The organism is Arthrobacter sp. Y3223151 (genome assembly GCF_059091125.1).
Genome location: NZ_JBNHGI010000001.1, coordinates 334,866 through 389,173 on the forward strand (window position 1 = coordinate 334,866; position 54,308 = coordinate 389,173).

At 68.6% G+C, this 54,308-nt stretch carries 57 protein-coding genes, 2 tRNA genes and 1 riboswitch (2 of these 60 cut by a window edge); of the genes, 28 read left to right on the forward strand and 31 right to left on the reverse strand.

Annotated elements, in window-relative coordinates; genetic code table 11:
- Window positions 1–888 carry the 5' portion of a histidinol-phosphate transaminase gene (locus AC5RUP_RS01635; protein ID WP_494154713.1) on the reverse strand. Its footprint begins 267 nt before the window's first position, so 888 of the gene's 1,155 nt are visible here — the first part of the coding sequence; it begins with the start codon at window positions 886–888; its stop codon lies beyond the left edge, outside the window.
- A 72-nt stretch (window positions 889–960) separates the two neighbouring features.
- On the opposite strand from AC5RUP_RS01635, the gene AC5RUP_RS01640 reads away from it, so the two are divergent.
- Entirely contained in the window at window positions 961–1,362 is a 402-nt protein-coding gene (locus tag AC5RUP_RS01640; protein ID WP_494013623.1) for a phage holin family protein, read from the forward strand.
- 11 nt (window positions 1,363–1,373) lie between these two features.
- On the opposite strand, the gene AC5RUP_RS01645 is transcribed toward AC5RUP_RS01640, so the two are convergent.
- A complete protein-coding gene (locus AC5RUP_RS01645) occupies window positions 1,374–2,846 on the reverse strand; it encodes a hypothetical protein (protein ID WP_494158223.1) in 1,473 nt (490 codons plus the stop codon).
- 37 nt (window positions 2,847–2,883) lie between these two features.
- Complete coding sequence (locus AC5RUP_RS01650) at window positions 2,884–3,204, reverse strand: hypothetical protein (RefSeq protein WP_494158224.1); 321 nt, start codon at window positions 3,202–3,204, stop codon at window positions 2,884–2,886.
- A 158-nt stretch (window positions 3,205–3,362) separates the two neighbouring features.
- Here AC5RUP_RS01650 and purB point away from each other — a divergent pair, with 158 nt between their 5' ends.
- Together purB and AC5RUP_RS01660 are read left to right on the forward strand one after the other, a co-directional pair.
- The gene (purB, locus tag AC5RUP_RS01655; protein WP_494153983.1) at window positions 3,363–4,775 is read left to right on the forward strand and encodes an adenylosuccinate lyase; all 1,413 of its coding nucleotides are present in this window, start codon (window positions 3,363–3,365) and stop codon (window positions 4,773–4,775) included.
- 157 nt (window positions 4,776–4,932) lie between these two features.
- Window positions 4,933–5,006: transfer RNA gene (locus tag AC5RUP_RS01660), tRNA-Met, on the forward strand.
- A 259-nt stretch (window positions 5,007–5,265) separates the two neighbouring features.
- Here the strand turns inward: AC5RUP_RS01660 and AC5RUP_RS01665 are convergent.
- Window positions 5,266–6,480, reverse strand: a complete 1,215-nt coding sequence (locus tag AC5RUP_RS01665) for a mechanosensitive ion channel family protein (protein WP_494153984.1) — start codon at window positions 6,478–6,480, stop codon at window positions 5,266–5,268.
- Window positions 6,481–6,651: 171 nt separating this feature from the next.
- Between AC5RUP_RS01665 and AC5RUP_RS01670 the strand changes: the two genes are divergently transcribed.
- From AC5RUP_RS01670 to AC5RUP_RS01695, 6 genes are all read left to right on the forward strand, one after another.
- Window positions 6,652–7,212 carry a MarR family winged helix-turn-helix transcriptional regulator gene (locus AC5RUP_RS01670; RefSeq protein WP_494153985.1) on the forward strand — a complete coding sequence of 187 codons (561 nt, stop codon included), beginning with the start codon at window positions 6,652–6,654 and terminating at the stop codon, window positions 7,210–7,212.
- A 242-nt stretch (window positions 7,213–7,454) separates the two neighbouring features.
- The gene (locus AC5RUP_RS01675) at window positions 7,455–8,168 is read left to right on the forward strand and encodes a DUF2238 domain-containing protein (RefSeq protein ID WP_494153986.1); all 714 of its coding nucleotides are present in this window, start codon (window positions 7,455–7,457) and stop codon (window positions 8,166–8,168) included.
- 342 nt (window positions 8,169–8,510) lie between these two features.
- Window positions 8,511–10,349, forward strand: a complete 1,839-nt coding sequence (locus AC5RUP_RS01680) for an FAD-dependent oxidoreductase (protein ID WP_494153987.1) — start codon at window positions 8,511–8,513, stop codon at window positions 10,347–10,349.
- A 181-nt stretch (window positions 10,350–10,530) separates the two neighbouring features.
- A tRNA-Val gene (locus AC5RUP_RS01685) sits at window positions 10,531–10,604 on the forward strand.
- Between the two features lie 362 nt (window positions 10,605–10,966).
- Window positions 10,967–13,231 carry a choline BCCT transporter BetT gene (gene betT, locus AC5RUP_RS01690; protein WP_494153988.1) on the forward strand — a complete coding sequence of 755 codons (2,265 nt, stop codon included), beginning with the start codon at window positions 10,967–10,969 and terminating at the stop codon, window positions 13,229–13,231.
- Window positions 13,232–13,305: 74 nt separating this feature from the next.
- Entirely contained in the window at window positions 13,306–13,740 is a 435-nt protein-coding gene (locus AC5RUP_RS01695) for an acyl-CoA thioesterase (RefSeq protein WP_494153989.1), read from the forward strand.
- A 107-nt stretch (window positions 13,741–13,847) separates the two neighbouring features.
- Here the strand turns inward: AC5RUP_RS01695 and rlmN are convergent, their stop codons facing one another.
- The gene (gene rlmN / locus AC5RUP_RS01700; RefSeq protein ID WP_494132482.1) at window positions 13,848–15,065 is read right to left on the reverse strand and encodes a dual-specificity RNA methyltransferase RlmN; all 1,218 of its coding nucleotides are present in this window, start codon (window positions 15,063–15,065) and stop codon (window positions 13,848–13,850) included.
- Between the two features lie 123 nt (window positions 15,066–15,188).
- Between rlmN and AC5RUP_RS01705 the strand changes: the two genes are divergently transcribed.
- Window positions 15,189–15,668 carry a pyrimidine dimer DNA glycosylase/endonuclease V gene (locus AC5RUP_RS01705; protein WP_494132483.1) on the forward strand — a complete coding sequence of 160 codons (480 nt, stop codon included), beginning with the start codon at window positions 15,189–15,191 and terminating at the stop codon, window positions 15,666–15,668.
- Here AC5RUP_RS01705 and AC5RUP_RS01710 read toward each other — a convergent pair.
- Window positions 15,622–16,371, reverse strand: a complete 750-nt coding sequence (locus AC5RUP_RS01710; protein ID WP_494154790.1) for a helix-turn-helix transcriptional regulator — start codon at window positions 16,369–16,371, stop codon at window positions 15,622–15,624. The genes AC5RUP_RS01705 and AC5RUP_RS01710 overlap by 47 nt on opposite strands.
- Window positions 16,372–16,444: 73 nt before the next feature.
- Here AC5RUP_RS01710 and AC5RUP_RS01715 point away from each other — a divergent pair, with 73 nt between their 5' ends.
- Complete coding sequence (locus AC5RUP_RS01715) at window positions 16,445–17,185, forward strand: alpha/beta fold hydrolase (protein ID WP_494154791.1); 741 nt, start codon at window positions 16,445–16,447, stop codon at window positions 17,183–17,185.
- 49 nt (window positions 17,186–17,234) lie between these two features.
- Here AC5RUP_RS01715 and AC5RUP_RS01720 read toward each other — a convergent pair whose 3' ends face one another.
- The 3 genes from AC5RUP_RS01720 to AC5RUP_RS01730 all read right to left on the reverse strand — a co-directional run bounded on the left by AC5RUP_RS01720 (window position 17,235) and on the right by AC5RUP_RS01730 (window position 19,212).
- Complete coding sequence (locus AC5RUP_RS01720; RefSeq protein ID WP_494158279.1) at window positions 17,235–18,395, reverse strand: aminotransferase class I/II-fold pyridoxal phosphate-dependent enzyme; 1,161 nt, start codon at window positions 18,393–18,395, stop codon at window positions 17,235–17,237.
- Window positions 18,396–18,456: 61 nt separating this feature from the next.
- Window positions 18,457–18,900, reverse strand: a complete 444-nt coding sequence (locus AC5RUP_RS01725; RefSeq protein ID WP_494154107.1) for a universal stress protein — start codon at window positions 18,898–18,900, stop codon at window positions 18,457–18,459.
- Between the two features lie 108 nt (window positions 18,901–19,008).
- Complete coding sequence (locus AC5RUP_RS01730; RefSeq protein ID WP_494065245.1) at window positions 19,009–19,212, reverse strand: hypothetical protein; 204 nt, start codon at window positions 19,210–19,212, stop codon at window positions 19,009–19,011.
- Between the two features lie 214 nt (window positions 19,213–19,426).
- Between AC5RUP_RS01730 and AC5RUP_RS01735 the strand changes: the two genes are divergently transcribed.
- Both AC5RUP_RS01735 and AC5RUP_RS01740 read left to right on the forward strand, forming a co-directional pair.
- Window positions 19,427–19,882 carry a VOC family protein gene (locus AC5RUP_RS01735; protein WP_494154106.1) on the forward strand — a complete coding sequence of 152 codons (456 nt, stop codon included), beginning with the start codon at window positions 19,427–19,429 and terminating at the stop codon, window positions 19,880–19,882.
- A gap of 225 nt (window positions 19,883–20,107) precedes the next feature.
- Window positions 20,108–20,548, forward strand: coding sequence for an arsenate-mycothiol transferase ArsC (locus tag AC5RUP_RS01740; protein ID WP_494154105.1), 441 nt, complete (start codon window positions 20,108–20,110; stop codon window positions 20,546–20,548).
- A gap of 68 nt (window positions 20,549–20,616) precedes the next feature.
- On the opposite strand, the gene AC5RUP_RS01745 is transcribed toward AC5RUP_RS01740, so the two are convergent.
- The 3 genes from AC5RUP_RS01745 to AC5RUP_RS01755 form a co-directional block, all read right to left on the reverse strand.
- Window positions 20,617–21,930, reverse strand: coding sequence for an MFS transporter (locus AC5RUP_RS01745; protein WP_494154109.1), 1,314 nt, complete (start codon window positions 21,928–21,930; stop codon window positions 20,617–20,619).
- A 284-nt stretch (window positions 21,931–22,214) separates the two neighbouring features.
- Window positions 22,215–22,694: a DUF4190 domain-containing protein gene (locus AC5RUP_RS01750; RefSeq protein WP_494092675.1), complete on the reverse strand. Its 480-nt coding sequence runs from the start codon at window positions 22,692–22,694 to the stop codon at window positions 22,215–22,217.
- Window positions 22,695–22,765: 71 nt separating this feature from the next.
- Window positions 22,766–23,305: a TetR/AcrR family transcriptional regulator gene (locus AC5RUP_RS01755; RefSeq protein WP_493980101.1), complete on the reverse strand. Its 540-nt coding sequence runs from the start codon at window positions 23,303–23,305 to the stop codon at window positions 22,766–22,768.
- A gap of 103 nt (window positions 23,306–23,408) precedes the next feature.
- Here AC5RUP_RS01755 and AC5RUP_RS01760 point away from each other — a divergent pair, with 103 nt between their 5' ends.
- From AC5RUP_RS01760 to AC5RUP_RS01775, 4 genes are all read left to right on the forward strand, one after another.
- A complete protein-coding gene (locus tag AC5RUP_RS01760; RefSeq protein WP_494154104.1) occupies window positions 23,409–24,914 on the forward strand; it encodes an MFS transporter in 1,506 nt (501 codons plus the stop codon).
- Between the two features lie 79 nt (window positions 24,915–24,993).
- Window positions 24,994–25,350 (forward strand): metal-sensitive transcriptional regulator, encoded by a 357-nt coding sequence (locus tag AC5RUP_RS01765; protein WP_494154103.1) that lies wholly within the window; start codon window positions 24,994–24,996, stop codon window positions 25,348–25,350.
- 41 nt (window positions 25,351–25,391) lie between these two features.
- Window positions 25,392–25,616 (forward strand): heavy-metal-associated domain-containing protein, encoded by a 225-nt coding sequence (locus tag AC5RUP_RS01770; protein ID WP_494065252.1) that lies wholly within the window; start codon window positions 25,392–25,394, stop codon window positions 25,614–25,616.
- Window positions 25,617–25,736: 120 nt separating this feature from the next.
- Entirely contained in the window at window positions 25,737–28,202 is a 2,466-nt protein-coding gene (locus AC5RUP_RS01775; RefSeq protein WP_494158225.1) for a heavy metal translocating P-type ATPase, read from the forward strand.
- Window positions 28,203–28,271: 69 nt separating this feature from the next.
- On the opposite strand, the gene AC5RUP_RS01780 is transcribed toward AC5RUP_RS01775, so the two are convergent.
- Window positions 28,272–28,547, reverse strand: coding sequence for a DUF2277 domain-containing protein (locus tag AC5RUP_RS01780; RefSeq protein ID WP_494155465.1), 276 nt, complete (start codon window positions 28,545–28,547; stop codon window positions 28,272–28,274).
- Window positions 28,548–28,802: 255 nt separating this feature from the next.
- Here AC5RUP_RS01780 and AC5RUP_RS01785 point away from each other — a divergent pair, with 255 nt between their 5' ends.
- Window positions 28,803–29,480 (forward strand): NADPH-dependent F420 reductase, encoded by a 678-nt coding sequence (locus AC5RUP_RS01785; RefSeq protein ID WP_494154739.1) that lies wholly within the window; start codon window positions 28,803–28,805, stop codon window positions 29,478–29,480.
- On the opposite strand, the gene AC5RUP_RS01790 is transcribed toward AC5RUP_RS01785, so the two are convergent.
- Window positions 29,464–30,468, reverse strand: coding sequence for an EamA family transporter (locus tag AC5RUP_RS01790; RefSeq protein WP_494154738.1), 1,005 nt, complete (start codon window positions 30,466–30,468; stop codon window positions 29,464–29,466). The genes AC5RUP_RS01785 and AC5RUP_RS01790 overlap by 17 nt on opposite strands.
- A 108-nt stretch (window positions 30,469–30,576) precedes the next feature.
- On the opposite strand from AC5RUP_RS01790, the gene AC5RUP_RS01795 reads away from it, so the two are divergent.
- Window positions 30,577–31,125 (forward strand): CGNR zinc finger domain-containing protein, encoded by a 549-nt coding sequence (locus AC5RUP_RS01795; RefSeq protein ID WP_494154737.1) that lies wholly within the window; start codon window positions 30,577–30,579, stop codon window positions 31,123–31,125.
- A gap of 13 nt (window positions 31,126–31,138) precedes the next feature.
- Here AC5RUP_RS01795 and AC5RUP_RS01800 read toward each other — a convergent pair whose 3' ends face one another.
- The 8 genes from AC5RUP_RS01800 to AC5RUP_RS01835 form a co-directional block, all read right to left on the reverse strand.
- Window positions 31,139–32,023, reverse strand: coding sequence for a DUF4261 domain-containing protein (locus tag AC5RUP_RS01800; protein ID WP_494154736.1), 885 nt, complete (start codon window positions 32,021–32,023; stop codon window positions 31,139–31,141).
- A gap of 41 nt (window positions 32,024–32,064) precedes the next feature.
- Window positions 32,065–32,493: a hypothetical protein gene (locus AC5RUP_RS01805; RefSeq protein WP_494065260.1), complete on the reverse strand. Its 429-nt coding sequence runs from the start codon at window positions 32,491–32,493 to the stop codon at window positions 32,065–32,067.
- Window positions 32,494–32,595: 102 nt separating this feature from the next.
- The gene (locus tag AC5RUP_RS01810; protein ID WP_494158226.1) at window positions 32,596–33,210 is read right to left on the reverse strand and encodes a hypothetical protein; all 615 of its coding nucleotides are present in this window, start codon (window positions 33,208–33,210) and stop codon (window positions 32,596–32,598) included.
- Between the two features lie 9 nt (window positions 33,211–33,219).
- Window positions 33,220–34,575, reverse strand: coding sequence for an MATE family efflux transporter (locus tag AC5RUP_RS01815; protein WP_494154927.1), 1,356 nt, complete (start codon window positions 34,573–34,575; stop codon window positions 33,220–33,222).
- 4 nt (window positions 34,576–34,579) lie between these two features.
- On the reverse strand, window positions 34,580–35,002 hold the full coding sequence (locus AC5RUP_RS01820) for a type II toxin-antitoxin system VapC family toxin (protein ID WP_494154928.1): 423 nt from the start codon (window positions 35,000–35,002) through the stop codon (window positions 34,580–34,582).
- A complete protein-coding gene (locus AC5RUP_RS01825) occupies window positions 34,999–35,238 on the reverse strand; it encodes a FitA-like ribbon-helix-helix domain-containing protein (protein WP_494154929.1) in 240 nt (79 codons plus the stop codon). Before AC5RUP_RS01825 ends, AC5RUP_RS01820 begins: the two co-directional genes overlap by 4 nt.
- On the reverse strand, window positions 35,204–36,517 hold the full coding sequence (locus AC5RUP_RS01830; protein WP_494158227.1) for an MFS transporter: 1,314 nt from the start codon (window positions 36,515–36,517) through the stop codon (window positions 35,204–35,206). The genes AC5RUP_RS01825 and AC5RUP_RS01830 overlap by 35 nt, the downstream gene beginning before the upstream one ends.
- A 170-nt stretch (window positions 36,518–36,687) precedes the next feature.
- A complete protein-coding gene (locus tag AC5RUP_RS01835; RefSeq protein ID WP_494155034.1) occupies window positions 36,688–37,449 on the reverse strand; it encodes an SDR family NAD(P)-dependent oxidoreductase in 762 nt (253 codons plus the stop codon).
- 435 nt (window positions 37,450–37,884) lie between these two features.
- Between AC5RUP_RS01835 and bcp the strand changes: the two genes are divergently transcribed.
- On the forward strand, window positions 37,885–38,349 hold the full coding sequence (gene bcp, locus AC5RUP_RS01840) for a thioredoxin-dependent thiol peroxidase (RefSeq protein WP_494155033.1): 465 nt from the start codon (window positions 37,885–37,887) through the stop codon (window positions 38,347–38,349).
- A gap of 144 nt (window positions 38,350–38,493) precedes the next feature.
- Here the strand turns inward: bcp and AC5RUP_RS01845 are convergent, their stop codons facing one another.
- Window positions 38,494–39,762 carry an MFS transporter gene (locus AC5RUP_RS01845; protein ID WP_494158228.1) on the reverse strand — a complete coding sequence of 423 codons (1,269 nt, stop codon included), beginning with the start codon at window positions 39,760–39,762 and terminating at the stop codon, window positions 38,494–38,496.
- Window positions 39,763–39,857: 95 nt separating this feature from the next.
- Between AC5RUP_RS01845 and AC5RUP_RS01850 the strand changes: the two genes are divergently transcribed.
- The 3 genes from AC5RUP_RS01850 to AC5RUP_RS01860 all read left to right on the forward strand — a co-directional run bounded on the left by AC5RUP_RS01850 (window position 39,858) and on the right by AC5RUP_RS01860 (window position 41,547).
- On the forward strand, window positions 39,858–40,955 hold the full coding sequence (locus AC5RUP_RS01850; RefSeq protein ID WP_494154439.1) for a WD40/YVTN/BNR-like repeat-containing protein: 1,098 nt from the start codon (window positions 39,858–39,860) through the stop codon (window positions 40,953–40,955).
- 15 nt (window positions 40,956–40,970) lie between these two features.
- A complete protein-coding gene (locus AC5RUP_RS01855) occupies window positions 40,971–41,270 on the forward strand; it encodes a MoaD/ThiS family protein (RefSeq protein ID WP_494154438.1) in 300 nt (99 codons plus the stop codon).
- 61 nt (window positions 41,271–41,331) lie between these two features.
- Window positions 41,332–41,547 (forward strand): Rv3202a family protein, encoded by a 216-nt coding sequence (locus AC5RUP_RS01860; protein WP_493979815.1) that lies wholly within the window; start codon window positions 41,332–41,334, stop codon window positions 41,545–41,547.
- 92 nt (window positions 41,548–41,639) lie between these two features.
- On the opposite strand, the gene AC5RUP_RS01865 is transcribed toward AC5RUP_RS01860, so the two are convergent.
- On the reverse strand, window positions 41,640–42,179 hold the full coding sequence (locus AC5RUP_RS01865; RefSeq protein WP_494154437.1) for a DinB family protein: 540 nt from the start codon (window positions 42,177–42,179) through the stop codon (window positions 41,640–41,642).
- A gap of 35 nt (window positions 42,180–42,214) precedes the next feature.
- Here AC5RUP_RS01865 and AC5RUP_RS01870 point away from each other — a divergent pair, with 35 nt between their 5' ends.
- A complete protein-coding gene (locus AC5RUP_RS01870; protein WP_494154436.1) occupies window positions 42,215–42,799 on the forward strand; it encodes an LOG family protein in 585 nt (194 codons plus the stop codon).
- 113 nt (window positions 42,800–42,912) lie between these two features.
- Here AC5RUP_RS01870 and AC5RUP_RS01875 read toward each other — a convergent pair whose 3' ends face one another.
- The 3 genes from AC5RUP_RS01875 to AC5RUP_RS01885 all read right to left on the reverse strand — a co-directional run bounded on the left by AC5RUP_RS01875 (window position 42,913) and on the right by AC5RUP_RS01885 (window position 46,605).
- On the reverse strand, window positions 42,913–43,899 hold the full coding sequence (locus AC5RUP_RS01875) for an ABC transporter substrate-binding protein (protein WP_494154435.1): 987 nt from the start codon (window positions 43,897–43,899) through the stop codon (window positions 42,913–42,915).
- 227 nt (window positions 43,900–44,126) lie between these two features.
- Window positions 44,127–45,818, reverse strand: coding sequence for a long-chain-fatty-acid--CoA ligase (locus AC5RUP_RS01880; protein WP_494154434.1), 1,692 nt, complete (start codon window positions 45,816–45,818; stop codon window positions 44,127–44,129).
- Window positions 45,819–45,933: 115 nt separating this feature from the next.
- Window positions 45,934–46,605, reverse strand: coding sequence for a transglycosylase family protein (locus tag AC5RUP_RS01885; RefSeq protein WP_494076588.1), 672 nt, complete (start codon window positions 46,603–46,605; stop codon window positions 45,934–45,936).
- Window positions 46,606–46,976: 371 nt separating this feature from the next.
- Between AC5RUP_RS01885 and AC5RUP_RS01890 the strand changes: the two genes are divergently transcribed.
- Window positions 46,977–47,171 carry a DUF2795 domain-containing protein gene (locus AC5RUP_RS01890; protein WP_494013549.1) on the forward strand — a complete coding sequence of 65 codons (195 nt, stop codon included), beginning with the start codon at window positions 46,977–46,979 and terminating at the stop codon, window positions 47,169–47,171.
- Here the strand turns inward: AC5RUP_RS01890 and AC5RUP_RS01895 are convergent.
- Entirely contained in the window at window positions 47,168–47,689 is a 522-nt protein-coding gene (locus AC5RUP_RS01895) for a metallophosphoesterase family protein (RefSeq protein ID WP_494155058.1), read from the reverse strand. The genes AC5RUP_RS01890 and AC5RUP_RS01895 overlap by 4 nt on opposite strands.
- A 22-nt stretch (window positions 47,690–47,711) precedes the next feature.
- Window positions 47,712–48,332, reverse strand: coding sequence for a LysE/ArgO family amino acid transporter (locus tag AC5RUP_RS01900; protein ID WP_494155059.1), 621 nt, complete (start codon window positions 48,330–48,332; stop codon window positions 47,712–47,714).
- A 70-nt stretch (window positions 48,333–48,402) separates the two neighbouring features.
- Here AC5RUP_RS01900 and AC5RUP_RS01905 point away from each other — a divergent pair, with 70 nt between their 5' ends.
- From AC5RUP_RS01905 to AC5RUP_RS01915, 3 genes are all read left to right on the forward strand, one after another.
- Window positions 48,403–49,302: a LysR family transcriptional regulator ArgP gene (locus AC5RUP_RS01905; RefSeq protein ID WP_494158229.1), complete on the forward strand. Its 900-nt coding sequence runs from the start codon at window positions 48,403–48,405 to the stop codon at window positions 49,300–49,302.
- 130 nt (window positions 49,303–49,432) lie between these two features.
- Window positions 49,433–50,953 (forward strand): succinyl-CoA:acetate CoA-transferase ScpC, encoded by a 1,521-nt coding sequence (scpC, locus tag AC5RUP_RS01910; RefSeq protein WP_494154903.1) that lies wholly within the window; start codon window positions 49,433–49,435, stop codon window positions 50,951–50,953.
- Between the two features lie 130 nt (window positions 50,954–51,083).
- A riboswitch (TPP riboswitch) is annotated at window positions 51,084–51,193 on the forward strand.
- A gap of 30 nt (window positions 51,194–51,223) precedes the next feature.
- A complete protein-coding gene (locus AC5RUP_RS01915) occupies window positions 51,224–52,597 on the forward strand; it encodes an NtaA/DmoA family FMN-dependent monooxygenase (protein ID WP_494158230.1) in 1,374 nt (457 codons plus the stop codon).
- An 18-nt stretch (window positions 52,598–52,615) separates the two neighbouring features.
- On the opposite strand, the gene AC5RUP_RS01920 is transcribed toward AC5RUP_RS01915, so the two are convergent.
- Window positions 52,616–53,440, reverse strand: a complete 825-nt coding sequence (locus tag AC5RUP_RS01920) for an oxidoreductase (RefSeq protein WP_494154552.1) — start codon at window positions 53,438–53,440, stop codon at window positions 52,616–52,618.
- Window positions 53,441–53,453: 13 nt separating this feature from the next.
- Window positions 53,454–54,308, reverse strand: the 3' portion of a protein-coding gene (locus AC5RUP_RS01925) for a hypothetical protein (RefSeq protein ID WP_494154550.1). It continues 213 nt past the right edge of the window; only the last 855 of its 1,068 coding nucleotides appear in the window; its start codon lies off the right edge, out of view; it ends in the stop codon at window positions 53,454–53,456.

Consider the following 54,308-nt stretch of genomic DNA (forward strand, 5'->3'; position numbering starts at 1 on the left):
TTCTACAACTTCGTCGTAGTGGCGCAGCGAGGTGATGGCCGCATGCTCGGCCAGGCTCGACACCGCGAACGGGGTGGCCGCCACGCGCAGGTGCCGGGTGATCTCCGGCTGCGAAATCGAATAGCCCACCCGCAGGCCGGCCAGCCCGTGGGCCTTCGAGAACGTCCGGAGCACCACCACGTTGGGGTACTTCTGGTACATGGCAACACCGTCCACCACCTCGGGGTCGCGGACGAATTCCGTGTAGGCCTCGTCGATGACCACGATGATGTCGTCGCGCACGCTGCGGACGAACCCTTCCACTTCCGCCGCCGTCAGCGCCGGTCCTGTGGGGTTGTTCGGCGTGCACAGCAGGATGACCTTGGTCCGGTCGGTCACGGCGTCCAGCATCGCTTCCAGGTCATGCGAGCCGTCGGACCGGTTCGGGACCTGCACGCTGCGGGCACCGGAGAGGCCGACCATGATCGGGTAGGCCTCGAAGGACCGCCACGCGTAGATCACCTCGTCTTCGGTGCCGTCCTCGTGCTGTCCGGCAAACGTCTGCAGGATCTGCACCAGGGCGCCCAGGCTTCCGGCGCCGGTGACCACGTCGTCGGCCGGGACATCCAGGAACCGGCCGAGTTCGGTGCGCAGCGCGGTGCACAACGGATCGGGGTAGCGCATGATGCCCGCCGTCTGCGCGTTCATGGCTTCCAGCACGGCGGGCAACGGGGGCAGCGGGTTTTCGTTGGAGGACAATTTGTAGGACTGCAGTCCCTGGATTGCGGCCGGCGGTTTGCCGGCAGCATATTTGGGCAGCCTGTCGAGCACCGGCCGGGGGTGGATTCGGCCCGACGCACCTGCTGCCGGAACCGCAGCTTCCTTGATGGGGTTCTCAGGAGGAGTCATGCCTTAAAGGATACGTGCGCCGATGACCGGGTTTTCCGCGCCCCGGCGGCCCGGATGTGGCAGCATACACGCATGGGAAAGTTCATTGTGCGGGTCGTCGTCAACGCGCTGGCGCTGTGGGTGGCGAGCTGGATCCTGCCCGGCCTGGCCATCGAGGCATCCGCAGCGGCCGACGTCGCCGGCAACGAGTCCCTGGGCACGGTGCTGGCCTACCTTTTCATCGGCCTGATCTTCGGCCTGGTCAACGCCATTGTCCGGCCCATCATTTCCTTCCTTTCGCTGCCCGTCACCATCCTGACGCTGGGCCTGTTCACCATCGTGATCAATGCGCTGATGCTGGTGCTGACGGCCTGGCTGTCCAGTTTCACGCCGGTCGAGTTCGTCGTCGATTCCTTCTTCTGGACGGCTATCCTCGGCTCGCTGATCATCAGCCTGGTCTCGCTGGTAGTGGGCACCCTGACCCGCACCCGCTGATTCCGGGGCGGCTACCCGGGCCCGCCCCGGCCTGCCGGCGGCGGTCCCTTCCGGCGGCCCGGGATGCCGGCGCGGGACGGCTTTGACCCGTCGTGCTGCGACCGGCGCAGGGTGAACAGATGCTGCTTGGCGGTGCCGCCGGCGAGCGCCGCGCCCAGGAATGCTGTCGCGTCGCGCACCGAGGGGTCCGGGCTCGCGTCGACGTTGCGGGCCGCCCGCACGTAGTTCCCGAGGTCATGCCCGGGTCCCAGCCCGGCGCCCTCGCCGGCAGGGGTGGCCGCGGGATCGGTCAGGGTCACGGTGACCTGTTCGCGCCGGTCCGGATTCGGCCTGGCGTCGGTGCCCGGCACCCAGTCCTGGGCGTGCTCCAGGTGAACGCTCCGGACGCCCGGGCCGGGGTTGATGCCGGCCACCGGCGAGCCCGCCGTGAGGACGAAGCCCACGTTGTGGCCGGCCAGGAAGGCCGGATCGGCGGCAAGGTTCATGGCATGGATGCCGCCCTGGCTGTATCCGACCAGCATCACCAAGTCCTCCGCGCCGGCGCCGGCTTCCCCGAGGGCCTGCGACACGGCGGCCGCGACGAACGCGCTGCCGCCGGAGACCGCTGCGGCGATCCCGGTCTCGTCGAACGGGTTGCCGGTCGCCTCGGCCGAGCCCGCGGCCTGCGTGCCCGGCAAAGCGACGACCCACCGCTTTTGGCCCCCAGGGGCGGACACTTCGAGCACCTCTACCGTGCCGTCACCGGCGCCGTCCGCGCTGGCCGTCCGGTGGAGCAGCCCGGCCAGGGAAGCCGGCGCTGGATCGATTTCTTCGGCCGCCGCGGCCACACGTTCAACCTCGATGTTTCCGGCCCGGAGCAGCCCCGCCTGCCGCGCCGCGGCCACCAGCAGCGGGGCCATGTGTTCGGTGGCCGGCTTGTTCCACAAACCGCCCTGCCGGCCATCCCGCAGCAGCATCCCCGTCGCCGGGCCGCCAAGCGCTCCTGCCACCGCCACCGGGAACCGGCCGAGCAGCCGTTCACCGCCCGCCCGGGTCGGCCGCCCCTCGTTGGCGGCCATGCCGAGCGGAACCGTCGCCCACCAGGTGGCCGAGTCGACCGCCTGCAGCGCGGCGGAGACGGCCTGCTCGGTCGCCAGGTAGGTTCCGTGTGCCAACCTCACCCTGCCGGCCAGGGCGCCGGCGCTGTCCGCAAGGGCCGCCAACGATCCCGCGGCGGTTGAGACGGCCGCTTCGGCCGCCAGCCGCTCAGGCAGCAGCGTCCAGCGCGGATCGGCCAGCAGCATGTGCACCGACAGGAGTTGGCGCCACAGGTCGCCGATGGTGGCGGCGGCGGACTCGAGCCGGACGGCTGCGGACGTCAGCTCCTCCCACTCAAACGCGACGCCGCCGATGCCGCCGGCAACCCGATAGCCGGCGTACCGGCGGTGCCCGGTGCCGCCTTCCCACCACCGGGCTCCTTCGGGCAGCCAGTCGGCGTCAGCCACCGGGCGTCACCAGCACAGTGCGTCCTGGTCCCGGCAGTCACGGCCGGGGGCCGCACATAGCGGCGGCCGCCGTTTGTGCCGCGCCGGCAGCTGCTTCAGCCGCACTGACCGCGGTTGCCGCGAGCCTCAGCAGTTCTGCCGCCTCCGCCATCCCGGTGCGGTACTCGTGCAGCCGCTCCCTGAAGGCCCTGCCCGCGGGCGAGATCCAGGCGGCAGCTGCGCCGGCCAGATCCGCCCGCACGGCCAGCAGTTCCTGCTCGCAGGACAGCAGGCGCGCCGGGGCCGGCCCCCATCCCGGGTCCGGCGGGCCGCCCGGCCCTGCCTCCGCCGTCGCCGTCGCCGTTTGCCAAAACATCACCCTGGCCTCCTTCGCGCCTCGACTTCCTCCGAGGCTAGGGCCGGCGTCGCCCGCGGTGCCTGACGCAGGCCGGCGCTGTGCATGAGCGAGCGCGCAGCGCCGCTGTGCAGGCGAAGTCACGCGGAAAGCGGCGGCATGGGACATGGAAGAATAGGGCCATGGCTGAAACTTCCCGTGTTCCCTTGGCAGAAGTCACCCCCGCGATCGCGCTCGGTCCGTTGGACGGGCGGTACCACCAGGCGGTTGCGCCACTGGTTGACTACCTCTCCGAAGCCGCGCTGAACCGCGACCGCGTGCATGTGGAGGTGGAGTGGCTGATCCATCTGGCCGGCCAGTCCGTCCTGCCCGGGGCGGGACCGCTGACCGGGGAGCAGCAGTCGGCGCTGCGCAAGATCGTCACCGACTTCGACGGCAATGCCGTGCGCGAACTGGCCGAGATCGAAGCCGTCACGGTCCACGACGTGAAGGCCGTGGAGTACTTCATTGGCGGCCGGCTCGGCCAGCTGGGCATCGAACACCTCACCGCGATGGTGCACTTCGGCTGCACCTCGGAGGACATCAACAACCTCTCCTACGCGGTGGGCGTCAAGGGGGCGGTGGAACAGGTCTGGCTGCCGGCCGCCCGCGCCCTGGTCGAGCAGTTCGCGGCCATGGCCCGCGAACACCGCGACGTGCCGATGCTCTCGCGCACCCACGGACAGCCCGCCACCCCCACCACGCTCGGCAAGGAGCTGGCGGTCATCGCCCATCGACTCACCCGCCAGCTGGACCGGATCGCCCGCACCGAGTACTTGGGCAAGATCAACGGAGCCACCGGCACGTATGCGGCGCATTACGCTTCGGTTCCCTCGGCAGACTGGCAGGCAGTTTCGCAGACCTTCGTCGAGGGACTGGGCCTGACCTGGAACCCGCTGACCACCCAGATCGAGTCGCACGACTGGCAGGCCGAGCTCTACTCCGACATCGCCCGCTTCAACCGGATCCTGCACAACGCCTGCACGGACATCTGGAGCTACATCTCCATCGGCTATTTCGCGCAGATCCCCGTCGAAGGAGCCACCGGCTCGTCCACGATGCCGCACAAGGTCAACCCGATCCGCTTCGAAAATGCCGAAGCGAACCTGGAGATCTCCAACGGCCTGCTGGACACCCTCGCGGCCACGCTGGTCACCTCCCGCTGGCAGCGCGACCTGACCGACTCGTCCTCGCAGCGGAACATCGGCGTCGCCTTCGGGCACTCGCTGCTGGCCATCTCCAACGTTGCCAAGGGCTTGGACCGGCTCAGCGTGCCGGCCGAGGTGCTGGCGGCTGACCTGGACCAGAACTGGGAGGTGCTCGGCGAGGCCATCCAAATGGTCATGCGCGCCGAGGCCATCGCCGGGGTCGAAGGCATGGAGAATCCGTACGAGCGGCTGAAGGAACTCACTCGCGGCCACCGCGTGGACGCCGAGCGCATGAAGGAGTTCGTCTCCGGCCTCGGCCTGTCCCCGGACGCCGAGAACCGCCTGCTCGCGCTCACCCCGGCCAATTACCACGGCATCGCCGGCAAGCTGGTGGACCACCTGCGCTGACCCTCCGCTGGTTCTGCCGACGACGGCGGCGGCCACCTTCCGGGGAAGGCGACCGCCGCCGTCGTCGTCTGCAGGACCATGGCCATGGCCCGGATCAGTGACTCCACTCACCAAATTCGTCGTTTGGCCATGGGTGGGTCTAGAGTCATTACTACGCCGCGGGGTGGAGCAGTTCGGTAGCTCGCCGGGCTCATAACCCGGAGGTCGTAGGTTCAAATCCTACCCCCGCAACGAATGAAGGCCCTCTGACTAGGGATTATCCCGGTCAGAGGGCCTTTCTTTTTGGGTGGATACTGTTCGGCTCCGCTCTAGACTGCGGTCCCGATTTGAGACCAGCGCTACTGCGGTGTCCACAGCCCGGGCCGCGGCGTGCATGGAGCGCGGGCTGCTTCAGTCGGGGCGCCGCGGATGTGCGCAGACACAGCCGAGTGGAGCCCCAGCGCCGGACAAACCCGACGCACCCCCCGGGAGCCGCCACGAGGATGCGTACCTACCCGCCCTGGTTAGCCTTTCGCTCGCGTTCCTCGTAGACCTCGTCGCCGGGACCGGTGAACGCCTGGTTGCGCTCGATGGCGTCGATGGAGCCGGTGAACAGCTGGGAGTCGCCTGCGCCGGTCATCGCCGCGACCGCGGGACGACGGCGGCCAGCGACGGACGTCTCGCCACTGTTCACCGGGCCGACGGCTTCCCACCGCTGCCGGGGCAGCGCCTGCGGGTATTCGCGCTGCAGGAAGGTGACCATGGATTCCCGCACGAGGCAGCGAAGGTCGAACAGTGTGCCGCTGTCCACGGCACTGACCAGGATGCGCACGCGGACCAGTGAGTTGACGGCGTCGGTGACCTGCAGGATGGCGGTGCGTCCGTCCCAGATTTCGGCCGCCTCCACCACGGCCTTGAGGTGCTCGCGCAGCTCGTCCAGGGGAACCCGCCAGTCCACGTCCAGCTCCACCGTTCCCAGCAGGGCTGCGGTCCGGCGGGTCCAGTTCTCGAAGGGCGTGCTGGTGAAGTAGGTGGAGGGCAGGATCAGCCGTCGGTCATCCCAAATGTGGACCACCACATAGGTCATCGTGATCTCCTCCACCGTTCCCCATTGGTTCTCGACCACCACGACGTCATCCACTCTGATGGCATCCGTGAAGGCCAGCTGCATGCCGGCAAAGACGTTGGTCAGGGAGCTCTGCACCGCGAGGCCGGCGACCACGGACAGGACGCCGGCGGAGGCCAGGATACCGGCACCGAGGGCTCGGACCTGGGGAATGGTCAACAGCACGCACGCGACCGCAATCGTCACGATCAGCGCCACTGCCACACGGCGTCCCAGGATCACCTGCGTCTTGAGCCGGCGCAGCCGGCGGTTGTCCTTGGTGTCCGTGCGGTACTTGGCCAGGATGGCCGCCTCAATGACCAGGAGTACGACGACGGCGAACCAGGCCAGCGCAGCTATGAGCACCACGATCAGGACGAAGTCCACAGCGGTGTGCCACGGCTCATCGGCGGAAGTGATACGCAGGCCCACCCGGATTCCGATGACGGCCAGCGCCACCCGGAAGGGGCTGCGCCCGCGGGCCGAGACATCCCGGATGTTCGGCACGCGCCGGAACAGCTGGTTCACTGCAACCCGCAGGAGCGCCGTGATCACCAGTGCTGCGGCAACGGCGATCAGCACTACTGTCGCCGGCTGGATCAGGTAGAGATAATCATCCATATTTTCGATGGTGCAGATGCGGCGCGGAGCCTGTCCAGTCGGGCTGCGCGACGCCCCGTACAGATACTGGTGCTCGAGTGCTTGAAGTTTCCTGCCCAGGACCGCGCAGCCCCAACCCGACGAAAAACAGTTCGGTTAGCCGAACCGAACTGTTTTTGCTAGGTTGGTTTCATGCCAGATTTTCCCAAAGTCGTCGAGACGGGCGGTGAGCAGCCCACACCGGGGGTGCAGGTCCGCCACGGCTTCGCCCTGCTGCTCCAATGGGCCAGCAGGAAAAAGATCCGCCGATACGTCTTCGGCCCCGAAGCCGAGGACCTCTCGCCCACCGACACGGCACTGCTGGAATACCTGACCAGGAACGGCCCGATGCGGCTATCCGACCTGGCCGCACAGTGGGGAGTGAACAAATCCACCATGACCCCGCAAATCCGCCGCCTCGAAGCCAGGGAACTGATCGACCGCCGGCCGGACCCCGCCGACCGGCGGGCAACCCTCCTACAGACATCCGCCGCCGGAATTCAACTGCAACAGCAGATCGGCGCCGCCGGCGCGGCAGCGTTCGATGAAATACTCTCCAGCTGGTCACCGGAAGACAGGGAAATCCTCGGAGCCATGCTGGTCCGCTTCGCCAACGAACTCTCCGCCGCCACGCCCCGGCTATTCCAAAGCACCGCGGCAGCCCCCAACGGCATTCCACCAGCCCACCATCCGAAACGAACCCCCAACCCCTAAACAACCCCTGGCCGAGACTTCCGCGACCTCTTCGATCCCGACGGGGCAGTACTCTCGGGGACCTGCCACCCGACATGCTGGTGGCCGGGCGCTCCTGGGACCGGCCGATGCCCGGTGCCACGTCGCGGCCGTATTGCCGCCCTGTGCCTCGTGCTCTCGAACTGCTGTCCTCGCCGGAGGGCACTGCGTGCTTTCCGCACTGCACCCAAATCGCTCCCCGAAATTTTGTGAAGGTTGACTGAATGAGTGAAAGCAACGAAATACAAGAAACGGTGACGTCCAGCGACGCACTCAGGCGCCACACCTCACTGATCGCGGCCGAAGCCCTCTTCGCGCTCTCCGCACTCAGCGCGCTCATCCGCGGCGAGTCCACGGCAGCCGTCATCCCCGTCGCACTGCTACTGGCCTCGCTCCCGGTTCTGCTCGTGGAGCGGTGGGCGCGCGTTGAGATCCCCGCACGCCTACAGGGGCTGTACGCCGTGTTGCTGCTCGGTGGCCCGTACCTGGGAAGCCAACTGGGTTTCTACGCCATATGGACACTGTGGGACACCGTCGTGCACTTCTACTCCGGATTCGTCGTCGCGCTCGGGATCGTTTTTGCGCTGGGCGTCACCGGCCGCCGCTACGGATTCTCGATGCCGCCCTGGCTCGCGGCGGTGATGATCGTCGCGTTCAGCGGTTTCGTCGCCTTGCTGTGGGAGATTGCGGAGTTCGCCTCCGATGCCGTGCTCGGCACCGCCGCCCAGATCACCAACTTCGACACCATGACGGACCTGATCGCCGGAACCGCGTCGGCGATCATCGTGGCGGCCACGCTGTTCCTCGTCCAGCACAAGGGACGGCTCCCCTCCGCCGAGGTCCTGACGCAGGCCCCACCTCGGCAGGTACCCAATGGGCACACCCCGGCCGCGGGGCACCCTCGGAGTGCTCCGGTGACCGAAGACGCCACACGATAAAGCCCGAACCACAGGGTCGATGTCGGTGCTCGGTGCTGCCGACACACCTGCGACCTCGGCGCCCGTGTCTGCCAGTATTCGGAACCGAACTGAACGCTCTCCCGGAATTCGACACTTGGCATGGTCCTTGATCTGATGGAAACGGAAGGAGCAAATAGTTGACATGTCAACTATTTGCGATTAGTGTACATGCATATGCATGTACTGCATGTACTCGTCCTAGCGCCTGCATCGGTTCGCACTCCCGAGGGCTGCTGCGACAAGCGTCCCCGCATGGACTTCTGCAGCGCCTCACTGAACCGGTAAGGCCAGGTGACGGGGACTATCTGTAAGGAGGAAATCGTGGTTGACAGTTTGACTCAGCACAGCGGCTCCATCGGAACCGTATCCCAGAAGGGCATCCCCGACGAGGTTGATGTAGCAATCGTCGGTTCCGGCGGAGCCGGCCTGATGGCGGCGCTCACCGCCGCCAGGGAGGGCGCAAGGGTCCTCGTTGTCGAGTCGCGGGAACTCGTCGGAGGCGCCACCGGCATCTCCGCGGGTGCCGCCTGGATCCCCAACCACGGCTTCTCGACCAAGGACCTCAAGGTCAAGGACAACCTGGACCAGGCCCGGCGCTACATCTACGGCCAAGGTCGAGACAAGGTTCTCGACCACGACTTGGTGGAGAGCTTCCTGGAAGCCGGACCCCGCGTCGCTCGCTTCATCGAAGAACACACCTCCTTCGGGTGGATCCCGACCATCTGGCCGGACTACCGCTCGGACATCGACGGCGCGTCCGTCGGCCGGGCGCTCTTCCCCGGCCCCTACTCCCCCGAGGGACTGGGAGAGGCCGCACAGTACGTGCGGCCGGCCCTCACCACGGGCATGGCCAAGAACCCGCTCCCGTTCTGGCTGCTGGGCGGCATCGGCATCGACGACGTCTGGCTCGCGGGACCGGCACTGGTCGGCGCCCTGCTCGAAGGCAGCCTGCGCAACGGCGTCGACGTCCGCGTGGAAGCGCCCGCAGTCCGGCTCGTGACGGACGAGTCGGGCGTGCGGGGGATCGTCGTACGAGCCGATGGCGTGGAGCACACAGTACGCGCCACGAAGGGGGTCCTGCTGGCCAGCGGCGGGTTCGAGAGCTCGGACGAGGTCACCACGCAGTACCTCGACGCGCCCTTCGGCGTGCAGGTTTCGCCCAAGGGCCATGACGGCATCGCAGTCCAGTTGGCCAAGGAGGTCGGCGCCGACCTGACCGGGATGGAAGACGCCTGGTGGATGCCCGGCGTGCAGCTGCCCGGTGAAGAGCTGGAAGGCCAGCCGCTCAGCCGCGTGTTCCTCGGTGAGCGGGCACTGCCGCACAGCATCATGGTCAACAGCAAGGGCGAGCGCTTCGCGAACGAGGCGCTGGCCTACGACCAGTTCGGGCAGATCATGCGCGAGACCGACCCGGAGACGGGCACCATGCCCAACGCCACCGCGTGGCTGATCTTCGACCAGAACTACTGGGAGAAGTTCGGGATCTTCGGCATCACCCCGGGCGGAGAAGTGCCCGAGTACCTCCAGAGCGCCAATACCCTCTCGGAACTGGCTGCCAAGATCGGCGTCGACGAGGTGGGACTGCTCCGCACCGTCGACCGCTTCAACCCCGAGGCCGCGCGGGGCCGCGATCCGCAGTTCAACCGCGGTGACACGATGTTCGACCGCTACTTCGGTGCCTACTATCCGCGGCTGGGCAAGAACTCGCCGGACGCGCGCTTCCCCGCCGCCACCGCGAAGGCCAGGGTGCTCATCGCCAAGGCCGTCGGTCCGATTGCGAGCAAGCTCGCCGGCCGGGTGGCAAAGCGGAACGACCCCGAACGCCTCCGTTCCGTGGTGGTCAAGCCCCTGGCGAAGATCATCCGGCCGGTGCTGAAGAGCCCGAAGTCGAGCGTACTGGGGCCGGTCGACACGGCCCCCTTCTACGCGCTCAAGGTCGAGGCCAGTGCACTCGGCACGGTCGGCGGCCCGAAGACCGATGCACTCGGGCGTGCCCTGAACACCGAGGGCAAGGTCATCAAGGGCCTGTACGCCGCCGGCAACGCGGGCGGAGCGCCCACGAAGGGGTTCTACGGAGGCGCCGGCGGGACGATCTCGCTCGGACTGGTGTTCGGCTACTTGGCGGGACGCGAAGCAGCCCGATCGGCAGATAACGCCTGAGCATTCGCTGGTGCCCTCGACCGACGAAACGGCGGTCGAGGGCACCTGCACGGCGGCCCTTTACTGCCGGAAAGGCGCCCGCCCGCCGTCGTGCTTGAATCACAGGTTTTCCTGGAGCATGTCGTGACGCCCCTCACCAAATTTGTCGTTTGGAAACTGGGGGGTCTACAGTCAGAGGCGCCGCAGGGTGGAGCAGTTCGGCAGCTCGCCGGGTTCACAACCCGGAGGTCGTAGGTTCAAATCCTACCCCCGCAACTACTAGTGGGACCCTTGCCTGTTTCAGGCCGGGGTCCCACTTTTTTGGCCTACTCCCCTGCCGGAGCGCAGCCCGGAACCAGCCGGCAGCGCCCGAAGACGGACCCGGTGGCAGCACGGGCAGCAGCCCGGCCGCCGACACCGCTGCCAGCAGCAGCGCATGGCGGGAGCCACGACGCGGTTGTCCCGGCAAGCGGCCGTCCAGGGCGGGGAGACGGAGCCGGGGATCGGCAAAATTGCTCCCCCGCAGGTGGGCACGGACGGGCTTGGGGGGTCTACGCTGTTCACCGCCACGGTTTTTTGGGTGACGTGCCGCCGCTGACCAGAGCAGCAGGCACCGCCCGCGAGAGAAGGAGAATCCGATGGCTAACGCCGAAGACGACGGCATCTCGAACAATGAGGCGCTCAAACCACTGGTCGAACGCAGCCGCTTCGGCGCGGCGGAACGGCGCAAACCCGCGGACGCCGATTCCGAGGCCAGGCGCCCGCCCATATCCAGCACGGAACTGAGCAAAGGACCCGCCGAACTCACCGAAAACCGCGGCCCCCGCGTCAACTGGCGCGTCTTCATCATCTCGTCGGCGATCGTCCTCGCCTTCTCCATCTGGGCCATCGTCGCCCCGGGCAACGCGGCCGGCACGATGCACACCATGGTCGGCTGGATCGCCACCAATCTGGGCTGGTTCTACGTCCTGACCGTCACCCTCGTCATTCTCTTCGTCCTGTGGGTGGCCCTCTCCAAGGAAGGCAGCGTCAGGCTCGGCCCCGACCACTCACGCCCCCAGTACAACCTCTTCACCTGGGTCGCCATGCTCTTCGCCGCCGGCGTGGGCATCGACATGCTCTTCTACTCCGTCACCGGCCCGATCACGCAATACATCAACCCTCCCACCGCCGCCCCCGAATCGGCGGAAGCCGCGCAGGACGCCGTCGTCTGGACCATGTTCCACTACGGAGTGGCCGGCTGGTCGATGTATGCCCTTCTCGGCATGGCGATGGGATATTTCGCCTACCGCTGGGGCATGCCGCTGTCCATCAGGGCCGCGCTCTACCCCCTGCTGGGGAAGCGGGTACGCGGCGCCACCGGCGACGTCATCGACATTTTCGCCTTGGTCGGCACCGTCTTCGGCGTCGCCACGTCGATGGGCATCGGCGTCGTCCTGCTCAACGTCGGCTTCAGCTGGTTGTTCGGACTGCCGGAGGGGCTGGCCCTGCAGATTGCCCTCGTGCTCGTCGCCGTCGTCATGACCGTGGCGGCCTGTACTTCCGGCGTGGACAAGGGGATCCGGTGGATCTCCGAACTGAACCTGTGGGCTGCCGGAGCGATGATGCTCTACATCCTGATCACGGGCAAGACCTCGTTCCTGCTGAACGCCATGGTCGAGAACATCGGCCGCTTCATCTTCTCCCTGCCGGAGCGCACCCTGCAGACCCTGGCCTATGAGGAGGACGGTTCGGCGTGGATGGCCGGCTGGACCCTCTTCTTCTGGGCCTTCTGGCTGGCCTGGGGCCCGTTCGTGGGCCTCTTCCTGGCACGGATTTCGCGCGGCCGGACGCTGCGGGAATTCGTCATCGCGGCCATCACCGCCCCGGTCCTCTGCGACTTCTTCATCGTCTCGATTTTCGGCAACAGCGCCATGAGCGAGGTGCTCGCCGGCAATACCGAATTCGCGCAGGAGGCCATCAACAGCCCCGAGCACGGGTGGTATGCCCTGCTGGAGATGTTCCCGGGCGCACCGTTCCTGATCGGTTTGGCCACCCTCTCGGGCCTGCTGTTCTACCTCACCAGCGCCAATTCCGGTGCGATGGTGATGTCGAACTTCTCCTCCATGATCCCCGATCCGGCGATGGACGGGGCCAAGTGGCTGCGCATCTTCTGGGCCCTGGTCACCGCGTTCCTCACGGTGGCCATGCTGGTGGCCGGCGGCGTCACCACCATGGAATACGCCACCCTGATCTTCGCCTTGCCGGTGACCGTCATCGCGTATCTGGTGATGGCCTCCTTCTCGAAGGTGCTCAGGATGGAACGGGCCGAGCGCGAGGGACAGGTGCTGCGGCGGCGCACTGCTGCCGCCCACGGCGGGCAGATACCGGAGAAAACCTGGCGGCAACGCCTGGCGCGCCTGCGGTCCTACCCGTCGAATAAGGCCGTGGCACAATTCGCCGAGCGGGTCGTGCAGCCGGCGCTGCAGGACGTCGCCAAGGAATTCACCGAACTTGGCTACGAGGCAGAGATGACGACGACGCCGAATCCGAAGACCGGCATCAACGAGCACACCCTCGTGGTGAATATGGACGACCACCGCGACTTCCATTACCAGGTGGCCGCGGTCGAGGCCCCGGTGCCGACCTTCGGCGGCCGCAGCATGCCCCGCGAGATCGACACGTACTACCGGCTCGAGGTGTTCACCCAGACCGGCAGCGAGGGCTACGACCTCATGGGTTTGACCCAGCAACAGGTCATCAACGACGTCCTCGACCGGTACGAGGCGCACCTGGCGTTCCTAAAATACTCCAGCGAACACGCCTACGCCTCGGTGCTCACCCCCGTGGTGCCGCCGACGACCGAGTCGATTCCGCATGTGCCCAAGGCGGCCGACGACGTCGAGAGACTCGACGAAACCTAGGACCGGCTGCCGGCGTCTCGGCGGGCCCAATGACTCCCGACGAGCCGCCGGCCCCGTTCCGATACAGTCGTCACATGGGCACCGACGACATTTCCTTCCACACCCGCAAGTGGGTGCGTCCCGAAGACCTCAACGCCAACGGCACCCTGTTCGGCGGAAGTTTGCTGCGGTGGATCGACGAGCAGGCGGCCATCTACGCCATCGTCCAACTGGGCAACGGCAAGGCAGTGACGAAGTACATGTCGGAGATCAACTTCGTCAGCTCGGCCCGTCAGGGCGATCTGATCGAGATGGGCCTGAAGGCCACGCATTTCGGCCGGACGTCCCTGACGATGCGGGCCGAGGTGCGGAACATGTTCACGCGCCAATCGATCCTGACCATCGAAAAGATCGTCTTCGTAAACCTGGGCGAGGACGGCAAGCCCGCACCGCACGGCTTCACTGAGATCACGTACAGCCGAGACAGGGTCCCCCGTCAACATCTGGACCCCTCGGCGGTTCAGGACTAGCTGGCCGGAGTCCCGCCGACGGCGACGCAGGGCGGGGAAGCAGTGCCGAAACCAGCGGCGGGCCGGGTCCGAGGACCCGGCCCGCCGCCGTCGTTGTTAGTGCGGCGTTACTCCGTCGCCGCCAGCTGGCCGCAGGCGCCGTCGATCTCCTTGCCGCGGGTGTCGCGCAGCGTGGTGGGGACGCCGGCGTCGTTGAGCCGGGCCACGAACTCGCGGGTGACGTCCGGGTCGGACGAGGTCCAGATGGAGCCCGGGGTGGGGTTCAGCGGGATGGGGTTGACGTGCACCCAGCCGCGGCCGCGCTTGTTGAGCTTCTTGGCCAGCAGGTCGGCCCGCCACGCGTGGTCGTTCATGTCCTTGATGAGCGCATACTCGATGGAGACGCGCCGGCCGGTGCGCTGGTAGTAGCCGTAGGCGGCGTCGAGTGCCTCGTCGACCTTCCAGCGGGAGTTCACCGGGATCAGCTCGTCGCGCAGCTCGTCGTCCGGGGCGTGCAGGCTGAGCGCGAACGTGAAGGGGAGGTTCTCGTCGGCCAGCTTGTTAATCGCCGGCACCAAGCCCACGGTGGAGACGGTGATGCCGCGGGCGCTCATGCCCAGGCCCTCGGGCGCCTCGTCCACCATGCGGTGCACGGCATTCATCACGCGCTTGTAGTTGGCCAGCGGCTCACCCATGCCCATGAAGACGATGTTGGTGACCCGCCCCGCGTCGGGGCCGGCGTCCTTGCGCTTGCCGCCGAGGCCGCCCTCCGCGATGACCCGGTTGGCCTGGACAATCTGGTCCAGGATTTCCGCTGTGGACATGTTGCGGGTCAGGCCCGCCTGGCCGGTGGCGCAGAACGGGCAGTTCATGCCGCAGCCGCACTGGCTGGAAACGCAGAGCGTGATCCGGCCCGGGTAGCGCATCAGGACCGACTCGACCAGCGAGCCGTCGAAGAGCCGCCAGAGGAACTTGATTGTGTCGCCGTTGTCCGTCTTCAGCCGCTTGACCTCGGTGAGGAGGGTGGGGAAAAAGGTCTCGGCCAGTTCCGCGCGCCGCTCCTTGGGCAGGTCGCTCATGCGCTCGGGGTCGGTGGTGTAGTGCTGGAAGTAATGCGTGGACAGCTGCTTGGCACGAAATGCCGGCAGTCCCAGCTCCTTCATCTTTTCCTGCCGCTCGGCCAGCGTCATGTCGGCGAGATGGACCGGCGGCTGCGTGACCCGCGGGGACTTGAACTGCAGCAGCGGACGGCCCTCGCTGGTGACGGCCTGGTTCCAGCCCTCGGCGGCGGGACGCACCTGGGGCCGGTCGGAAGTTTTTTGGGGGGAAGAAATCTGCGAAGACATTGCCACCCATTGTCTCACAGGCACGATATAGTTCTCCCTCCGCCGCCGGCCGTCCCGGAGCGCCGCTGCTGCCGGCCACTCGGCCGCCGCCCCGGACGGGCGAGGTGTGCTTATTCTGGTCCAATGCGGATATGGAGCCTGCACCCCCGGCTGCTCGACCGGAGGGGCCTGGTGGCCTGCTGGCGGGAGGCCTTGCTGGCGCAAAAGGTTCTCGCAGGCGAAACCAAGGGCTACCGCAACCACCCGCAGCTGCAGCGGTTCCGTGCCGCCGAGGACCCGATGGCCGCCATCGGCGCCTATCTGGAGGGGCTGGCAGCCGAGGCTGCGGCCCGCGGATATGCCTTCAACACCAGCCTGATCCGGTGTCCGGGAACCTCTGCGGCCGGTGCTGCCGCAAGGGAGCGGCAGCCTCGTCTGCCGGTCCATTCGGAACAGCTCAGCTTCGAACTGAGGCATCTGATCGCCAAACTCGCGGTGCGGGACCCGGCCCACGCCGTAATCCTGAACCAGGGGCTGGAGCAGCAAAGCCCCGGGGTCCCCGACCCGCATCCGCTGTTCACCACGGTCGAGGGACCGGTGGAGGATTGGGAACGGCCCGTCTGACCCCTTCCCGCCCGCCGGCGTGAACCGGTCTGGCGTTCGCCGGGGGTTCCCCGACCTCTTGGACGGTATGGCCGCCGCAAGCCGTCTTGGTTACGCTGGCTCGCTCGATGCGTGACACGGTGAACCATCGCATGGCGTCGCGCAGCCGGCACCACCCGACCAGGTACCACTGGCCGTTGGTGGAGGCGAACAGCACTGGCTCAACGTCGCGGGTGGTCGTGGTCTCGTCTCCCGAGGTGTAGCGGATGCGGATCACTCGCTGCTCGGCCATCGCCTCCTCCAGTGCCGACTTGATTGCGCGCGAAGAGGAGGGAAGCGCGTTGACCCAGACGCGGTGGGCCAGCTCGTCGGCCCGTGCGCGGGTTTTGGGATCGAGGACGTCCAAGATCTTCTGGATACCTGCTGCCGCCAGATCGCCGTAGGGGGCATCGGGTGCCGCGGACACGGCTGCCATGAGCGCCACGGCTTGCGCCGGGGACAGGCTGACCGGCGGCAGGGACGAGTCTATGGCCAATCCGTAGCCACCGCCCGGACCTGGGCGAGACCAGATCGGCGCACCGCTGTTCTCCAACGCATCGAGGTCTCTCTTGATGGTGCGCACGGATACCTCGAACTCTCCCGCCAACCGTTCGGCGGAAACCCCCCGTGCGCCGCTGCGGCGCAACATCTCGGATAAAGCATGGAGCCGCTCGACTCGCTTCACAGTTCAGACCCCGACAAATTCATGACACAAATCGTGACATACCCTTGTCCGCAGTGCCTGCGAGGGTAGTGCCATGACAACTACTGCAAGCAGTCCGATCATCATCCTCATCTCCGGCCACTGGCTCGGCGCGTGGGCGTGGGATGAAGTCCTTGAACACCTGACAACCGACCACTCCCGTGCAATCGCGATGACGCTCCCCGGTCTCGACGGGGACGATCCCGCGCGTGCGGCGAAGACTCTTGACGATCAAGCCGCAGCGGTCCTGGACGTCATCACGCAACTCGGGGTCTCCGAGGATCAGCCCGCAACTCTCGTCGCTCACAGTGGGGCGAACGCCCCCGTCAGCCTCGTCCTTGACCGTCACCCTGAGCTTGTCCATCGAGTAGTGTGGGTCGACTCCGGCCCTGTGGCGACGGGAAGCGCCTTCGCCCCAGACCTCCCGGAGGAGTTGGAGGAGCTTCCGCTGCCGCCCCTCGACGTCCTCGCACAGCAGGCGAGCCTCGAAGGTCTGAGCGCAGAGGTCCTCGAGCGTTTCCAGGCCCGGGCCGTCCCTCAGCCCGGCCCCGTGCTTCGCCAGCCCGTCGAGCTCACGAACGATGCCCGCCGCAAGGTCCGGACCACCCTGGTGTGCTGCTCGATCCCGAGCGCGCAGGTGCTGGACCTGGCGCGCGCGGGCCATGCCATGTTTGCCGAAGTCGCGAACATCGAGCACCTCGACGTCCTTGACCTTCCGACGGGGCATTGGCCTATGTGGAGCCGTCCCCGCGACCTCGCCGAGGCCATTCAGTCAGCGGCTTCTCGAACCACCTGAACTGCACGTACAACCTGAAGGGATCGGCCAACGTGTCTGGTCAATACAGCTAGCGGCCCCGGCCCTCCTGGAAGCGCACAATGCGTTCGATGGCAGAGGCCACGGCGTCGGCACCGGCGGCAAAGGACAGCCGGACGGAGCGCGTGCCGTTGACGGCGTCGAAGTCGGCGCCGGGGACCAGAGCCACGCCCTCTTCCTCCAGGAGCGCCCGGCAGTATTCGGCCGAATCGGCGAAGCCCTCCAGTTGCCGCCCGAGGTCGGCGTACAGGTAGAAGGCCCCGTCTGCCGGTGCGGCGCTCCCCCATTCGAGCCGGCCCAGGTTCTGCAGCAACACCGCGCGCACCTCGGCGAACGCGGAAACCGCGGCCTCCGCCTCGCTGTAGGAGCCCGCCTCGAACGCCGCCAGTGCCGCCAGCTGGGCCGGGGCCGGCGGGCACAGCGCCACGTTTCCCGCGAGCGCATCGAAGGCCGGCGCGAGGTCGCGCGGCATCAGCGCCCAGCCCAACCGCCACCCCGTCATCCCCCAGTACTTGGAAAAGGAAGAAATAACGACGGCGGTGCGGTCCAGTTCCCAGGCGCAGGTTCCGCGGGCATCCGGTTCCGTCGGATCGGCCGGATACGTGATGCCGTGGTAGATTTCGTCGCTGACCAGGCGGACCCCATGCTCGGCGCACCAGGCCGTGAGTGCGGCGAGCTCCCTCCGCGACACCATGGTGCCGGTGGGGTTGGCCGGCGACGCCAGCACGAGGCCGGCCAACGGCCCGTGGGCCGCCGCCGCTGCGGCCAGCAGCTCCGGCGTCGGCTGGTAGCGGACCTCGGGGCCGCAGTCGATCTCCACCACCTCGCAGCCGAGCGCCCGCAGAATGTTTCGGTAAGCCGGGTAGCCGGGCCGCGCCAGCGCCACCCGGTCCCCGGCGTTGAACGCGCTCAGGAACGCCAGCATGAAGGCCCCGGATGACCCCGTGGTCACGGCCACTTCCTCCGGCGCCACGTCCAGGCCGTACCAGCGCCGGTAGTGGCCCGCGATCGCCGCCCGCAGCTCCCGGATGCCCAGCGCGCTGGTGTAGGTCAGCGGCTGGCCGGAAGAGTGGATCCCGGCGGCCCGCTCGGACACTGCCCGCGGCGCGCCGCCCGACGGTTCCCCCGCGCACAACGACACAACGTCCCGGCCGGCAGCGCGCATCTGCGCTACCCGGTCCAGGATGCTCATCACTTGAAACGGCGGCACCTGGGCACGGCCGGCCACCTGCAGTTCGTTCACGATCCCCGACTCAGCCGGCGGTCCCGGCGGTCCCGGCGGTCTTGGCGATGTACACGTCGCAGGCGGCCTTGTGGGTCACCGAACTGGCCACGCTGCCGAGCACCCGGCCCAGCCCCTGCATGCCCACGTTGCCAACCACGATCAGGCGCGCGTTGACGCGTTCCGCCTCTGCCACCAGCGCGTCCTGGGGCTTGCCGAGCACCGCCGTGTAGCTGGTCCGCAGGCCCTCCGCGCCCAGTTCTGCCGCGACATCCCTGGCTACCTTCTCGGCCCGCTCCGACTCGTGGATGAACCACTTGTCGTTGCCGATCTCCACCACCTCGGTCGCATCGGATTCGTGGGCGGTAACCACCCGGAGCTCCGCGCCCATGGATGCGGCCAGCTTCGCCGCCGTGCGCGCCGCCTTCATGGCGGTATCGCTGCCGTCTACTCCTACGATGATGATTCCGGCCATCGGGCCACCCCTTCGAGCACGTCGTCTGGCGGCCACGTGGGCCGTTTCACACCAACTTACCCGCCCCGGGCACGATCCGCCGGGAGCCGCCGGCCGCCGTCGTCGTTATCAGTCCACGAACTCCGACTGGGTCTCGATGAACTCCCAATCCTCTTCCGGCAGCGTTGCTTCCTTCAGGTCCGGCCCGCCCGCCTCGTAGACCGCCGCCGCCGCATCTGCGTCCACTACCTCGGCCCGCAGGTTTTCCCGGAACCACTGCTTGTGGCCGGTCGGCAGCTTCAGCCACCACTGTTCAATCCGCAATTCCGCCATCTCGCGCCTCCTTGTGCCTCGCCGCTACTACTTCCACCGTAGGTCTGCGCCTTCCCGCGGACAAGGGAGGCCTGCACGCGGGTGCCGCCCGCAGTGGCGGCAACTACCTCTGCCGGTAGTTGTTGGCTCGTACCCGCTGGAGTGCCACAGTGGACCTCGTCCGCACTCCCGTTGCGCCGCGTCGGCCGGCGGGCCCGCCTGGAAGGAACAGCCAATGGACCGCATGGTTTTCATCAACCTGCCCGTCAGCGACCTGAAGAAGTCCACGGACTTCTACACCGGTCTCGGCTACACGCTGAATCCGGACTTCTCCTCGCCGGATGGCTCGTCCCTGGTCATCTCCGACACAATCGTGGTGATGCTGCTGACCACGGAGCATTTCGGCAAGTTCCTTCGCAACGGCACTCCGCATCTGGGTTCGGATGCCAAGGAAGTGCTGGTGTCCCTCAGCGCCGACTCGGCCGAGGAGGTGGACCGGTTCGTGGCCAACGCGACGGCCGGCGGCGGCACGATCTACCGCCCGGCCGAAGAAGAGATGCCGGGCATGTACGGGGCCGCCATTGCGGACCCGGACGGACACGTCTGGGAGATCATGCACATGTCTCCGCAGGCGATGCAGGCGGCCGCGGAGCAGAACGCCGCGACGGGCAACGCCGCGGGGCCCCAGTAGCCTCAGCCCGGTCCGTTTTTCCCTGCCGGCCGGCGGCATACCGAAATGCCTCGATCCGTCCGGGCAGGTGCGGTGTGCCCCGGGGGTCATCCGTGGTTGGCTCCGGGTGCGGGCGCTTGGCTTTCTTGCCGGCAAACCTATGGGTCTGCTCGATGTTCTGGCACAGTGAAGAGAAGCAGCCGGCACCGGCAGCGGGCCGGGAGCCGATCGACGCGGAGGTCCGCCATGACTGCCTCAACAACGGGCACCACCCGTCCGACCGTCCTGTTCGTGGGCGTGCGGGATGCCGGCCGCTCACAGATGGCCGCGGCCTACCTCTCCCAGCTCGCCGAGGGCGGCATCGAGGCCCGCTCGGCCGGAACCCGGCCCGGCGGACGGCTGGACGCCGCCGTCGTGGAGGTCATGGCCGAAGAGGGCATCGACCTGTCCGCCGTGCGTCCCACGGCGGTCACCCACGAATCGGTCAACAAGGCGCAGATGGTGGTCACCCTGGGTTCCGGCGGCGAATGCCCGGTGGTCCCCGGCCGGCGCTATGAAGACTGGGACGTGGACGACCCCGCCGGCCGGGACGCTGCCGGTGTGCGTGCGGTCCGTGACGACATCAAGCACCGGGTCCAGCACTTGCTGTCCGAACTGCAGCCGGCCCTGCACCCGGACGCCCAGTAGGCCCCGCACCGCCGTAGGGCCCGCACGGGGGACGTCGGGATGGTTGCAGGAGCCTGACCGCGCCGGAATCAGGCCCCCGGCGCCTCAGCCGGCGCCGCGGCGGCCGCCGCGGCATACGAGGCCGAGATCCGACGATAGACCGGGGTCAGGAAGGCCAGCAGGGCGGCCACGATCATGATGATCCCGGCCACCAGGAACACCAGGGCGATGCCTCGGGACGTGCCCTCGCCCAGGAGCGGCGCGAGCCGGGCGGCGCCGTCAACCGAGCGCGCGTACGGGATGATCCAGACTTGCGCGATCGGTGCGATGAGGAACGCGGTGATCGGCGCAGCCGCCGATTCAAATGCCATGGCGAATCCGAACACCCTGCCCTGCCGCTGCAGCGGAACCACCTGCTGGATGACCGTCTGCTCGGCGGCCTCCACGAAAGGCACCAGCGCCAGGTAGAGCCAGATCCCGGCAATGTACAGCCAGGCCCATTCGCGCAGCGTGAACACCGCGCCGAGGGCCCCCATCACGATCACCGCGATGAGCATGGTGCGCAGCGGATTGCGCCCGAGCCCGAACTTGCCGATCACCGCGCCGCCCACGATGAATCCGGTGGAGCCGAGCGCGAGGTACGCGCCCCACAGCTCCACGGGGAACAGTTCCAGCCCGTAGGGATCCATGAGCGCCATGTAAACCCCGCCGATGAAATTGTTGAAGGTGGAGAACAGGATCAGCGCGAACAGTCCGGCGATGGCCAGCACGGCGGCGAGGGAACCCCGCAGGTCGAAGCTGCCGCGTGCGTCCGTGGCGGCCGCGCGCACCTCCTCCGGCGTGCGCAGGGTGAGCAGGTGCAGGAAGGCGAGCGCCGTGAGCACCAAGGCGACGGCGATCGTCCCGCCCATGCCGAGCAGGCCTACCGACAGCCCCGACAGCACCGAGGTAACGATGAAGGTCAGGCCCTGAACCATGCCCACCAGCCCGTTGGCGTTGGCCCGCCGCTCCGGGTCGACGAGGATGGTCACCGTGGTGGAGAGGGCAATGTTGCGCATGTTCTCCACCACCGCGCCGATCAGAATGATTAGGGAGAAGACCCAGAACCACGGCCGGGCGAGGTCCAGCAGCCAGGCCTGGGGTGTCAGCAGGAACATGGCCCCGGACAGAAGGAACATCACCAAGGTGAATACGGCGGCGAAGCGCATCACGGCCAGCTTGCGGTAGCGGTCCACGAACGTGCCGAAGCTGATGCTGGAAAGCGCGATCAGCAGCATGTATGCCCCGCCGATCACCCCGGTGGCGATGACGTTGCGCGTCTCCAGGTACACCCAAAACGTCAAGGCGAACCACAGGTAGCTGGTGGTGATGTTGGCCAAGGCCGTATTCACCAGGATCCCCATGAACGTGCGGTACCGCTGTGCAGTGCCGCGCACGGTCGTGTCGACTGCGGCTGGGTCGACGAGGTTCGGCGCTTCGCCGTCCCCGATCGGCACCGCAGCACCGGCCGCCCCCGCGGTAAGACCCGCACCCTCCTGATGAGCCGGGGCCCCGGTAGGTCCCGGTTCCTGCTCGGTCATGCGTCCCAGTGTACTGACCAGGGACAGGCACGAACACAGCAAAATTTTGCTCAGCCGTGCCAACTCCCGGCGCCGGAATGTGGCGGGTTATCTGCAGGTGTAGGTGACTAACTGCAGGTGTAGGTGACGCCGTCCACGACGTGCGTGCCCGGTCCGAGCTCGCCACAGGCTTCCATGATGTAACCGATGCTGGCCAGCGCGATGATGATGAACAGCATCAACAGCACTGTGCCCACGGCGCCGATAATGATGCCGGCGAGCGCAAAGCCGTTTTTGGCACGCGCGCGCTTGGACTGCACCATGCCGATGATGCTGACGATCAGCCCGACCACCGTCAGCGGTCCGAGCAGGGACAGGACAAAGCCGACGATCCCCATGGTCCTGCCGGGAACGGGTTGTCCGGGACCGGGCTGTCCCGGGTACCCGTAAGGCTCGGTGGGCTGCTGGTATGCCTGGCCGGTGCCCTGCTGCGGGTAGGCGGGGTAGGCGCCCTGCTGCGGGTGGGCGGGGTAGGCGCCCTGCGTGGACTGCGGCTGCTGGGAGGCCGTGGGCTCGGGATGCTCCCCATAGCCGTTGGGAGTAGACATGTGGTTCCTCTCATCGGTGCGTAAACGATTTATCGTTCCCCACCGAACACCCTATGTCCGGCGGCCCCGAATCAGCCCCGGCCCACCAGCGTGTCGACCTGTTCCAGCAAGGCATCCATCTCGCCGTCGGCCAATTGGTATTGCTGCGCATCCGGCGAGAAGAAGGTTGCGCTGTAGTAGAGTCCGTCGCCGATCAGCTTCACGGCCTGCGCCACCGGCCGGCTGCCTAGCGCCTGTTCCAAGGCGTCCAGCCAGAGTTCCTGAATCCCGGCAAAGGTCCTCGCCGCGGACGGGTGGCCTTGCTGGACCAGGCGCGCCACGGCCACGATGGCCCGGTCCAGCGGCGAATCGACGAACCTGGACGTGCGCACGTAGTAGCGTGCCGCTCCTTCCGGGGCACTGATGATCTGCTCCGCGTCGGCGGCGGTCAGGGCGGAGAGCCGCTCGCACAGGGCGTCGACCATGGCCTCTTTGGAGGGGAAGTGGTACAGCAGCCCGCCCTTCGACACCCCTGCCGCCGCCGCGACGGCGTCCATCGTGGCGGCTCGTTCGCCCTCTTTGATCAGGATGTCCTCGAAGTTATCGAGGATCCGGTCTCTCGCACTGGCCATCCACCCATCCTAGGACTCCGCCCGCCGGCGGAGCCGCCACTTTGCAGGTAAACCGTCCAGACGGTACAGTAAAGCGAACTTCTCCGATTCCGAAAGACTCACCATGCTTACCGTCACCCAGCGCGCCGGGCGCCGAGAATGGACCGCCCTGGCAGTCCTGATGCTTCCGGTCCTGCTGGTCGCCGTCGACAACACGGTGCTCAGCTTCGCGCTGCCCGCGATTTCCCTGGCCTTCAGCACCAGCGGCACCACCCTCCTGTGGATCATCGACATCTATCCTTTGGTACTCGCCGGCCTGCTGGTGGCCATGGGCAGCCTTGGCGACCGGTTCGGCAGGCGCCGGATGCTGATGATCGGCGCGGCAGGCTTCGCCGCACTGTCGGCGCTGGCCGCGTTCTCCCCCAGCGCCGAACTGCTGGTTGCCGCACGCGCCGGCCTGGGCATCTTCGGGGCCATGCTGATGCCGGCCACGCTGTCACTGATCCGGAACATCTTCACCGACCGGGCGCAGCGGCGCCTGGCGATCGCCATCTGGGCCGCCGGCTTCTCCGCCGGCGCCGCCCTCGGCCCGCTGCTGGGCGGCCTGCTGCTGGAACACTTCTGGTGGGGTTCGGTCTTTCTGCTCGCGGTCCCCATGCTGCTGCCCATGCTGGTGCTGACGCCGGCGTTCGTGCCGGAGTCGCGCGATCCCGAGCCCGGCCCTATCGATGCGGCCAGCATCCTGCTCTCCGTCGCCGCCCTGCTCCCCGTTGTGTACGCCATCAAGCAGCTGGCCGGCGGCGGAGATCCGGCCGTCGCGGCAGCAACGTTCACCCTGGGCATCGTGGGCGGCTGGCTGTTCGTCCGCCGCCAGCTGGGCCGCGCCAACCCGATGCTGGATGTCCGGCTGTTCCGCCACCGCCCCTTCACCGGCGCCGTGCTGGTCAACCTGTTGGCCGTGTTCTCCCTGGTCGGCTTCCTGTACTTCGTCTCGCAGCATCTCCAATTGGTCCTCGGACTCAGCCCGCTGCGGGCCGGCCTGGTCCTGCTGCCCGGCCTGGTGGTCACCATCACGGCTGGCCTGCTCGCGGTCCCGCTGGTGCGCCGGATTCCCCCGCACCGGGTGGTGGCCTGCGCCCTGCTGCTGTCTGCGGCAGCCTACGCTCTGGTGGCGTCGTCCCCGGACGCGTCGGCGGTAACCCTGATGGCGGCCTTCGCGCTGCTCGGCGCCGGAGTCGGCGCCTCCGAGACGCTCTCGAACGACCTCATTTTGTCCAGCGTCCCCGCGGCCAAGGCCGGGGCCGCCTCCGCCGTGTCGGAGACGGCCTATGAAGTGGGCTCTGTCTTCGGGACCGCTGTGCTGGGCAGCATCCTGGTCGGCGCCTACCGGCGGAACATCGCCCTGCCCGCCGGGCTGTCCACCGAACAGCAGCAAGCCGCCGGCGAGACCCTCGGCGGCGCCATCACCATTGCCGGGCAGTTGCCCGAACGGACCGGGGACGCCCTGCTCGATTCCGCGGTCCATGCCTTCGACAGCGGCGTGACCGTCACCGCCGGGCTGGCCGCGGTTCTCATGGTCGCGGCAGCCTGGCTCGCCTTCCGAACACTGCGCGTCCCGCAGCACCAGTGACGTAAGGGCGACCGGCAACCCTTGCGTGATACCCCTAGGGGGTATAGATTGGTGGCGTAGTCCACCAATTGAGGAAGCCATGAGCCACACAGCACTGCCTGCGGAAACCGAACCCGTCACCGCCCCCGCCGACGAGCACATCGGGCACGCCTACACGTCGGACAAGGAAGCGTACCTGCGCCGGCTCAAGCGCGTTGAGGGCCAGGTCCGCGGCATCGCCCGCATGGTGGAGGACGACAAGTACTGCATCGACATCCTGACCCAAGTCGCCGCCGTCAATAAGGCCCTGCACGCGGTGAGCGTTGGCCTGCTCGAAGACCACATCGGACACTGCGTCATCGGCGCCGCCAAGGAATCCGAACTCAGCGGCGACCGGCAGATCGTTGAGGACAAGGTCAAGGAGGCCTCGGACGCCATCGGCCGGCTGCTGCGCTGACCTTCCCCGTCCAACACCTACCCCACCCCTAGGAGACTGACATGAGCACCACCACCATCAGCATCGACGGCATGACCTGCGGCCACTGCGTGGACGCCGTCACGGAAGAACTGCAGGCCCTCGACGGCGTCCGCGACGTCAGCATCGAACTCAACAAGGGCGGAATTTCCACGGCGAGGGTCAGTTCCGAGGCGGATCTCGACCCGGCCCAGATCGGCGAGGCCGTCGCCGAGGCCGGGTACACCGTCGTCGCCCAGAACGCCTAGGGCCAGCCCACCCTCGACCCGTACGACGACGGTGCCCGCCGGCCGCCGTCGGCCCCCTTTCATGCCCCGGCGGACGTGCTGCGCCCGCACCGTCCCACGCAGAATCGAGACAACCAACCAATGGCCTCCCATCCCGGCACCATGGATCCTGTAGCCGAGCCGAACCCGACCAGAACCGTCGAACTGGCGATCGAGGGCATGACGTGCGCCTCCTGCGTGAACCGAGTGGAACGCAAGCTCGGCAAGATCGAAGGAGTCCAGGCCAGCGTGAATCTGCCGCTGGAGTCCGCCGTCGTGCTCGTCCCGGACGGCGTCACCAACCAGCAGTTGGTGGACACGGTGAATGCCACCGGCTACAAGGCCCGGGTGAAGCCGCCGCCGCACTCCGCGCCCGCCCCACGGCATGGGGATACGGGCCACGGGCACGACGGGAACCCGGAGGCGGACCCCGGCCCCGGCGACCGGGACCGGCACGACCACTCCGGACCCGCCGGCCACCCTGACGACGGCGATCACGCCGGGCACGCCGATGACGTGGAGGGTGAGGACCACATGGCCCACGGCGGCACCGCCGGCCAGCTGCGTCCGCGCCTCTGGACGGCCGCCGTCCTGACCTTGCCGATCTTCATCATTTCGATGATCCCCGGCGCGCAGTTCCCGCACTGGGGCTGGGTGGCCTTCGCGCTCAGCATCCCGGTGGTGTTCTGGGCGGCCTGGCCGTTCCACCGCGCCGCGGCGATCAACGCCCGGCATCTCGCCTCCACGATGGACACGCTGGTGTCCCTCGGCGTGCTGGCGGCCTTCTTCTTCTCCGCCTGGCAGCTGGTCATGGACCCGATGATGACCGAACACGTGCACGGCGACATGACCGAGCACGCCTTGTACTTCGAGGTGGCCGTCGTGGTGGTCACGTTCCTGCTGCTGGGCCGCTATCTGGAAGCCAACGCCAAGCAGCGGGCCGGCGACGCCCTGAAGTCGCTGCTCAACCTGGGCGCGAAGGACGCTACCGTGCTGCGGGACGGCGCCGAGGTAAAGGTACCGGCCGCCGACCTGCTGCCGGGCGACATGATGGTGGTCCGGCCGGGCGAAAAGATCCCCACCGACGGCTACGTGGTGGACGGGCACTCCGCCGTCGACACCTCCCTGCTCACCGGCGAATCCGTGCCGGTGGAAGTGGATGTGGACGACACCGTCACCGGCGCCACCATCAACACCTCCGGCCGGCTGCTGGTCCGCGCCACCCGGGTCGGCTCGGACACCACGCTGGCGCAGATGGGCCGCCTGGTCAGCCAGGCGCAGGCGGGCAAGGCCCCGATTGCCCGGCTGGCCGACCGGATCAGCTCCGTCTTCGTCCCCATCGTGCTGGTCATCGCCGTCGTCACTTTCGCCCTTTGGATGGTCTTCGCCGGCGACCTGCAGGCGGCGTTCACCGCGGCCGTCACCGTGCTGGTGATTGCCTGCCCCTGTGCGCTCGGGCTCGCCACGCCGACCGCACTGCTCACCGGCACCGGCCGGGCTTCCCAGCTGGGCATCCTGATCAAGGGGCCGCAGATCCTCGAGGACACCCGGCACGTAAACACCATCGTGCTGGACAAGACCGGCACCGTGACCACCGGGCGGCAGGCGGTGGAGGGCGTGCTGGCCCTGGCGGACCGCAGCGAAGACGAGGTCCTGCTGCTGGCGGGCGCGGTCGAGGCCGGCTCCGAGCACCCGATCGCCCTGGCCATCGTTGAAGCAGCCCGCAAGGTCGCGGCGCGCACCGCCACGCCGTCCGGCGCGACGGCAGGCCCGACGACGGCCGGCAAGGATGCGCTGCCCGCCCTCTCCGATTTCCACAGCACGGCCGGCGGCGGCGTCCGCGGCACCGTGACCGAACGCGACGGACGCGCCAGCACCGTCGTCGTCGGCCGCAACAACTGGATGGACGAGAACGGCATCGCCCTCACCGACACCCACCGCCGCGCCCTGCTGGAGCAGCAGCAGGCCGGATCCACGGCGGTCTGGGTCGCCGTCGACGGCACCATCGCCGGGATCGTCAGCCTCCAGGACACCGTGAAGGAGAACTCGGCCGCCGCCATCGCACGGTTCAAGGACCTGGGGCTGCACCCCATCCTGCTCACCGGCGACAACGCAGCGGTGGCCGCCGAGGTGGCCGCCGAGGTCGGCATCGCCGCCGAGGACGTCTTCGCCGACGTGCTCCCCGAGGAGAAGGTGGCCGCGATCAAGCGGTTGCAGGACGAGGGCAAGACGGTGGCGATGGTGGGCGACGGCGTGAACGACGCCGCCGCGCTGGCGCAGGCCGACCTGGGCATCGCCATGGGTGCCGGCACCGACGTGGCGATCGAGGCCGCGGACCTGACCGTGATGGGCAGCGACCTCGGCCAGGTGGTGCAGTCCATCGAGCTCAGCCGCCGGACGCTCTCCACCATCAAGTCGAACCTGTTCTGGGCCTTCGCCTACAACACGCTCGGCATCCCGGTGGCAGCGCTCGGGCTGCTCAACCCGATGATCGCCGGGGCCGCGATGGCCGCCAGCTCCGTGCTGGTGGTGGCCAACTCCCTGCGCCTGCGCCGCTTCGGACGGTAGCGGGCGGGGGCGGCAGTCCGCAGGGCGGCGCAGCAGTCTCCCGGCGGGCCCGTGTTCCCGGCGCCGGGCCTAGACGGCGGCCCCATAGCGGACGGCGGCGCGGGCGCGGGCCTTCGCGGCTTCTTCCTCCCGGTTCTTCGGCGGCGCCGCGGTCACCAGGTCATCGAGCAGGTGGGCGGTGATGTGCGCAATCTCGTGCACGGCCCGGTTGAATGCTTCCTCGTTCGCCTTCGACGGCTTGTTGCTGCCGCTGACCTTGCGCACGTACTGCAACGCCGCGGCCTCGATTTCGGCGTTCGTGGCGCTGGGTTCGAAGTTGTGGAGCTGACGGATATTCCGGCACATGTCGGGCCTCCGGTTCGGATCGTGGATGCGGGCTGGTTCCAGTTTGCTCCCCCGCCGCGGCATCGCACCACCCCGGCAGGGCACGACGGAGTGGCCGCACATCTTCCCGCGCACGACGGCAGCGCCCGCCTCGGTCTCAGGCGGGAACACCTGCGGCTTCCTCGACCACTGGCCCGCCTCCGGCCGAAGGAGCACAGTAAGTGGTGAGGGAGTCACCCTCGACCGGGGTAACCCCGAGCCGGACAGGAGACCATCATGAAAGCAGCAGTCCTCGGCACCGGCAGGGTCGGCCAAACCATCGCGGCGCGTCTCGCCGAGCTCGGGCACGCCGTCACGATCGGAACCCGCGATCCGGAAGCTACCCTGTCCAGGACCACGACAGATGCCATGGGCACCCCGCCCTTCCCTGTCTGGGCCGCTGCCAACCCCGGCATCGGAGTCACCCGCTTCGCCGAAGCCGCAGCCGGCGCCGACCTCATCGTCAACGCCACCACCGGCAGCGCCTCCCTGGACGTGCTGGCTCAGGCCGGGGCCGAAAACCTCGACGGTAAAGTCATCCTCGATATCGCCAATCCCTTGGACCCCAGCGCCGGGATGCCCCCGACCCTCTTCGTCAAGGACACTGATTCCCTCGGCGAGCAGATTCAGCGCACCTTCCCGGCGGCGCGCGTCGTGAAGTCCCTCAACACGCTCACCGCCGACCTCCAGGCCCGCCCCGGACTGCTCTCCGACCCCGGAACGGTCTTCGTATCCGGCAACGACGCCGATGCCAAGATCACGGTCACCGAACTCCTGAGGGACTTCGGCCATCAGGATGTCATCGACCTCGGCGACATCACTACCGCCCGTGGCGCCGAAATGCTCCTGCCCGCCTGGCTCCGCCTCTGGGGCGCGCTCGGCACGCCCCGCTTCAACTTCAAGATCGTCCGCTAGCCCGCTGGAGATACTTCCGGTTCACCGCAGGTTTGGGGCCGCGCAGCTCGTCCGCCCGGACCAGCACCACGCCCGCCACGATCAGCGCGCCGCCGACCAGCTGGATGGCCGCGGGCAGCTCGCCCAACAGCAGCCAGGCCCAGATGACGGCGAAGAGCACCTCGGTCAGCGAGACGAAGGAAGCCACCTTGGTGCCGAGCGCCCGTGCGGCCATGATGCCGGTGACATAGGACAGCACGGTGGACAGCAGCACCAGTCCGACCAGCGGCACCCACCACTGGGTCTGCCAGCCTGCCAGCTCCACGCCGGCCGTGCTGTAGGCCATCGGAACAATCTGCACCGCGCCCAGGACGACGATGGTTACACCGCCCACCAGCAGGCCGCCGGCGGCCAGCACCAGCGGCGGCAGCGAGTCGTTTTGCTTGGCGGTGATGAAGAAGTAGACCACGAGGCAGACGGCGGCGCCCAGCCCCCACAGCACGCCGGCAACGTCCAGCTTGACCGGCCCAAAGACGTCGAGGACGAGCATGAGGCCGGCCACTGCCAGGACGGTACCGGCGATGGTTGCCGGCCGCGGCAGCCGGCGGCTGGTCAGCCAGAGCCACAGCACAATCAGCACGGGCGCCAGGAACTCCAACAGCAGCGCCACCCCCACGGAGAGGCTGGCAACGGCATTGAAGTAGAAAAGCTGGCAGCCGGCGACGCCGATCAGCCCGAACAGCCCGATGGTCTTCCAGTTTTGCCGCAGTTGGCCCCACCGGCCGCGCAGCATGAACGCGGCGGGCAGTGACAACACCAGCGCCGCGGCCACCATGCGCACCGCCACCGCGGAGCCCGGCGTCCAGCCGGCCTCGAGCAGCGACTTGGCGAAGGGCCCCGAGAGTCCGAAGATCGCCGAGGAGGCCAGGGCGATGCCGACGCCGGCCACGGCGGAGCGGGGGTGCGGCGGGGCTGTCTGGGTGCGCTGTTCGGCGGCGGTGGAGGCCATGACGGATCCTTGGGGAAGTGCGGGTTCGCTCCCGGCGCAGAACGGGTCTGTCAGGAGTCATGAGCGGTATACTCCTGACAATATCGCCGCCACTGTTCAGGAGTCAATGTGGTCTTTGCTCATGACACGGAGTACTCGCTGGTGGACGCGGCCCGGCTGATCAATACGGCCGAGGTCTCCCCGGACACCCTAGCCAGCGTGGCGGATCTCGATGCGCTCGTGGCGGACTTCGGCTTCACCGGCTCGCGCAGGCATACGACGGCGGAGCTGGAGGCGGTCCGCGCCCTGCGCCCCGTGCTCAAGGAGATCTGGTCCGCGACGGAGGACCGCGCCGTCGTCGTCGTCAATACGATCCTGGCCGAGGCCGGCGCCGTCCCGCAGCTGGTCAAGCACGACCAGTGGGACTATCACCTGCATGCCACCAGCCCGGACGCGCCGCTGGAGGTGCGCATGGCCGTGGAGGCGGCGATGGCGCTGGTGGACGTGATCCGCGAGAAGCAGCTGGACCGGCTGCGGACCTGCGCCGCGGACGACTGCACCGCGGTGCTGGTGGACCTGTCGAAGAACCGGTCGAAGCGCTTTTGCGATACCGGCAACTGCGCCAACCGCACGCACGTGGCCGCCTACCGGGCGCGCAAGTCGGCTGCCGCCGGCTGACCGGTCGGCGGCCCTAGCGGCTGCCGGCGGAGTAGGGCGGGCCGGGATCGAGGTCGATGACCGTCCGCAGCGGCGGCAGCAGCGAGTCTTCCCAGCTGGCGGTGAAGGCCAGGCCGTCCGGACCGTTCAGCCGGCTGTTGGATTCGATGACGGGTCCGTGTTCGTAGAGGTAGGCGGCCACGTTAAAGGCCAGTTCCACCATCTGGTTCGGGTCCTTGTCGCGGAAGTGCACCTGCACGTCCGGCAGGCCCAGCTGGTACATGCCCAGGCTGTCCACCACCATGGCGCCCTCGTCGTTGCTGACCAGGAAGAACCGCATGTTCACCGGGCCCGCCAGCGGGTGGGCCGCCTCAAGCTCCCCGGGGTCCCGCCAGTGCGAGTTGTGCAGCCAGCGGACCGCCGCGGGCCGCGTCTCGGCGGCCAGCAGGCGCAGCACCCGCTGGAAGGACTCGACCCGCGGCTTGGGTTCGAACCCGCTGGCCACCACCTCCGTCACCAGGATGCGGTGGGTGCAACCGGGAACCTGCTGCTCGGCGTCGGGCCAGGACCAGCTCTGGTCCGCGGGGGTTGCCGCCAGCGCCTCGGCCGCGGACAGCGGCCCGCGGGGAACGGCCACGCCGGTGCTCAGCCGGATGGTTTTCACGCCGGAGACGCCGTTGATGTCGAAGGAGTGTGCGGCGTGCGGCAGCAGGGCCACGCCGTCGGAAAAGGAGGCGCCGGGGAATTCCTCCGCCAACCGCGCCTGGAGTTCCTCGCCGAAGAGCAGGGGGTCCGACCGGTACCACAGCTCGGCGGCCACCGTGGTCTTCGCCTCGGGCGGTTGTCCGCCGCCGGTCGCCGCGGCCTCGCCGGGATGCGCCGGGTCGGGCAGGTGCGGGGAAGGCTGGCCGGAGGTCATGTTGCCTTGCTTGTCGGGCCCGGCCGGGCCGGCGTCAGGCATCAGCGGCGCGCGTCGCCGTCGTCGTCGTTGCCCGAAAGGCGGTTGGTGCCCTGGTCGGGATGTGCGGCGGCCTCCGCTGCCTGCTGTTCTTCCACCTGGGCCCGGCTCTGCGGCGTGCCCGGGGCCGGAACGGTGCCCGCGCCGCCGGGGATCTTCGAGGAGACCCGATGGATCCCGGAGCCCTCGCTGAGGTGGCTCGGGTTCTCCTTGGTGGACATGGTCAGCACCGCCACAATCAGCAGCGAGGCGATGAAGGCGATGCCGGCAGCCGTCACGCCGAGGTCCCAGCGCAGCAGGTTTCCGGACCCGCCGGTGGCGAAGACCATGGTCAGGGCGCCGGCGATCACGGCCAGTACCGCCGAGAAGATCAGCGGGCCCTTGACGGACATCCGTCCTTCGTCCGGACGGCCAGACGCGTTCTTGCCCACGATGATTTCCTCCTGCTGACGGGTAAAGCCTGCATCCAGTCTACCGGTCGTAGAAGTTGCCGCGCAGGCGCCAGTGGCGCGGAACACACCTGCGGGCGGGACTCAGCCGGCGGCGGGCTGCCCGGCGTCGTGGCGCAGGCTGAGGGCGGCGATCAGCAGGACGACGGCGATGATGATCGCCGCCCCGCCCAGCACCCCCAGCAGCGCATGCGGGCCCAGGTGCGCGAAGAACGGCAGCGCGATGCCGAAGCCCACGGACACGGCACCGGTGATCAGCCAGTCGCGGGCCAGGACGGACCCGGCCTCACCGGTCGCGGCCGGGGCAGCCGCGGGTTTCCCGGGAACGTCGCGGCCGCCGGCCGGGCGGTTGCTCCACCAGAGCATCAGTTCGGCCCCGCCGGAGACCAGCAGCGCCGCAGTGGCCAGCACGGTGAACATCGGCACCGTCTGCAGGGCGCAGGCCAGGACGCCGGCCACGGCGAGCACCGCGGCCTGCAGGAGCAGCAGCTGGCGGTGGGCCGCTGCGGCCGGCTTGCGGGCCAGCAGCCAGACCGCCCCGCCGCTGAGCAGCAGGAACAGCCCGCCGGCCAGTGCCATCACGGTGCGGTCGGGTTCCTGCCAGAAGATGGTGGTGGCGCCGAAGGCGGCGGCCACCAGGGCGCGGATCAGGACCGGCTGCCAGAATACGGCCGCCTGGGTAGTACTCGGGATCGTCACGGTTCAAGCCTAGTGTGCCCCGGTGACCATCCACGCATCGTTGCGAACCCGCCAGCCGAGCGTGACCGCGCGCGCCGCGGTGTAGCCGAGCCCGAACGCCGCCCACAGCCAGAGCAGGCCCTCCGTGCCGGTCAGCCCGGCCGCGGCCACCCACATCAGCAGGGGCACGTAGGCAACCAGATTCACGACGCCGGCGATCGCCAGGTAGCGCGCGTCGCCGGCGCCGATCAGCACGCCGTCCAGGACGAAGACAAGCCCGCAGATCGGCTGGCTCAGGGCCAGCAGCCAGATCGCGGCCGTGAATGCCTGGTGGACGGCCGGGTCGGAGGTGAAGACCCAGCCGAGCACGGGTGCCACCGCCGCCAGCAGCAGGCCGGTCACTACGCCGAATCCGACGCCCCAGACGATCATCCGGCGGGTCAGCGAGTGTGCCAGCGCCTTGTTCGAGGCACCGAGTTCCTTCCCGATCAAGGCCTGGGCGGCGATCGCGATGGCGTCCAGCGCGAAGGCCAGAAAACTGTACATGGTCATCACCAGCTGATGGCCGGCCAGGCTCACCGGGCCCTGCGAGGTGGCCACGAAGACCGTGGCGAGCAGGGCGATGCGCATGCTCAGGGTCCGGAGCATCAGCCACGACCCCACGTGCGTGGTGGCCCTCAGGCCGACCCAGGTGGGCCGCAGCCGCACACTGTGTTCGACCGCCCCGCGGTAGACGATGACGAGGTAGACCGCCGCCATGGCCCACTGGACCAGGCTGGTGCCCATGGCGGACCCGGCCACCGAGAGCCCCATCCCGTAGACCAGCAGGAAGTTCAGGCCGATGTTGGCCAGGAAGCCGACGCCGGCGACCAGCAGCGGGGTCGTGGTGTCCTGCAGGCCGCGCAACACCCCGGTGGCCGCCAGCACGATCAGCATGCCCGGCAGGCCGGGCATCGACCAGCGCAGGTAGTCCACCGCGAACCCTTGCACCTGCCCGCTGGCCCCCATGGCGGCGGTCAGGTCCGGGGCGAAAGCCCAGCCGGCGGCGGCCAGCACCACGCCGACGACCAGCGCCAGCCAGATGCCGTCCCGCCCGACGCCGTACGCATCCGACATCCGGCCGGCGCCCAGCAGCCGTGCCACCGCGGGTGTGGTGGAGTAGGCGAGGAAGATCATCAGTCCGACGACGGTCTGCACCACGGTGGCCGCCAGCCCCATGCCGGCCAGTTCCGCCACGCCGAGGTGCCCCACGATGGCCGAATCGGCCGCCAGGAACAGCGGCTCGGCGATCAAGGCGCCGAATGCGGGGATGGCGAGTGCAAGGATTTGACGGTTCAGGCTCCGTCCCTGCCGCTGCTCGGCGGTCTTTTCCGGGTTCACGCCCACCAGCTTAGGCGCCTTGCAGCCCGGATTCCGGCGTGACGAACCGGCAGCGCGGCCCTGGAGCTTTCAACAGTCGGCTGTCCAGCGTCGCCAGGGGAACCGCGAGCAGTTCGGCCAGTGCCACATAGGACGCAGCGTAAGGGCTTACGGAGTGCCGCAGTTCCCAGATCCGTTCCGCCAACGGGGCAAACGGCCAGAGCTGGACGGGCCAGCGTCCCAGATGCCCAATAGCAGCCGCTGCCTGTCCGCTGCTGACCCGACCTGCCTGCTCCGTTCGACGCAAAGCGCTCGTGCACTCGAACAGCACCAGCTCCGGCGCATGATTCTGGACCTGCAGACACTTCCGAGCCCAGGCCTGCTCTTCAGATGCGCCGATCAACGCCGACACGATGACAGACGCGTCTACGACAAGACCTTGCGACGCGGTCACCGACGATCCGCGTCCAAAGCGTCGAGGATCTCTTGTGCAGTAACCCCGCCACCGGTATTCAGCTCGACATCCGCTTCAAGCCCTCGGACGAAATCCACTGGACTGGGACGTGTCGCCAGTTCACGCAGTTCAGCGTTCAGGTACTCCTGCAGGGAGCGCCCCGACCGGGAAGCCCTTTCTGCCAGCCGGTCCCTTACCTCTTCAGGTACGTGGCGAATGGTGATGGAAACCGTCATGATCCAAGCCTAGCCGTCGTGCATGCATTATGCATGCACTCCCACAAGGCTTCCTGCTTCTCCCGGTTATTCCGGCGCCCCGGGTACGCAGGGCGAGCACCGCCGTCGTGCCCGCGACGACGGCGAGCGCGGCGGTAAACGCGACGACGCGAATCCAGCCGAACCGGCCGAAGAAGAGGCCGCCGGCCCAGCCGAACAGGCTGGACCCGGCGTAGTAGAAGAGGTTGTAGAGGCCGGACGCCTGGGCCGCGCCGACCGTCGCCAGCCGCGGCGTCCAGCCCGACGCGACCGAATGGGCGGCGAAGAATCCGCCCGTGAACACCAGCAGCCCCAGCAGGATCAACGGGAGCGAGTCGACGAGGGTGACCGCCAGCCCGGCGATGCTGACCAGGATCCCGCCGAGCAGCACGGGCAGCCGGCCGGTCCTCGCCGTCAGGCCGCCGGCCACCCGGGAGCTCACGGTGCCGGCCAGGTAGGCCAGGAACAGCAGGGAGGCCAGCGACGCGGGCAGGGAAAACGGCGGCGCCTCCAGCCGGAAGCCCAGGTAGTTGTAGACGGCGACGAATCCACCCATGAGCAGGAATCCCTGGGCATAGAGCGCCCGCAGCGGCGCCGAGCGCAGGTTGGCCAGGATCCGCTGCCCCAGCCCGGGCCCCTGTCCGCGCATCATCGGCCGAAAGCCGCGCGGGGCCGGTGACAGCCGGACGAACAGCACGGCGGTCAGCGCGGCGGCGGCGCTGACCGCCAGCACGCCGGCGCGCCAATCGGCCCACTCCGCCACCGGTCCGGCGATGAGACGGCCGGCCAGGCCGCCCACGGTCGTGCCCGCCACGTAGGTGCCGGCCGCGACCGCCGCATGCAGTCGCTGCACCTCCTCGTTCAGGTAGACCAGTGCGACGGCGGGGATCCCGCCCAGCGCGGCGCCCTCCAGGAAGCGCAGCGCCAGCAGGGCGGGAAAATTCGGCGCCAGCGGCAGCGCCAGGCCCAGGATCACGGCGGCGCCGATCGCCCACGTCATGGTGCGCTTGCGGCCGGCCCGGTCCGCCACCGCGGACCACGGCATGACGGCCAGGGCCAGGCCGATGGTGGCCGCGGAAAGACTGAGCGCGGCGTCGGCCGCGCTGATCTGGAAGCTTCGGGCGATGCCGGGCAGCACCGCCTGCACCGAATACAGCTGCGCGAACGTGGCGAAGCCGCCGAAGAGCAGCGCCAGGAGCATGTTGCGGTATCCCGGGCTGCCTTTCGGGTGGCCTGCCCAGGGTTGCTCCGCGTCACTCACGGATCCGATGCTAGGCCAGAAGCGACCGCAGGCCGGAATTACCGAAAGATCAGCCTCGGCCCAGCCCCTGGAGTGGCGACCGTTGTCGCCCAATGAGGAAGGCGGGTCACTCGATCACCGGTCCTGCCGGGCTCAGTCAGCCGGACATCGCTACCGGAGCAACCGGGAGATCAGGCTAGGTACCCGCCGTCCACCGGGAGGGTCACGCCCGTGATCATCTTTGCCTGGTCGGAGCATAGCCAGACGGCCGCGTTGGCCTGGTCCTCGGGCTCCACGAGGTCGCGCATTGGGAGAGACGCCAGAGTGGCCTCCTTCACCTCCGGGGGCTGCTGCTCAAACGCGCCGAGAAGCATAGAGGTCGCCGTGGGGCCCGGGGCCAGCGCATTCACACGGATACCCTTGGCTCCGTAGTCGATCGCGACGTTCCTGGTTATGCCCACGACGCCGAACTTTGAGGCGTTGTACGAGGGGTTCCGGGGGATGCCGATCAGACCGTTGCTCGAGGTGGTGTTGACTATGGCGCCGCCACCGCTGGCCTCCATCGCGAGGATCTCATGCTTCATGCAGTAGAAGACGCCGTACAGGTTAATCTTCATAACGCGGTCGAAGACGGCGCTGTCCATCTCTCCGATAGGGGCGAAGCTGCCGCTGATGCCCGCGTTATTGAAGGCGAAATCCAGCGTGCCGTATGTGTCCACGGTGAAGTCGACCAGCGCCTTCGCCTGCTCCTCTTCGCTAACGTCGCACCTGAAGAACTCGGCCCGGCCACCTGCCTCGTTGATCAGGGCGGCGGTCTCCTGGCCCGACTCCTCGTTGTAGTCCGAGACGACGACCTTGCCACCGTGATTCGCGAACGCGATCGCACCTGCGCGCCCGATACCCGAGCCCGCACCCGTCACGAGGCCGGCCTTACCTTCCATCAAGAGCACCATGCGGTTACTCCCTTCGTTGCGTTGGGGGGAGCGTCATCGAGCGCGCCGTGTGGCGACGTGCCGACACGACCCCAGATACGGGGTCGGCGACTTACCGCCGACCCGCCAGCGACCGACCCGTGGATCGAAGCTCTTTGGCTCTCCTGAATTGTCCTTCCGCCAGCGTACCGGACGTCGCAGTGTCCGCTGACACTTCGACGACGAGCGGTTCCAGCGCCGGTCCACCTGCACAGGGCTCCTACCTGATTGGCAGGCCGGGCCTTAAGGCGTGCAACTGCTTCCGGGCCGTGGCGTGCGGTTCACCACTTGGTTGCAACTGCAGGCGGTAGATGATGGCGCCCGCAGTTCCCTGGGGGCATCGGCGGCCGGCCTCGCCACTAGACTCGACGAGGAAACCACAGTTCACACTGTTACTTCCGACGAAAGAGGATCTTCGTGTCCCAGCTCCAACCCGGCATGCCCGCCCCCGAGTTCACCCTCTCCGATGCCAACGGCAAGAAGGTCTCGCTGTCCGACTACGCCGGCGGGAATGTGGTGCTCTACTTCTACCCCAAGGCCGCCACCCCTGGCTGCACCACCGAGGCCTGCGACTTCCGCGACAGCCTCAACTCCCTGCAGGCCGCCAACTACGACGTCGTCGGCATCTCGCCGGACGGCCCCGACGCCATCCAGGCCTTCAGCGACGCCGAGGGCTTGACGTTCCCGCTGCTCTCCGACCCCGAGTTCGCCGTGGCCAAGGCGTACGGTTCCTACGGCGACAAGACCTTCGGCGGGAAGGTCTTCACCGGGACGCTGCGCAGCACCTTCGTGATCGGTCCCGACGGAACCATCAAGCACGCCGAGTACGACGTGGACGCCAAGGGCCACGTCGCCCGCCTGCGCGAAACCCTCGGGGTCTGATTTCCGGACTGGGCAAGACGCGGCGCACGGCGGCGGTGCTCAGCCACCGCCGTCGTCGCTCCGTTTCGGGTCCATGCTCCACTCAACAACCGGAGCAGGCGGCCGAACCGGAGCAGGCGGCCGAACCGGAGCGCCAGGCCGGCTTCAAGCGGCCGGCCGCCGGCCGCCGCCGCCACCGCCGGTGCGCACCGTCAACCGTGCCGCGGCCGCGGCGCCCAGCACCGCGCAGGAGAACCAGATCGCGCCGCCCGGGCCGAGCGGGGCGGCCAGCAAGCCCGCCGCCAGCGGCAGCACGACCTGCCCCACCCGGTTGCCGAGCAGCCGCAGCGCCAGCGCCGACCCCCGGGACTCCGGCCGGACGGCGTGGCTGATCAGCGTCATGGTCAGCGGTTGGCCCAGGCCCAGGAGGAACCCGCCCACGAACAGCGCGGCGGCGGCCACCCAGAACGGCTCCAGGACGAACGGCGTCACCGCGATCGCCGCGCCCGAGCCCAGCAGGCTGACCACCAGCAATTGGATCCTGGTCCAGCGGTGCACCAGCCACGGCAGCAGGATCCGCGAGATGATCGACGTGCCCGCCCGCACGGCCAGCAGAACGCCCACCCAGAGCGGCGGCACCCCGAGCTCCTCGCCCACCAGCGGCAGGAACGCTACCAGGATGTCGATCACCGAGAGCAGCGCCATGGACGCCAGCATGTTCCAGGCCACGCCGGGCCGCCGCAGAATCTGCAGCACCGGCTCCTTCACCAGCGGTGCCGGCGCCGCACCGCCGTCGTTCTTGCCGCGGCGGAACCGGCGGGCCGCGGCGCCGGGGTGCGCGCCGATCAGCATCACGGGCGCCCCGGCTGCGGCGATGCCGGCCGCCAGCAGCAGGGTCAGGTCGATGGCGCCGAGCCAGCTCGGCCCCACTCCCCCGGTCTCGCTGCCCAGCAGCAGCCCGGCCAGCAGCGGGCCGAGCAACTGCCCCAGCGAAAAGGCGGCGGTGAACCAGCCGAAGCCGCTGTCCATCTGGTTCAGCGGCGCATACCGCCCGATGGCGGACTGGCCGGCAATGGTGAACAGCAGGTGCCCCACGCCGAGCAGGGCCATCGAGGTCGCGATGACCGCGGCCCCCTGCGCCAGGGCCAGCCCCAGCGTGGCCACCGCCAGCAGGGCCGCGCCCAACGCGACCATGCCCTTGAGCGACGGAATCCGGTCGCTCACCCGCCCCAGCCACAGCGCCGCCACCACCGGCAGCACGGCGTAAACGGCGGTCACCACGCCGATGACTGCCGCGTCTCCGCCCAGGGCCAGCAGCTTGTAGGAAACCACCGGCCGCGACACGTTCAGGGACGTCTGGGTCAGCACGGCGGCCGCCATCAGGACCCAAAGCCAGAGGCGGGACCCGGGCTGGTGTGGCGGGTGCGTGCTCATGTCCTCGTTCCTGAAGTACGGCCGGCCTCCCCATTCTGCCCCGCGCCCGGCCGTTCGTCGCAAAACCGTTGCGCCGCCGGTGCCCCGGTGGTCGAATGGGTGGCATGGCTACTGGGGAGACCGTCCTGGCGATCGGGACCAAGAAGGGGCTGTGGCTGGCCACCAGCCGCGACCGGACCAACTGGTCCCTGTCCGGCCCGCACTTTTTGATGAACGAGATCCCCAGCATCGGGATCGACCAGCGCGGCGGCTCCACCCGCCTGCTGGTGGGAGCCCGCTCCGAACACTGGGGGCCCACGATCTTCCGCTCCGAGGACCTCGGCGAGACCTGGACCGAACCGGAGCACGGCGCCATCCGCTTCGGCGAGAACGACGGCGCCGCGGTGGAGCGGATCTGGCAGATCCAGCCCGACGCCGCGGACCGGCCGGGCGTGGTCTGGGCAGGCTGCGAACCGATTTCGGTCTGGAAGTCCACCGACGGCGGCGAACACTTCGAGTTCAACCGCAGCCTGTGGGACCACCCCGACAAGGACCAGTGGGGGGCCGGGTACGGCGGAGCGGCGATCCATTCGGTGCTGCCGAGCCCGGAGGATCCGGACACCGTGCACGTGGCCATGAGCACCGGGGGCGTGTACCGGACCACCGACGGCGGCGCCAGCTGGCAGGCACGCAACCACGGCATCAGCGCCTACTTCATGCCAGATCCGAATCCCGAGGTGGGCCAGTGCGTCCACAAGATCGCGCGGGATGCCGCTGATCCGTCCACGCTCTTCGCGCAGAATCACCACGGCGTCTACCGCTCGGACGATTCCGGCGACAACTGGCAGTCCATAGCCGACGGGCTGCCCACCGATTTCGGCTTCGTCATGCTCACCCACCCGCGCAGGTCCCGGACCGCCTGGGTGGTCCCGATCAAGGCCGACGGCGAGCGGATTCCGCCGGACGGGCATCTCGCCGTGCACCGGACCGACGACGGCGGCGCCACCTGGGCGCGTTTCGCCACCGGGCTGCCGGACCAGGATTACAACGTGGTGCTGCGCGACGCCGCCGCCGTGGACACCGGCGATCCGGCCGGCGTCTACTTCGGCACCCGCGGCGGCTCGGTGTACGCCAGTGCCGACGAGGGCGAAGTCTTCGTGGAAGTGGCCTCGGGGCTGCCGGACGTCCTGTGCGTCCGCGCGGCCACCCTATAAGGAGGGATCCCTGTGGTGGGTGTGGCAGAAAAAGCGGTCACCGTCGTCGTGCCCAGCCTGCTGGCGAAGGTGACCGGCGAGCAGCGCGAGCTGACCGTGCCGGCAACCGGTCCGCAATCCGTGGCGGAGATCCTGGACGCCTTGGCCGGCGATTACCCGGTCTTCAACCGCCGGGTCCGCAACGAAACCGGTGCCATCCGCCGCTACGTCAACCTGTATCTCGACGGCGAGGACATCCGCACGCTGCAGGGACCGGCGACGCTGGTCGCACCCGGGCAGGAACTGCTGATTATCCAGTCCGTCGCCGGTGGATAGGATCCACGATTAAGCCGACAATGGTGTACCAATAGCCGCCGCAACTTGGAGGAGGGACCCGATGACCAGCAACAGCCAGCACGAAGCAGACATCACGGAAGCCAACGAGGCGGACGTGCAGGAACAGGCCCTTCCAGTCCGCAGTGACGACCTGGAACACGAAGCATCGCCGGCGATGACCTCCACCTGGGAGGCGAACGAGGCGGACCTGCAGGAGCAGCTGGAACCGGTCAAGTCCGACGAGGACGACGAGTATCCGCGCGGGGAAGCCGAGTAGGACCGGTCCGTTCGGGACGCGGGGGTCCGGCCTAAAGACGTTGGGAACTGCGGGGAGTCGGCCACGGGCAGTGCAGGGTGCCGTGCTGCCCGCTACTCCCCGACCAATCCGTCCACTGCCTCGCGCAGCAGGTCGGCATGCCCGTTGTGCCGCGAGTACTCCTCGATCATGTGGACCAGGATCCACCGGAGGCTGGGAACCCCGGTAGTGGACCCGGCCGGCGAGCCGGTCCCGTCCAGGCCCCCGTCGGCCAGGGCTTCGGCGGTCAGGGAGCGGGAGCGTGCCACGGCTGTTTGCCACATCCCGCGGAGCTGTTCCGGCGTGTCTTCGCCCGCGGACTGCCAGTCCCAGTCCGGGCTGGCCTTCCAGTCCACTGTGTCCCAAGGTGGCTGCGGTTCCTGCCCGTGGAAACGGTGGGAGAACCAGTAGTCCTCCACGAACGCCAGGTGCTTGAGCATGCCGCCCAGGGTCATCCGGGACGGCGCCAGGGTGGCGGCCAGTCCTTCCGCGCCCAGGCCCGCGCACTTCCATTCGAAGGTGGCGCGGTGGAACTCCAGGAAACCCAGCAGGGTCTCCGCCTCCCCCGCCGCCAGCGGAGGGTCCGTGCGGCCTTGCTCGTCCACGTCGCTCATGGTCAGCGAGTCTAGCGGCACGGAATAATGGCCGCATGCGACTTGCAGTTTTCACCGGATCGGCCAGCGGCAGGGACGACATTTACGCGCGGGAGGCGGAGCGGTTCGCGACGGAACTAGCCTCCCGTGGCATCGGAATCGTGTACGGCGGCGGGCAGGTGGGCCTGATGGGCGTCGTCGCGGACAGCGCGGTGGCAGCCGGCGGCGACGTGGTGGGCGTGATCCCGGAGTCGTTGGACAAAACCGAAGTGGGGCACCTCGGGCTGAGCACCCTGCACGTGGTGGACTCCATGCACGAGCGGAAACAAATGATGGCGGACCTGGCCGACGCCTTCGTGGCGCTGCCGGGCGGCATCGGAACGCTGGAGGAGATTTTCGAGGCCTGGACGTGGCTGCAGCTCGGGATCCACGAGAAGCCGGTGGCCTTCCTGAACATCAACGGCTTCTGGGACCAGCTGCTGACGACCATCGACGGCCTGGTCGCCGGCGGCTTCCTCAAGCAGGACTACCGGGATGCGGTCATCGTGGCCGGCTCCGCCGCCGAGCTGCTGGACGCCATCGAGGGCTGGACGCCGCCGGTGCGCAAGTGGCGGGACCCCGGCGAGCGCAGCCGCATCTAGCGGCCCGGGTCGTGGCGGAACGCAGACAGCGCCCCTCCCGTCCGGGAGAGGCGCTGTCGGGGTAGCAGACGCCGGGAGGCCCGCCGTCCGTCGTACCGGTGAGGCTTTGAGGCCTACGGGAAGAACTTGTCCAGCTCCGCCGGCTTCTGCAGGGTGCCGTACTTCAGGGCGGCGTCGGCGAGCTTCTGCGCCGCCTCCATGTTGAAGTCCTTGCGGAAGGTCGGCAGGGCCATCTCCGCGCGGGAGTCTTCGTCGATCTTGGTGTAGGTGCCCACGATCTCGCGGACCTCGTCCGGGTTCTCCTGCGCGTACTCCAGCGAGCGGTTCATCGCGGCCTGGAACTTCTTGACCAGCTCCGGATCGCCGGAGACCGTCTCGCCGGTGGCGAAGTAGCCGGAAATGTCCAGGTTCTTGTCGAAGTCGGCGAAGTTGTAGGAGACCACGCGGCCGCCGTCTTCGACGGACTGGGACAGGAACGGGTCCAGGATCCACGCGGCGTCCACCTGACCGTTGGCCAGCGCGGCCGGGGCGTCCGGGAAGCCGACCTCGACGAACTTCACGCTCTCGGGGTCGCCGCCGTCGGCCTCGATCACGCTGCGGATGGTGGTGTCACCGATGTTGGAGAGGGTGTTCACGGACACGGTCTTGCCGGCCAGGTCCTTGGGCGACTTGATGTCCGAATCGCCCTTCACCACTACCCCGCCGAAATCGTGCGAGGTGTCTCCCGACGTGGAGTTGCCGTTGGCCACCAGCTGGATGTCCAGGCCCTTGTCGTTGGCGACCATGACCGACACGACGTTGCCGAAGGCGAAGTCGAATCCACCGCTGACCACGGCGGGGATGGCGGCCGCGCCGCCGGCGACGTTCTGGATGTCCAGGTCCAGGCCCTCTTCTTCGAAGAAGCCCTTCGAGTCACCGAGCCACAGCGGGGCGGTGTCCACGATCGGGATCACGCCAACGGTCACCTTGGTCAGGTCACCGGCGCCGGCGGATTCGTTCCCGCCGGCCTCGTTGCCTCCGCCGCTGGGCGATCCGGATCCACAAGCCGCCAAGCCAAGCGCGGAGACACCGGCCAGCAGCGTCAGGAATGTTCGCTTCATGTCACTTCCTCAGTTCGAAAAAATCAAGTGACAGCGCCCGCGGTCTCCCCCAACCGGAGAGCGCGGCCATTGCGCTGCCACCGGCAACCACTATGTCACGGCTCACACCGGGCGCCTGCAGCGCGGACGAAATGTGACGCGTCACCCACTTTGATGGTGTCTTTGCTCGCGTCGCCCCCGTTGCTCGCGTCACCCACTCTGCTGCCGGAACCGCACGTGACGCGCCCTCACCGGGCGGCGAGTTGCGCCTTGACCTGCTTGCGCAGCACCTTGCCCAAAATCGACTTAGGCAGCTCCTCCACCGCGACGATCCGGCGCGGGACCTTGTACGCCGCCAGCCGGCCGCGGCAATAGTCCCGCAACCCCCGTTCATCCAGCCGGACCGTTCCTTCGGGGCGAAGCACGACGGCGGCCGCCACCTCCTCGCCGCCCTCCGGGCGCGGAAGGCCGACCGCGGCGGCCTCCATCACGTCCGGGTGGGAGCGGAGGGCGTCTTCGACTTCGGACGGCGACACGTTGAAGCCGCCGGTAATGATCAGTTCCTTGACCCGGTCGACGATGCGGACGTTGTGCTGCCCGTCCACGGTGACGATGTCACCGGTGCGCACCCAGCCGCCGTCGAGCAGGACCTCCGCCGTTTCCTCCGGCTTACCCCAGTACCCCAGGAAAACCTGCGGGCCGCGGATCAGCAGTTCGCCCGGCTGGCCGGGCGCGACGTCGCGGGCAGGGTCCTCCGGGTCAACCACCCGCATCTCCGTGCTGGGGAACGGGACACCGATCGTGCCGTTCTGCCGCGTCGGCGCGAACGGGTTGCCCAGGGCCACCGGCGATGTCTCCGTCATCCCGTAACCCTCCACCAGCAGCCCGCCCGCGGTCTCCTCCCACAGGTCCACGGTGGCCTGCGGCAGGTTCATGGCACCCGAGATAGCGAACCGCACGGACCCCAAATCCACCCGCCGCTTCCTGGCCTCCCGAGCGGTCCGCTCGTAGATGGGCGGCACGGCGCAGAAGACGGTGGGCGGGGTCTTCTTCGCCGCCGCCAGCACCAGGTCCACGTCAAACTTGGGAAACAGGACCACCCGCGAGCCGGTGAGCACGCCGAAGGTCAGGTGCAGGGTCATCCCGAAGGCGTGGAACATCGGCAGGATGGCGTACATGACCTCCTTGCCCTCGGCCACGCCGTGCATCCACGCGCGGCCCTGCTCCGCGTTGGCCCGCAGGTTCCGGTGCGTGAGCATGGCGCCCTTGGGTTGCCCGGTGGTGCCGGAGGTGTACTGGATGGCCGCCAGGTCGGTCACCGCCGGCCGGGGATGCGACTTCTTCAGCGGCCTGGCCTGCAGCAGCCTCTCCCAGGTCACGGTCCCCTTAACCCGCGTGGTCAGCGCCTTGCGCGCGGTCCTAGCCGCCGGGACGGGCAGCCGCAGGGCCAGGCGTTTGGCCCGGGGCATCGCCCGGGTGAGGTCCACGGACACGATCGCCTTGACCTCGATATCCGGCGGAAACGCCTGCACTTTGGCCACCACGTTGTTCCAGACAATGGCAACCGTCGCCCCGTGGTCCTCGAACTGGTGGCGGAGTTCGCGCTCGGTGTACAGCGGATTATGTTCGACGACGACGGCGCCCAGGCGCAGCACGGCGTAGAAGGCCACCACGTGCTGGGGGCAGTTCGGCAGGATCAAGGCAACGCGGCTGCCCGGGCCTACGCCGAGCCGGCGCAGGCCTTCCGCCGCCCGGTCTATCTGCCGGCCCAGCTCCCGATAGCTGGTCGCGGCGCCGAAAAAGTCGAGGGCCGTCTTCCTCCGGAACCGGCGGACCGAGTCTTCCAGCATGTGCGACAGGGATTCGGTCGGTACGTCGATCTCGGCCGGCACCCCTGGCTGGTAGTTCTGCAGCCACGGGCGATCCTCAACGGTGGACACAGCAGTGACACGTCCTCTCACTCGGTTGCTACCAGTCTAGGGCGCGTCTTTTGGGCCCAACCAGCAGCGCCCCGCCCTCCTGACGGAGAACGGGGCGCTGCGGGTACGTGCCGGATTACTGCGCGGGCAGCTGCAGAACCTGGTCGACGAAGATCAGGTTCGGATCGGAAACGGTGTCCGCATTGGCTGCGAAGAGCTCCTGCCATCCGCCCTGAAGGCCCAGGGACTGGGCGATCTTGCCGAGGGTGTCGCCGGGCTGCACGGTGTAGGTTTCGCCGCTGACCGCCGGTGCCTGGACCGCGGGTGCGGCCGGTGCCGGGGCCGGAGCCTGGGCGACCGGGGCCTGCTGGACCGGCGCCTGGGCGACCGGTGCCTGCTGGACGGGTGCCTGCTGGATCTGGGCCGACTGGCTGCTCACCTGCGACCCTCCGCCGCCGCCGGCCAGTCCCAGCTTGGACGAGCAGGCGGGCCAGGCGCCCCACCCCTGGCTGTCCAGGACGTTCTCGGCCACGGCAATCTGCTCGGCGCGGCTTGCGTCGGCGGCAGAACCGCTGCCGCCGTTCGCCGCCCACGTGCCCGGGGCGAACTGCAAGCCGCCGGAGTATCCGTTGCCGGTGTTGATGTTCCAGTCGCCGCCGGACTCGCACTGGGCCAGGGCGTCCCAGGTTGCACCGTCGGCCGCGTTCGCGGCCGGTCCGACCAGCGCAACGCTGGCGCCGGTCAGGGCGACGGCGGCGAGGCCGCCACGCAGGGCACGGCTGAGGTTCAGGTTTTTATTTGGATTCACAATGCTCCGGTTCGGCCGCCTTATGCTCAGTCCGTCCCCGAACGTCTCCGCACCGCCGTCAGCCACTCGCAAAATCGAGGTCATGTGGACGTCTGCCATTCTGACGGCGAAAGGCGTGGGCAGCGTCCGGGCATTCCATGGGTAGATCGCGCCGGAAGTTCCGGCATCCCCTGGCGCGGTCATCTGACCCGCGCACGAACTGCACGTTACCGTAAAGTAACCAACGTTGCAAAACCGTGATCTACAAACAGTGTGTCGGTGCGCGCCGCGGCCCGAATCACGGCTAGGTGCACCCCGGCCCCTTCGGGCTCTTCCCAGTGCCCGGCCCAGGACGTAGCGTGGGGATTCCTATTCGATCGGAAGGTTTTCCCATGGCAGAGAATCCCAGTCCCATTGACATCCAGAAGGCGCTGGGCGGCGTGGACTACCCGGCATCCGCCGCCGACCTGGTGAAGAACGCGGAACAATCCGGGGCCGGGGACGACGTCCTCTCGGCGCTCAAGAATCTCCCCGACAAGCAGTACGAAAGCCCGGCCGAGGTCAGCAAAGCGGTAGCCGGCAACTAACGCCCTCGGCCAGCAGTCCTGTCCACCGGCACCAACTCGACGTCGAGGAGCCGGCCGCCGTCGGCCGTCGCGGTCATATACGTGCAGACCGGCTGACGGCGGCGGTCCGTCGGCGACCCCGGGTTCAGCAGCCGCAGGCCGCCGGGCGACGTGGTGTCCCACGGGATGTGGCTGTGGCCAAACACCAGCACGTCGGCATCGGGGAAGCGAGCCTGGCAGCGCTGTTCGCGCCCCTTTGCCGCCCCGGTTTCGTGCACCATGGCGAACCGGACCCCGGCGATGGTCGCCCGGGCAATCTCCGGCAGCCGCGAGCGCAGCTCGTCGCCGTCGTTGTTGCCGTACACCGCGACCAGCCGCCGGCTCCGCTCTTCCAGCTCGTCGAGCAGGTCGGCGGTGACCCAATCGCCGGCGTGGAAGACGACGTCGGCCGCCTCCACCGCGTCCCACACCTGGTCAGGAAGGTGCCGCGCCCGCTTCGGCACGTGTGTGTCCGCCAGCAGCAGCAAGGAGGTGGGCATACCGGCATCCTCGCATATCGAATCAGAGACCGAAGGCCATTCGCAGCCCGAGCGCCAGCATGACGACGGCAATCAGCCCGTCGAGCAGGCGCCAGGAGCCGGGCCGGGCGAAGAAGGGACGCAGCAGCCGGGCGCCGAAGCCGAGGGCGCCGAACCAGATGAGGCTGCCCGCCACGGCGCCGGCGCCGAAATACCAGCGCAGTTCCGGCCCCTGGGTGTTGGCGATGGAACCGAGCAGCAGCACCGTGTCCAGATACACGTGCGGGTTCAGCCAGGTCAGGGCCAGCGCCGTGGCAGCCGTTGCGGCCAGTCCCCCGCCGGCGCGATTGGCCGAGGCGGTCAGCACGCCCGGCCTGATCGCCCGTTTGGCGGCGAACACCGCGTAGGCCAGCAGGAACGCCGCCCCGCCCAGCCGGATGACGTCCACCACCGCCGGGGCGGCCTCGATCACGGCGCCGATGCCAGCGATCCCGGCGGTGATCAGCAGTGCGTCGGACACCGCGCAGATGAGAACGACGACGCCGATGTGCTCGCCGCGGATGCCCTGGCGCAGCACGAAGGCGTTTTGCGCGCCGATGGCGACGATCAGGGCCAGCCCGGTTCCCAGGCCCAGCAAGACTGCGGGAGCAATAGCGGTAGTCACAACAGTTGACGCTACTGACAACACGCGCATCAGTACAGCTAAAGAAACTTCAGTTACGTAAGCTTGCCTTATGCAGCCGTTCCAGTTCGACCATCTGGCGACCTTCGCCGTCGTCGTCCAGGAGGGCAGCTTCGATGCCGCTTCCCGCGCCCTCCACGTGACGCCCTCGGCCGTGTCCCAACGGATCAAGTCCATGGAGCAGGCGGCCGGGCAGGTCCTGTTGCAGCGCACCGCTCCGGTGCGAACGACTGCGGCCGGAGATGTGGTCCTGCGGCTGGCGCGGCAGGTGCGGGTCCTGCAGGCCGACGCGCAGCGCGAACTCGGCGGCGACGGCGACGGCGTGGCCCTGCCGCTGGTGGTCAACGCCGATTCGCTGGCCACCTGGTTCCTGGGCGCGCTGGCCCGCATGCCGCGCGACCGCGGGGTGTTTTTCGAAGTCCACCGCGAAGACGAGCAGCATTCGACCTCCCTGCTGCGGGCCGGACGGGTGACGGCCGCGGTGACGGCGACGCCGGAACCGGTCCAGGGCTGCTCGGTGGAGGCGCTCGGCTCGCTGCGCTACCGGGCGGTGGCCAGCCCGGCCTACCTGGAGCACTGGCGGCCCGCCGGGACCGGACACGCCGACCCGGCGTGGCTGGCGGCCGCGCCCGTGCTCGATTTTGACCGCAAGGACGACCTGCAGGAGCGCTTCTACCGGGAACTGACCGGCGCCGCGCTGGCGGCGCCGCGCCATTATCTGCCCGCCTCGGCGGAGTTTGCCTCGGCGGTCCGGCTGGGCATCGGCTGGGCCCTGCTGCCGGAGCAACAGTGCCTGGCGGACGTCCGCACCGGGACGCTGCACGAACTAGCCCCCGACCTGCCGGTGGACGTGCCGTTATACTGGCAGCGCTGGAAAATCAGCTCGCCGGTGCTAGACGAACTGACTGCCTGCGTTCGGCAGACCGCGCTGGACCAGCTGCGGCAGCGCTAGCTCAGCGCCCGGAAATCCCGCGGCGCGCGGCGCCTCCGCCCGCTGCCAGGGGTGCCGTTTTCTCCGCCCCGAACCCCGGCACCCGTGCCCGGCCCTACAGTGGAGGGAGAGATCCAGACGAAGGGGCACGATGCAAGACCGCATTCGCAACGCCCGCCTGCGCGAGCGCGTGATGAGCGCGGAGCAGGCGGCAGAACTGATCAAACCCGGCATGACCGTTGCCATGAGCGGCTTCACCGGCGCCGGTTACCCTAAGGCCGTGCCGCAGGCGCTCGCGGCACGGATGGAAACCGCGCACGCGGCCGGGGAGCAGTTCAAGATCCGCGTACTCACCGGCGCTTCGACGGCCCCTGAGCTCGACGGCGCCCTCGCCAAGGTCGACGGGATGCAGCTGCGCCTGCCCTACCAGTCGGACCCGGCGCTGCGCGAACGGATCAATGCCGGCGAGCTGGACTACATCGACATGCACCTCAGCCACGTCGCCCAGCACACCTGGTTCGGGTTTTTCGGCGACGTGGACCTGGCCGTGGTCGAGGCGGTGGGCATCCTCGAGGACGGACGGCTCATCCCGTCCACCTCCGTGGGCAACAACATGACCTGGCTCCGGCAGGCCAGCCAGGTCATCGTGGAGATCAACAACGCCCAGCCGGTGGGTCTCGAGGGCATGCACGACGTCTACTACGGCACCGCCCTGCCGCCGGAACGCCGGCCCATCCCGCTCGAGCATCCCGACGACCGGATCGGCGAACCCTACCTGCAGGTGGATCCGGACAAGATCGTGGCCGTCGTGCACACCGACGCGCCCGACCGGAACTCCCCCTTCAACCCGCCCGACGACGCGTCGCAGCAGATCGCCGGCCACCTGCTGGAGTTCCTGGACCACGAGGTCCGGCGCGGGCGGTTGACCGAGCAGCTGCTCCCGCTGCAGTCCGGCGTCGGCAATATCCCCAACGCGGTGCTGGAAGGTCTGGCGGCCGGCGGCTACCGCGGCCTGACCGCCTACACCGAAGTCATCCAAGACGGCATGCTGCAGCTGCTCAAGGAGGGCGTGCTGCGCATGGCCTCCGCCACCTCCTTCTCGCTCAGCCGCACGGGCCTGGAGGAGTTCAACGCAAACGTCGACTACTACCGCGAGCGCATTATCCTGCGCACCCAGGAGATTTCCAATCACCCCGAGCTGGTCCGCCGGCTGGGCTGCATCTCGCTCAACGGCATGATCGAGGCGGACATATACGGCAACATCAACTCCACCCACGTGGCCGGCACCAAGGTCATGAACGGCATCGGCGGCTCCGGCGACTTCGCCCGAAACAGCTACCTGTCCGTGTTCATGTCCCCCAGCATGGCCAAGGGCGGGAAGGTCTCCAGCATCGTGCCGATGGCCAGCCACGTCGACCACACCGAGCACGACACGATGATCGTGATCACCGAGCAGGGTCTGGCCGACCTGCGCGGGCTCGCGCCGAAGCAGCGGGCGCGCAAGATCATCGAGACCTGCGCGCATCCGGACTACCGGCCCATGCTCCAGGACTACTTCGACCGGGCCTGCCGGGACAGCTTCGGCAAGCACACCCCGCACTTGCTCGGCGAGGCCTTGTCCTGGCACCAGCGCTTCGTGGAGACCGGCAGCATGCTCCCCGCACGGCAGTAACGGCCGGCCTCCCCGCACACCGGGCGGCGGGTCGGTCCGGCTGTCCGCCCGCTGTCCACGCGGCGCCCGGGAGTATGACGCCGTCGTGCCTGCGGCCTTTCGCCGCCCGGTGCGGCTGCCGGTAGGCTGCTGGCTTGTACACGGGAGTCCGGTGAACCGGGCTGAGAGGAAGCTTCTCAAGTTTCGACCGTTGAACCTGATCTGGATCATGCCAGCGCAGGGAGCAACCCTCACACCCGTGCCCTGTTCACTCAACAGAAGGGCGCGACAATGCAGACATCCGGCGGCATGCACCTGGTGGCGATGGTCAACCCGCCGACCAGCCAGTATTCGGAGAACTGGCGGCATCCGCTCTCCCGGCGGGACTGGCTGAGCGCAGAGTTTTACCTCGATCTGGGCCGGACGCTGGAACGAGGCTGCTTCGACATGCTGTTCCTGCCCGACGCGCTGGCCGTCCCGGAGGACAACGCGGGCGACTACGCCACCACGCTGGTCACCGGCGGCAAGGGCGCCATCTATCTCGACCCCTTGGTCACCCTGTCACTGGTTGCCGGGGCGACCCGCCACCTGGGCCTGGCCGCCACCATCTCCACGACCTTCACCCCTGCCTACACGATCGCCCGGAAGCTGCTCTCGCTGGATCACCTCTCCGGCGGCCGGGTCGCCTGGAACATCGTCACGTCCACCACCGACGCCGAGGCCGCCAACTTCGGCCTGGCCGCCATCCCGCCCAAATCCGAGCGTTACGACCGGGCCGACGACGTCGTCCAGGCCGTGGTGGACCTGTGGGAAAGCTGGGAACCCGGGGCGCTGACACTGGACGGGCCGGGTCGCCGGTTTGCGGATCCGGAGCGTGTCCACCGGATACCCGAACGGCCCCGGCGCAACGGCGACGACCGTCCGCTGAGCCGCGGTCCGATCACCCTGCCGCGCAGCCCGCAGGGAAGGCCGGTGCTCATGCAGGCCGGGTCCTCCCCGCGCGGCATGGAGTTCGCGGCCCGCTGGGCCGAGGTCGTATTCGCCGTCGCCGACACCCCGGACGCCATGCGCGCGGTGCGGACCGAACTGCGGGCCCGCGCTGCGGCCGCCGGACGGAATCCGGATCAGCTGGCCGTCCTCCCGGCGGTCCAGCCGATCACCGGCGCCACGCCGGCCGCCGCCCGCCAAGCCGTGCGGGGCCTGCAGGCGGCACTCGACGAGGAGGACGTCCTGACGAAATTGGGCCGGCTCCTCCACGCGGCCCGGGAGGACCTGACGCCGGACGGCAGCGCCGAGGAGTTGCTGCTGGCCCATCGCGGGGCCACGGGCAGCGAGGGCTTTGAACAAATGCTCCTGGCCGCAGCCCGCCGGGAATCCATGACCGTCCGCGAGCTGGCGCTGGCGCAGGCCATGAACCAGCTGAAACCCCAGCCCGTGGGCGATCCGTCGGACATCGCCGACTACTTGTGCGAACTCTACGACTCTGAGGCGGCTGACGGTTTCGTGATCATGTCGGCCCTCTACCCGTCCTCACTCGAAGACTTCGTCAACGGCGTGGTGCCGAAACTGCAGGCCCGGGGCCGGTTCCGGACCGCCTATTCGGGACACACCCTGCGCGATCACCTGGGAGCTTCCCCGGCAGGCAGCCGCTCCGTCGCGTCTTAGCAGCCCTACCGCTCCGGCTCAGCGCTGGTAGATCCTGGCCAGCACGGCGTCGAAGACCCGGTCGGGCAGGAGCCGGCGAGCGCCCATGATCGTCCGCGCGCCCCTGCCGACCGGGTACCGGCTGCGCGTGCGCCGAGCGGCCGCCACCCGGGCGATGCGGCGGCCCACAACGTCCGGCCGCGTTCCCGTGCGTTCCGTGTACGCCCCGGCAATCGCCCGCGCCACGCTCTCTGCCTGCGGTGCGTAGGCCGTGCCTTCGGAACTCAGCTGCAGGCTCTCCACCGCGATGGCGTCCCACTCGGTCAGGATCGGCCCGGGCTCGACGATCACCACGTCGATGCCGAAGGGCTTCAGCTCCACTCGGAGGCAGTCCGACAAACCCTCGACCGCGAATTTCGCCGCGTGGTACCAGCCGCCGAGGGGTTCGTAGAACACACCGCCGATCGAGGAGACGTTGATGATCCGCCCGCTGCCCTGGGCCCGCATGGCCGGGGCCGCCAGTTGGATGAGCCGGCCCAGCCCGAACAGGTTCACGTCGAACTGCTGCCGGGCGTCCTCCAGCGGCACGTTCTCGATGGCGCCGTAGGAGGCGTACCCGGCGTTGTTGACCAGAACGTCCAGCCGTCCCTGCTCCGACAGGATGTGCTCCACCCCGCGCACCATCGACGCGTCGTCGGCCAGGTCCATCTCGAGGACGCGCACCCCGTGCTCTTCCAGCGGGCGCATCCTCTCCACGCGGCGCGCGGCCGCGTAGACGGTGAAGCCGCCGCGTGCCAGTTCCCGGCAGGTGTGTTCCCCGATCCCGGAGGACGCTCCGGTTACCAGGGCGACTTTGTCCGTCATCATCGGGCTCCCCTCACTTTTCCAAAGCCATGACGACGGCGGTGCGCGCCTCGTCCGGCAACGTCCGGCCGGCGCCGTCGGGAGCGAAGAGCCGCCGGCAACCGTCGAGTTCCACCGTCAGCGGAGCACCGGCGCCCTGCCCCTCGGCGAGCGGCCAGAGCACCGCAAACTCCGTTGCGTCGTCGGCGCATTCGCCAGCATCCCTATCCTGTGCGGCCGCGTTCAGGAGGGCGTCCTTTGCCGTGCCCTCCAGGCTCCCGCCCTTGGAAAAAATCCCCGACACGATCTGGATGACGCCAAAATTCAGGTCCGGCTGCGCGTCGGCGGGCAGTTCATCCTCTGCGGCCGGCACCGGCGCCGTCCGGTACTGGCAGATCCTCAAGGCGTCGACCTCGCCGGCGCGTGGCAAAAGGCCGGGGGAACCCGGCACGCCCTCGCCGCTGCCGCGCGGCTGCTCCGCTCCCGGCTGCTCGAACGGCGCCAGCTCAGTCACTCCCGGCATCGCCTTGAAGCCCCACTCGGCGGGGCAACCGGCATCCAGTGCCGCCCTCGGCTGGATCAGTTCCAGCCGGTGCCGGGTGGACTCGATCACGGTCATGCCCGCCAGGACCTCGCGGACCCCGGGTTTCGTCTTGCCGCAGGAATCCGTCGGCCAGGCGGCCCGCATGGCCTTGCCGGCCGCATCCACCAACCACAGATCGGGGACCATTTCCATGTCGGCGGTGCAGACCAGGTTCGCCCTGGGTCCGTCGCTGGGCTGCGCCAGCGCAGTGAGCAGCGCGTCAATGTTTCCGGTGAGCCGCTCTTCCGTGACCGCCGACCACAGGCCGTCCTCGTCCTCGACGGTTGCCATCGCCAGGGCATCACA

What these genes read in the sequence shown, in the direction of transcription:
- AC5RUP_RS01675 (WP_494153986.1), top strand. Translation starts at nt 7,455, where the DNA reads ATGAGTGAAAGCAACGAAATACAAGAAACGGTGACGTCCAGCGACGCA.
- AC5RUP_RS01765 (WP_494154103.1), top strand. Translation starts at nt 24,994, where the DNA reads ATGAGCCACACAGCACTGCCTGCGGAAACCGAACCCGTCACCGCCCCC.
- betT (WP_494153988.1), top strand. Translation starts at nt 10,967, where the DNA reads ATGGCTAACGCCGAAGACGACGGCATCTCGAACAATGAGGCGCTCAAA.
- AC5RUP_RS01860 (WP_493979815.1), top strand. Translation starts at nt 41,332, where the DNA reads ATGACCAGCAACAGCCAGCACGAAGCAGACATCACGGAAGCCAACGAG.
- AC5RUP_RS01895 (WP_494155058.1), bottom strand. Translation starts at nt 47,689, where the DNA reads ATGCCCACCTCCTTGCTGCTGCTGGCGGACACACACGTGCCGAAGCGG.
- AC5RUP_RS01760 (WP_494154104.1), top strand. Translation starts at nt 23,409, where the DNA reads ATGCTTACCGTCACCCAGCGCGCCGGGCGCCGAGAATGGACCGCCCTG.
- AC5RUP_RS01745 (WP_494154109.1), bottom strand. Translation starts at nt 21,930, where the DNA reads ATGGGGATCCTGGTGAATACGGCCTTGGCCAACATCACCACCAGCTAC.
- rlmN (WP_494132482.1), bottom strand. Translation starts at nt 15,065, where the DNA reads ATGTCTTCGCAGATTTCTTCCCCCCAAAAAACTTCCGACCGGCCCCAG.
- AC5RUP_RS01640 (WP_494013623.1), top strand. Translation starts at nt 961, where the DNA reads ATGGGAAAGTTCATTGTGCGGGTCGTCGTCAACGCGCTGGCGCTGTGG.
- AC5RUP_RS01790 (WP_494154738.1), bottom strand. Translation starts at nt 30,468, where the DNA reads ATGGCCTCCACCGCCGCCGAACAGCGCACCCAGACAGCCCCGCCGCAC.
- AC5RUP_RS01755 (WP_493980101.1), bottom strand. Translation starts at nt 23,305, where the DNA reads ATGGCCAGTGCGAGAGACCGGATCCTCGATAACTTCGAGGACATCCTG.
- AC5RUP_RS01850 (WP_494154439.1), top strand. Translation starts at nt 39,858, where the DNA reads ATGGGTGGCATGGCTACTGGGGAGACCGTCCTGGCGATCGGGACCAAG.
- AC5RUP_RS01705 (WP_494132483.1), top strand. Translation starts at nt 15,189, where the DNA reads ATGCGGATATGGAGCCTGCACCCCCGGCTGCTCGACCGGAGGGGCCTG.
- AC5RUP_RS01780 (WP_494155465.1), bottom strand. Translation starts at nt 28,547, where the DNA reads ATGTGCCGGAATATCCGTCAGCTCCACAACTTCGAACCCAGCGCCACG.
- AC5RUP_RS01785 (WP_494154739.1), top strand. Translation starts at nt 28,803, where the DNA reads ATGAAAGCAGCAGTCCTCGGCACCGGCAGGGTCGGCCAAACCATCGCG.
- AC5RUP_RS01890 (WP_494013549.1), top strand. Translation starts at nt 46,977, where the DNA reads ATGGCAGAGAATCCCAGTCCCATTGACATCCAGAAGGCGCTGGGCGGC.
- AC5RUP_RS01865 (WP_494154437.1), bottom strand. Translation starts at nt 42,179, where the DNA reads ATGAGCGACGTGGACGAGCAAGGCCGCACGGACCCTCCGCTGGCGGCG.
- AC5RUP_RS01915 (WP_494158230.1), top strand. Translation starts at nt 51,224, where the DNA reads ATGCAGACATCCGGCGGCATGCACCTGGTGGCGATGGTCAACCCGCCG.
- AC5RUP_RS01800 (WP_494154736.1), bottom strand. Translation starts at nt 32,023, where the DNA reads ATGACCTCCGGCCAGCCTTCCCCGCACCTGCCCGACCCGGCGCATCCC.
- AC5RUP_RS01735 (WP_494154106.1), top strand. Translation starts at nt 19,427, where the DNA reads ATGGACCGCATGGTTTTCATCAACCTGCCCGTCAGCGACCTGAAGAAG.
- AC5RUP_RS01875 (WP_494154435.1), bottom strand. Translation starts at nt 43,899, where the DNA reads ATGAAGCGAACATTCCTGACGCTGCTGGCCGGTGTCTCCGCGCTTGGC.
- scpC (WP_494154903.1), top strand. Translation starts at nt 49,433, where the DNA reads ATGCAAGACCGCATTCGCAACGCCCGCCTGCGCGAGCGCGTGATGAGC.
- AC5RUP_RS01775 (WP_494158225.1), top strand. Translation starts at nt 25,737, where the DNA reads ATGGCCTCCCATCCCGGCACCATGGATCCTGTAGCCGAGCCGAACCCG.
- AC5RUP_RS01730 (WP_494065245.1), bottom strand. Translation starts at nt 19,212, where the DNA reads ATGGCGGAATTGCGGATTGAACAGTGGTGGCTGAAGCTGCCGACCGGC.
- AC5RUP_RS01695 (WP_494153989.1), top strand. Translation starts at nt 13,306, where the DNA reads ATGGGCACCGACGACATTTCCTTCCACACCCGCAAGTGGGTGCGTCCC.
- AC5RUP_RS01715 (WP_494154791.1), top strand. Translation starts at nt 16,445, where the DNA reads ATGACAACTACTGCAAGCAGTCCGATCATCATCCTCATCTCCGGCCAC.
- AC5RUP_RS01825 (WP_494154929.1), bottom strand. Translation starts at nt 35,238, where the DNA reads ATGACGGTTTCCATCACCATTCGCCACGTACCTGAAGAGGTAAGGGAC.
- AC5RUP_RS01870 (WP_494154436.1), top strand. Translation starts at nt 42,215, where the DNA reads ATGCGACTTGCAGTTTTCACCGGATCGGCCAGCGGCAGGGACGACATT.
- AC5RUP_RS01665 (WP_494153984.1), bottom strand. Translation starts at nt 6,480, where the DNA reads ATGGATGATTATCTCTACCTGATCCAGCCGGCGACAGTAGTGCTGATC.
- AC5RUP_RS01670 (WP_494153985.1), top strand. Translation starts at nt 6,652, where the DNA reads ATGCCAGATTTTCCCAAAGTCGTCGAGACGGGCGGTGAGCAGCCCACA.
- AC5RUP_RS01905 (WP_494158229.1), top strand. Translation starts at nt 48,403, where the DNA reads ATGCAGCCGTTCCAGTTCGACCATCTGGCGACCTTCGCCGTCGTCGTC.
- AC5RUP_RS01835 (WP_494155034.1), bottom strand. Translation starts at nt 37,449, where the DNA reads ATGGTGCTCTTGATGGAAGGTAAGGCCGGCCTCGTGACGGGTGCGGGC.
- AC5RUP_RS01720 (WP_494158279.1), bottom strand. Translation starts at nt 18,395, where the DNA reads ATGAGCATCCTGGACCGGGTAGCGCAGATGCGCGCTGCCGGCCGGGAC.
- purB (WP_494153983.1), top strand. Translation starts at nt 3,363, where the DNA reads ATGGCTGAAACTTCCCGTGTTCCCTTGGCAGAAGTCACCCCCGCGATC.
- AC5RUP_RS01750 (WP_494092675.1), bottom strand. Translation starts at nt 22,694, where the DNA reads ATGTCTACTCCCAACGGCTATGGGGAGCATCCCGAGCCCACGGCCTCC.
- AC5RUP_RS01740 (WP_494154105.1), top strand. Translation starts at nt 20,108, where the DNA reads ATGACTGCCTCAACAACGGGCACCACCCGTCCGACCGTCCTGTTCGTG.
- AC5RUP_RS01770 (WP_494065252.1), top strand. Translation starts at nt 25,392, where the DNA reads ATGAGCACCACCACCATCAGCATCGACGGCATGACCTGCGGCCACTGC.
- AC5RUP_RS01845 (WP_494158228.1), bottom strand. Translation starts at nt 39,762, where the DNA reads ATGAGCACGCACCCGCCACACCAGCCCGGGTCCCGCCTCTGGCTTTGG.
- AC5RUP_RS01920 (WP_494154552.1), bottom strand. Translation starts at nt 53,440, where the DNA reads ATGACGGACAAAGTCGCCCTGGTAACCGGAGCGTCCTCCGGGATCGGG.
- AC5RUP_RS01725 (WP_494154107.1), bottom strand. Translation starts at nt 18,900, where the DNA reads ATGGCCGGAATCATCATCGTAGGAGTAGACGGCAGCGATACCGCCATG.